This is a genomic window from Bacillus cereus group sp. MG4, assembly GCF_040460055.1.
Classification (GTDB): domain Bacteria; phylum Bacillota; class Bacilli; order Bacillales; family Bacillaceae_G; genus Bacillus_A; species Bacillus_A wiedmannii.
Genome location: NZ_JARVGZ010000002.1, coordinates 1 through 57,671, shown reverse-complemented (window position 1 = coordinate 57,671; position 57,671 = coordinate 1). Strand labels below are relative to the sequence as shown.

Sequence of the window (57,671 nt, the reverse complement as noted above, 5' to 3'; positions counted from 1 at the left end):
CAATTTTCCCGAAATGGTATCGTGAGGCCTATGATTGCGGAACAAGAACGAACAGAAACGAAAAGAAGGCAAGCACAGGGAATTTCGATTGCTAAACAGAAAGGTGTCTATAAAGGAAGACCGACCCTCTATTCTCCAAAAGCAAAGGATCCACAAAAGAGGTTGGTATATAATCGGGTGGTTGAAATGTTAAACAATGGCGAAGCCATTTCTCATATTGCAAAAGAAAACGGCATAACAAGGCAAACCGTCTACAGAATAAAATATAAGGTGGCTAGTTATTAAGGATGTTACACAGTCATTTCAATGTATCTCTCATTGGACATATTCACAAAAATCTAAATGACGGGAATTATTAAACGGTTAGATAAAAAGAAACAGTGAATTTAATCGTCACTGTTTCTTTTTACTATTCAAAATATTCCCAAGTGATATCCGTATAGATTTTCACACCTTAACAACATTACTTTACAAGTAATAATTGGGATGTAGAGTTGGAAACGTTGGATTTTTGAACTTGTCCTGTTTTTGGTTGTGGTTGACCTACAGGTTTATTGTAATTAATATTTCCGTTTGCATCTAATTCATAGATTTGAGTACGAGATTCAAACGTAGATCCTGGTGCATGACGGTCTGTTAAATCTATCACACCATTGAAAATGACTTCTTTTGTTTGATCATCTAAAGAAAATCCCAATTCTTTCAACTTATTCCAAACTGTTGGATTATGCTGAGAAATTACTTTGAATTTATTATAGATACCTAGTTGTACCCAAGTTGGATAACTATTAACTTGATCTGTATAATATCCTTTAATTTTAGAAGTTCCTAATAATTTTGTTTTATATACAGGTGTACTTAGTTTTGCGGTTACTACTGCACCTGTACGAGGAGCTAACGGGATATCTTCCTGTGGAGAAGTGACAGTGTGCGTAATGGTATCAATTGTTGTAGCTGCATTTGTATAACCATAATTTGCATGGTATTCAAAAGATACTTCCCCTTTTACTTCCCCAATAAATGGAACTTCCACTCCAAATGTTGTTTTTAAACCTTCTTTTGCGCCAATATCTAAACTATGTGTGACTGTTAATTGCTTACTTGATTGAATGCTTTCCGTTATGTTTTGTGTTTTCTTTGTTAATGTTTGGTTATAACTTTCATTAATTGCTTTTGTATTAATTTCTCTATATTGATCTGAATTAGGATCTGGTTTAGGGTCTTCGATATATTTATTTACATTCATGTTTGAAATCTGTAGTGTGTTGGTATCCGTAATTGTATTTGTTCGATTATGATACCCATTTAAGGCTTTAAGAACTTGTTTTAATTCCACATTATCTTTTGGAATTGAATTTAGTTGATTTAAAACATCTTGCTCTTGACTTGGTAAAATTAAATAATTAAAGCGAATAAAGTTATACCAACTGTTTCCACTCCAATTTGTTTGTTCATTTAAATCATCTATTTCTACTAATCTATTAATCGTTTCATACATCGCATGAGTTCGATTATTTACACCTGGATCTGTTTGTTCCACACAACTCTGAGAATAATCATTTTTACTACAACTACTCATATCAGTTGCTGCAAATGAAGAAGTAGGTAATACCAGTATAGCTGAACTTAACAAGCATGCTGCAGGAATTGTACGTAACCATTTGTTTGTCTTCAAAATATATTCCTCCCCTTAATTCATTACTATACTTTAAATTATAGTAATGAATTCAAAGGAAGAACAGAAGGAAATGCGGATTTAGCAAAGGACATTTTCAATACATGAGCATATGCAATGTTCTCTAAAAGTATAAAATGCGATGTATACTTGCGTCTATTTGGAAATAAAAGTAAGTTTGTGACCTGTTTTTACACGTATCTCGGCTGTACCCCACATTGAGTGAGGAAAAGACCAAAATCACACATGCTCAGTCAGGACAGGCTCATTTTTTAGGTACTGATCTTTCAAATGGGAGGAATGGTGGGCATATATTTGTAACAACTACAACACAAAAGGCTAAACGTCACTATAAATCGAGAGCAGGCAAAACTACCCCCACTATGAAAGCGCCTATTAAGAAATTGGTACAAAAACTATGCTTAAAAGGATTTTGCACTCCGATAGGAGTACCCTCATGCAAAGATGGTTGGACTACTCTGGATACAGATCAAATTATCACTCGATTTAATAGTATCAATCGAGGCATTCAGAATTACTATCGATTTGTAGACAATTTCGCAAAAATTGATCGGATTCAATATATACTAAAATTCTCACTTGCAAAAACACTGGCTAAAAAATACCGTATTTCTGTTTCTAAAGTTTTTAAAAAGTTTAGTAAGGATATTACGTTTAGAATAAAAAGTACAAATGGGAAAACCGGTTCTGTTGCAAAGTTTGAAAAAGCATAAGCCCGTTTACAAAATACCGCTATCTTTAAGAAATTCTGAATAATTTCTGTAATTCCTTGTACGTCGAAAAAGAGAAGTCTGGAATGATATGATCCCCTTATAGTAGACAGGAAAAAGAAAGCACATTACCCTGTTTACTATGGAGGGGATTTTTCTATGGGGAAAATTAGAGTCACTTACGATGTAACATTTAAGAAAAAAGCTATAGATTTATATTTAAACGAAGGCATGAGCTATGAAACCGTTGCGAAAGAATTAGGTATTCATCACTCGGTTGTAAGTCGTTGGGTAAAACACTTTGAAGCTGAAGGTATCAAAGGATTAGAAGAAAAACGCGGTAAAGCGAAAAGACCAGGTATAGGTAGACCAAGAGGGAAATCAGAAAATCTAGAATCTAAAATTAAACGATTAGAAGCGGAAAATGAAATATTAAAAAAGCTCTTAGGGAAGTAAAAGGAGGCGTGCAAGCTATATCCAAAACGAGAAGGTTTGAAGTGATATTTGAGATGTTAGAAAAGGGGTATACGGTCACCCTATTATGTACCATTGCTGGTATAACTAGAAGTGGGTATTACAAATGGATAAAGCGGCACTTAGTGCCATTATATAAGTCCACTATAAAATATCATCATGTATAAATCGCTTTGAGATACCCGATAATGTTTGTAAAAAACATAAAGAGGGAAAATACACTATGTCATATAAAATACCAAAATCACAACCTTTAAGGTTCTGGTGCAAAAAGATTCGAGGAATTGCAAGTAAACTCTAAACCTTGGACATACTGATATTATTACTCTATAAAAGGTGTGTGATCAGTATGAAAAAGAACAATTTGTTTAAATGGAAGCATTACCAACCAGATATCATTTTATTAACTGTACGTTGGTACCTACGGTACAATCTAAGTTTTCGAGATTTGGTGGAAATGATGGAAGAAAGAGGATTATCTTTAGCTCATACAACGATTATGCGCTGGGTCCATCAATACGGACCAGAACTGGATAAACGGATCCGACGTCATTTGAAACAAACAGATGATTCCTGGCGAGTGGATGAAACATATATAAAAGTAAAAGGGCAATGGATGTATTTATACCGTGCGGTTGATTCTGAAGGAAATACGATTGACTTCTATCTCAGTAAAACTAGAAATCATAAGGCCGCAAAGCGATTCTTTAAGAAGGCTTTGCAGTCTTTTCATGTCCCAAAACCTCGTACAATCACAATTGATAAAAATCCTGCCTATCCAGTTGCCATCACTAAATTAAAGAAAGAGAAAAAAGTGCCGTTAGGCACTCAAATTCGACAGATAAAATATCTAAATAACGTAGTGGAGCAAGACCATCGGTTCATTAAAAAACGTGTACGCTCTATGTTAGGATTTAAATCTTTTGGCACAGCTACATGTATTCTTGCAGGAGTAGAAGCCATGCATATGATAAAAAAAGAACAGGTTGATTTACGGGATCAGTCTGTTTAAAATCAAAAAGAATTTATTCATCAACTATTCGGATTAACAGCGTAAAGAACGATTCCGATAGGAATCCCCATTGCCCTTTGGAATGTGTCCTTTATTTGCACCAGAACCGGAAAACCTATGTAGTCTCATTTTATAACAATCATGACTGGACCAGACAACCATCTGCTTTCCAAACCAAAGATATCAAACCTGAATTACTCAAAGTGATGGGTAACATGAAGGTACGTTCTAAATTAGGAAATTCCTGTGCCATTTGTAATGTAAAACAAGATATTGAAATGCACCATATACGTCATATACGCAGAAATAAAAAAACAAGAAATAGCTTCAATGATGTATTAAGTGAAATAAATCGAAAGCAAATCCCAGTTTGTAAAGAATGTCATAAGAAAATCCATCGTGGTGAATATGATGGATTTAAGTTAAGTAATTTAGCTTATGATCCCCGATAGCTTTGTTAGGTTCTTGGAGAGCCGTATGCCGTGAAAGTGGCACGTACGGTTCGGGAAGGGGGAGTTGGTGCGCCATCGGCGCTTGGCTCCCTACTTCACCTGTCACTAAGCCTTATTGATGAAATTGGATATTTACCAATTGATCCGGAGGATGCAAAATTATTCTTCCAACTCATTGATATGCGTTATGAAAAACGAAGTACGATCTTAACTACGAATGTTAATTTCAAGTCATGGGATGAAGTTTTCCAAGATCCTAAAATTGCGAATGCCATACTAGATCGTGTCTTACATCACGCCACAGTTGTGAGCATCATGGGGCAATCGTATCGAATTAAAGATTATTTCAGTAAAGAAAATGATTAAATTTGTACACGTTTAAACAAGCAAAAATGTACATACTTATGTTGACATTTACATAAAAAAATGCTGGTATGTTATTGTACATCCACACTCATATGATGTTTAGCAGTGTACTACATATAAGAATGAGATACAGAAACAATCCCATGAGAAGTATATATTTCATATAAATTGTATCATAGAAATCACTAAAAAGAATGATACCTATAATTGTAATCAACATAATAGATAATAAAACGACGGGATGCAAATTGAGCGGGTTTTTGGTTACATAGATGACGTAACAAGAAAAAGAAATCATGAATAGTAAGAAAGCAACGAAATTAGATTTATACATACGAGGGTCCCTTTCTTAAAAAATATATAAAAACATTGACGAATTACAGCGAATCCGTAGGAGGTTCGTACGAGGACACCGAATCAAACGTTTGTTTAAACATAAAGATTGGGATAGAAGCCCTCTATAGTTGATACATTAACAATTTACCGTCAAGGAAATCCCCTTGATAAGCAGTGTGTATTCGCCAGATGTTGCAATTGAATCATGGAATCGTAACAAGTATGAAAAAAGATTGAGCGAATACACTCAATCTTCTAAATGACAGCTTACCACAGCTTATAAAATATAATAGCAAACATCCCTCTATTTGACCTAAGGGGGACCGCTATTTCACATCTTCAAATACACGCAATGCATCTTTACGGAGTTGGTCTTTTTCAGTATCTGATTTTTTGAAGTCATATTGATATAAAGCGGATTCCCAATCCCCATACATCGGATTCGGGAACACAATAAATTTTTCTCCAAATGCTTCGTGCATCGCTTCTACCGCTTGATTTCTATCTTGTACAGATTTCTCATCAAATCCCGTAAAATCAGATAAATTATCTCCAAAGAATAGAACAATATCGTGTTCTGTCGCCACTTTCTTTCTTCGCTCTTCTTTCCCTTTTTCCCCTTGTCCTTGCAATAAAACATGATCCTTATCGGCTTGTGGGATATTCAACTTTTGTAAATTTTGTAATGTGGCATCTAACTGATTTTGTTTCCGGTTCGAAATGTAGTAAATGGATACGCCTTTCTCATTTGCATATTGTAAAAAGGAAAGCGCGCCAGGTAAGGCTTCCGCCTTTGCTTGTTGAATCCATTCTTCCCATTTATAAGGAAATCCTTTCTTCTCTTTCACTGTCATGGCTTGATACGGACCATTATCCACAACCGTTTCATCTAAATCTAAAACAATGGCAGGCTTTTTTGCACTTCCTTTAGCAAGTGCCGCGTCTAATTTCATTTTGCCGATGTTATATCCTTGATGGTAAAGTGCTTTCACTTCTCCCGCTGTTTGATACCAAGTATCTGCCATGACTTGTTGCTCTGTTAATGCGGATGTTTGTTTGGATTGTGCTTGTGGTGATTGACATCCCATGAGAGAAAGCGAGAACCATGTTACCGCTATCCCTGTCTTCCAAGTTTGTTTCATCGTGGATCACACTCCTAGATGTATGTTTTGTATGGTATGCGCTTACCTTACAGGAGTTATACTAAAAATACAATCCTCTTTTATTTTTTTACGAGCGAAAAGGTAGTTTCTACATTTTTATGATACGGAAATCACCCGGAAACATTTTAAGCGCGTTTATGACATCATGGTTTCACATTAAATCGCTAGGGTGTTTTTGTATTAGATATAGATAAAAAACGATTTTGGGCGAATCTGAAGATTTCATTTGAGGTGGAAAGGGATTCGTTTGGTGAAAACCACCATTTTTGAGTTCTATATTAGTTATATAAGCACAAAAAACTATGATAGGCAAAAGTGTATATTTAAATCCTGTTTATTGTTTGAATGAAAAAGCGAAGACAGAAGAAACCTCATAGACTCAGTTTGTGGGTTTAGAAGGCAGTCATATAAAAATTTTATTTTACAAGAAATACTATCTTTATTGTGAGATTAAATAAGAAGGATACACCTTGGATATTTAACTTTGTAAAACAAGGGCCCTCATCAACCACATTCTAAACGCCTCGTGTTCGACAAGTATTCAGAATTTCTTAAACGATAACCGTATTTTGTACAAGAAATTCGTTTTTTGAAATTTTGCAACAGAGCCTCAAAAATAAAATATTCAAGATATACAAAAGGATAGATTGAATGTCTCTCTTTTTGTACATGATAAAAACACGGATGAAATTTTTCCCTACTACAAATAAATGTGTACGGATGTGACGATCGATATGTCATTTTTATTTTTTAAGCATTGGTTTGTAACCCAAATCAATTTGTATACGATTCTATTTTAGGTGTTATCTTACTATCACCTCGGAAGGGGTTATGAAAGTCTAAGTATCTCTTTTGTATATGCAAAAAAATTAATGTTTTAAAATGATAGACAGGTGAAATCAAATGAAATTATTTTATGTAAAAAGAATGTTAATTGGATGCATCGTATTCTTTTTAGGCAGTGGATGTCTCCCTAAAACAATCATTGATGATGTAAATCTTGTGCAAGCGGTCATATTTGAAGCGTATAAAAAACAACTACGGATGACGTTTATTGCTCCTCAGCGTACAAAAGGAAATAAAGTACAAATATTTCAAAGTACTGCGCATTCCATGAAAGGAGCAAAACAACTTGCAAATATACAAGCGGGACGTCCACTGGTGAGTGGCCAACTACGCGTTGCATTATTTTCTCAATCATTAGCGGAGCAAGGATTGTCTGCGTCTATTGATGTATTAACGAGGGAAGCTTCTATTGGACATGCTTTACAAATTGCCATTATAGAAGGAGATGTAAAAAAATTCGTCACCTACCCGTATCAAACAACGGAAAATGTTTCGCTTTATTTGTATCGATTGTTAAATCATAATATGGATCAAGGAGTATTGCCTCATATGAATTTACATGCCAGTAGCTTTAAATTTTATCAAGAAGGAAGTGACACATTTTTCCCCATTGTGAGGCATACAAATGGAAAAATACATATTACTGGAGTCGCTTTATTTAAAAGGGAAAAGATGGTTGGAGAGGTAAAAGCGAAGGACTTATTTATTTTCAAAGGTTTGTTAGAAAAGCACGCTTTTGATATGCATACCTTTTCTTACGGTTCGAATTCTATTGTCATACAAAATATTGTATCTCAACCAAAGTACACACTAAAAACATATCAAGGAACACCCGCTTTCTTCATTGATGTTCATATAAAAGGGCGTATACAAGAAATCACAGGTAATGAAAATTTGCAGCAACAGCATGGTGTCAAACGTATAGAACAAGCAATAGAACAAGATTTACAACGAAAAAGTCAATATTTGATTCAGCAATTCCAAGTATTGCATACAGATCCGTTAGGATTGGGAAAGAAGTGGAAAGAAGAGAATCGATCGTTTCAAGAAAAAGAATGGAAAGAACAGTATCCGAATTTCTCTATTCATACATCTTATCATGTCACACTTACAAATTCTGGTGTTGTAGAATAAGAACAAGTAATACACCTTCCTTCATTTTATGTAAATCATTTTGCTATGATAAGTGAGGAAAGAGGACAAATATCTGTACTCAGGTATATGTACGTCTTGCGCCTTTGTGCAAATACGTAATGCTTTCTTAACCCTTAAATATGTAATTTTGCATATTTTTCATTTTGATACTATTTTTTATTGAGAAAAAATACAAGTATACTTATACTAAAAAATATCCTTTTAGAAGGAAAGGGGGCATATATATGACGCTTACACTTACTCTATTCACACTTTGGGGAATTGCTCTTCCTCTTTTAAAAGCCGTGATGTCATAAGTGATGTTGCAACATATCATTAACGTTTAAGGGATTCTGGATAATTGCTGTCATTCCTTGTACGTCGCAAAAGAGAAGTTGGAATGTGACTTCTCTTTTGTTTGTATATAGCATAAATGTTTTCTCTTCCTTTTATTGTACGAGAAGCCTAACAAAGAGTTTGATATGGACAATGGTCCCAAAAACTATCAAGGGAATCCCCTTAACACGTGTTGTGGATTCGTCAAATTTCGCAAGGATGATTCAAAATACAAGGTATGCACTAAAGCGCCTCGTGCAATCCTTATATAAATAGAAAGAAACTCGATTACCATCTTTCTACATGTCATCTTCATTTTTAGCTATATGTTTCGTTTTCTCTTGTGCTTCCTATACTTTTATTATTTTATAAAAAGAAGAACGTTTTATATCGTATTTTCTCATTGCTCCGACAGCTGTAACTTTTCCGGATTGCTATTCTTGATATTGCCTCAATAAATTGATTTGTAATTTGTAGGTTGGTTTTATAGAGATATTCAAAACAGTAATATGCAAAAATGCATATTTCAAAACGTGTTGTTACGTATATGGTAAAGAGAAAAAAAGAGGATTCAAATAAGGAGATAAATTAGGATGATAATTGCATTCACAGTAGTAAAGCTCATCGTATCGGAAAATTTTTTCTCTTTTTTATATAAAATAAACACCACAAGTGGGGCTTGCGGTGTTTAGGAGAAAGTTATAAAAAGTTAGTATAAGTGTTAGCACATTTATTTTACATGAAATTATATATATTGGTATTGAGAAAGTTACTCTCTACATTCGAGATAACAAACTATACATGCAATGATTATCCCGACGAGGAGATAACCCAATAGAATATCTATGCCAAGTACAAACTGGATATTTCTTCTCACCTATCAATTATTTTGTTAGTTGAGCTTCATATTTTTGAACTAGGCGATAAAATGTAGTTTTTGGTACATTCGCTTTCTCTATTGCTTCCACTGCTGTAATTTCTCCAGTTTTCCATATATCATATGCAGTGATAAATGCAGGTGTAATTTCTGCTTTGGGTCTACCAAGGTGTTTTCCTTGTTTTTTAGCTAAATCAATTCCTTCTCTTTGACGTGTTTTAATTTTGGTACGCTCTTCTTCTGCTAACCAGGAAAGAATTTGAAGTACAAGATCGGTAATCAGATTGCCCAAATTATCTTTATATTTGGTTGTGTCTAATAAAGGCATATCTGTAATGACAATATGTGCTTTTATATTTTTGGTGATATCTTTCCATTCATTTAAAATTGCTTCTTTATTCCTACCAAAACGATCAAGTGATTGTACATATAAAATATCTCCTTCTCGCAACATCATTTTAACAAGTTGATAGTTTCTACGAAAAAAATCTTTTCCGGATTGTTTGTCAATAAAAATATCCCTTTCATCAATTCCGATTTTTCGCATCGCTTCTATTTGTCTACCTTCATTTTGATCTTTACTACTCACTCGTATATATCCGAATTTTCTGTTATTCATTCTGTATGAATCTCCTTACATCTTATTAACATAATAATATTATAACAGGAAAAAGAACCTAAAGGTATCAGAATTATGGATACGTTCCAAATGTGTATAATAAAACCTTTAGGTTCTAATAATCTATTAAAATCCGACAGTTCTAAAAGGTGTACCTTTGCGAACTGTTGATCTAAAATATTTATCAACTTATGAATCTAGTTTATACATTTAATTTGTTATATATTTAGTGCGTAGCTAAAGTTTTAGTTTACGGAAAGGTAATACATTTGGAGAGGGGAATTGTATGAAGGATAATGCGTTTAGTTTTTTTATGATGACATTAGTCGGCATCATCGGATTTTTATTCGTGCCAGTTGTACATGCTGAAACAGAAACATCATTTCAAACAAATAATTTCTCTACGTATGGCTTGGGTTTAAAAGATACTAAAATGAAAAAAGATATACCCGAGTATACACCATCTATTTCTTATCTCACAAAACAAGAAGCAACCAAACAAAAACAACAGGGCATTCAAAATCCAAATATTCTTCCCAATCGCATTGATTTACGTGAATATTTTTCAGAAGTACGAAGTCAAGGGAAGTTTGGTACATGTGTCCCATTTGCTACAACTGCTTTAAGAGAATACTATATTGCAAAAGATGCAGGAGCACGTGGAACAGACATTACGTATTTATCGCCCTCTTATATTTATTATCCAAGTGGGCCAAAGGACGGTATGTATTTCGAATCAGCCTTTCAAATTTTAAAACAAGAAGGAGTACCTCCAGAAACAGAACGCTTGTATGATTTAAATCCAGAAAATACAAACCAATTTAAAGAACCCCTTACAGCCTTACAGCAACAAAATGCAGTACCTTATAAAATTAGTTCCTATCAAGCTATACGTCAAGCAAATATGATTGCTGATATAAAGCAAGCAGTAGCCAATCAAGACCCTATTTTAGTGGGAATACATGTATATCCCAACTTTGATGCAACTTCTACATCCGGAATTGTACCACCTGTTACAGAAAGGAAGTCCAGAGGGGGACATGCTCTTGTGATCGTGGGGTATGATGAGACAAACCAATGGTTCATTGTAAGAAATAGTTGGGGGACAAAATTTGGCGATCAAGGATATGCATATATGTATTATCAGACATTATTAGATATGTCAAATAGTGTGGCGTATGTGATTAAGCCTATACACAAGCAATATCCGCCATTTGGGGTACAAATGCAAACTACGGATATAAGTCCTTCTGAAATTAAATTCAACATTTCAGCAAAAAATGCGACTGCATACGATTTGTATAAAAACAATCAAAAAATCCAGACTTTTTCAACATCTACCATTACAGATTTAAATATCGTACCTGAGCAATCTTATATGTATCATGTGGTAGCGAAAAACGCGATGGGAGAAACTCGCAGCTATCCTTTATCTATTTCGATTCCACCTATCATATCGATTCAACAGGCTAGTTAATATCTTTAAAATAAGAAGAATCTAGTGGGAGCAACGTACTAAAAAAATGGATGTACTTGTAAAGAGAAGGAAAATATATCTATTTGAATATACACGTGGATAAAGATATGGTTAGTACAATGCACGAGTGTAATGAAATGATGACTTCTACCATGTCTATGATAAAATCTACGAAAGAGAAATACTGTTAAGCACACGATCTTCTATATGATTTGTAGGTGTCATCTAGGAAGTTTTTTTAGAAGACGGTCCTTTTTCGACCGTCTTTTCACCATACATGACCAACAGGTGGAAGATGAGCACAATATAAACGTTTCCATATTCGGTAGTTTGTACATGGAGGATATGTTAATATTAATCTAATAGGTTTTAATTTTCTGAACTTTACCTATTTTGTGACTAGAGAGGTGGAAAAGATGGATAAACAAAACATTTTGTCGGAACTAAAGAAAGGTATGGAAGCGGTCATTTGTGAAATAGAATTACAGGAACAATCAATTGTAAAAACTGAGGAGGTTCTACAGAGCTATCTACATGTGATGAAAGATATCCTTCGTTTACCAGATGTAACCATCGTACAAACGCCCAATAGAAAGAAGGAACTCACAGAACCAGAGACGAATACCCTTCATACAAATTCTCTTGCTAAAACAGAACCTTTTGAAAAGAGAGAATCGTATGTATTTCAGCGTAAATTAAAGGGAGGCGAATTACAAGGAATAGGATGTTTTGTCCCCGAACGCATTGTCAGAGCGCTAGAATTAGAACAGGGGGATTTCGTGTATGTAACAGAAAATGCATCTGTGTCGGATGGACGGTATAAGCATAGATTTGAAGTGGCCGAAAGGCGACATATGCCACCAAATGAAGAACGTGGTTGTTGTTCCTATGCTATTGTAGAATATGATGAAGAACGAAAACAATTTTTTGTGGAAAAAGACATGCAACAGAATCGTATATATGTCAATGGATCTCCTTATCGATTTTGGATTCCGCCAAAAGATGCTGCTTCTGTCGTCCAGGGAGATATTATTGATCTTGCCTATTCCAAGAGTTCTCCAGACATTGTCAGGGTTGCTTGGACGTATCCGTCTAGTTTTGTAAATGATTTTAGTAAACCAGCCCGTATGAAGAGAAAGCAAGAAAAAAATCAAAAAGAGTATGTACAAACGTTGGAAGGAAAGACAATTTTGATGGTAGGATTTGAACCAGGTCGAGCAGCCATTGAAGAAGAAATTACCGTTAGAGGTGGGCATTTTCAGTGGGCGCATGGGAAAAGGGAACGAGAAGTTACATTACGCAAAATGATACGGAATGCAGATATTGTCATGCTCATGTTAGAACATATGGGGCATGGTGGTGCAACCTCCGGCTCTAAAGGTGTGATACGGATAGCAAAAGAATTAGGCGTTCCCTTTGGTACGACACATACATTAGGGAGAAGTTCTTTTGTCCATAATGTTCACCGTATACTAGGCATAGATAGTGTAAACATGCAATCCGTAAGCTAGGTGAAGAACGAAAAGAAAGAACGGTTCTATTTCATAGTCCGAAATTAAGTTGGAACAAATACAAATAACGTTAGATACATTCGAACAACAAAATCAAGTGAAGAACAAAGTAGGGCAAAAGAAATCAAAACAAAAAACAAACATAAACCCTGATAAAAAAGATAAGCCAGATTGGAAATATCCAGCTAAAATGAAATAACAAATTGAATAGTGACTTCCCCTGATATATAATGAATATAGACCATTCTTTTATTCAGTTGAGGGAATGAGTGGATGATACAAACAGTATACGGTTCTTATTCTCTCTTATATCTTCACACATCATATGAAAAGGGTGTGCTATGTGTATATGATTTTCTTATATCGATTTGATGTAAAAGAAAATGGCATTCAATTTGTTTTAAATAAACAAATTGCTGCTAATATGCTTCCGCACCATGATATTCTATTGAGACCATTAGTGACAGTATTGGCTGAAACCTTACAATTGTATTGCTTGTTAAATAACGAGCCGACCTTATTAACGAGTAACATGCGAGAAAACGGTGAAATAGAAGTCATATTAAATCAAGAATTAAGACAATGTATAGACGGGTATACAATAAATCACATGATTTTGAAAAATGGCAAACGAATTGCTGATATTTTAATAGAAATTCGGAATGCTTATACCATATACCACTAAACTTACAGGAATAGTCATACATATATAAATTTCAGTTATAAAAACAATTGAAAAGAATGTAACAGCAGAAGTGTATCGTTTGAATTTCTAGGTTTCCTTTTCTATTTTTCTATTTTTCCATAGTAACATGGAAACTATCAGTAAGTTGGATGCAAATAGATATAGAAAGACAGGAGAGGAATTATACGTGGATAAGTCATGGTCTGGTAATTCTACACAATTGTTACAAGAAATTGATTGGAAAATGAGCAGAATTGAATCGATTCTTCAGCAGGTTTCTATAGAGGGTTTGATAGAAGAATCATATGAGATTCACGAGATGCTTATAAAAGTGTCTCAGTTATTGCTCATTTTACAACAAGACCTCAAAATGACACCACTGGCAAAAGGACTACATTTACAACTCCAAAGTATACAGGAACAGTATAATCAATTGTTTGATAAGGGAGAAATGAATCACAAATATTCTGAATAATCAGACAATAACAGAGAGACACCCCACCGCTTGGGATGTCTCTCTGTTATTGTTCCAAAATATGGCGTACATCCGACAGGTCCATATTCGTAAACTTGGCAATATCTTCGATATCCATGCCATTTTTATGCATGCCACGGATAAGTTGCTCTCTTTCGGCTAATTTACCTTCTTGAATGCCTACTTCTTTTCCTTTTTCAATTCCCTCTTGAAGCCCTTTTTCCATACCTTCTTCTATCCCAACCTCACGAGCATGTGCTAATTTCGCTTGTTCATCAAATAACACCTTTTCACGTGCTTCATATGCGAGACGGAAAGAACTACTCTGACTCATATTTTCCCATTTGTGGATGGCCTTTTGTAACACTGGATCTTGTTTCATAGCGATGTCCTCCAATGTGTGGGTCAAATGTTCATCCTCATGCGCTGGCAGTAAAAGTAACCAACGAGCAAATTCATTTTCCCACAGATTAATTTCTTCTTTTCTCCATTGTTGTAACAATTTAGGTATCTCAATGAAATGAATTTCCAGATCTTCAAGCAACACGTCTTGATGTTGCTTGCTCCAAAACTGTCCGACTGTATGCACATCATCATACTGAGGAAAGAGCTTAAAATCTAATAGATTGATGGTAATAGTTTTTCGCAAAGAACGGTAAGGCATACCTTGCTCTAATTGAGATGTATACAGTTTACTCCAATAATAAAGGGAACGTTTGACGATTTCTTGTGTATTTCGTAATTGAATTTCCACATTTACCTTGGTCTTATCTTGAAGTGTAGCTAATATATCTAGTATGGATAATTTATCTTCTTCATATTCTTTATGAATATGGGGATCTTCAAGTGTTAACGATATAATCGGTGTAGATAATGACTCATGCAAGATCGCATTTAAGAAAGAAATCAATAAGTCCTCTTGTCCTTGTACCCCAAATAATTGTTTGAAAGCATAATCGACTCGCAAATTCACTAAAGGTTGCGTCATAAAGTGAGTCACCTTTCTTATTTCATATTCTATATGTTTTTTATTATTCCCCTTTTTAGAGGGAATGGGCAAAGAAGATATATATCTATTGTAGCTGAAAAAGGAGAGAAGAAGCAACCTTTGTTGTTTTTTTGATGGTGTGTTTTATTTTTCATTACGGTACGTGAAATTTTACAAACCACTTGTATATGCACTTATTCTCACTGATTTTTTACTACCCATCTTTTCATCCCCTTATCTAATCGTATGGACGCTTTTTATCTTTAAAGGTCAAATGGACTCGGTGCTTTCTTCTCTTTCGTTATAGAGGAATCTGAGCGTTCGTTTTTATCACCCTCGGCTAATAAATCGGATCTAATTACCATTTATTGGGTAGTATTCAAGTGAACAGAACATGATCCTGTACCTCCTGAATTACATGTGAATCGTCAAATGGGCCGAACAGTAAGACACCGCTCGTTGCTTCAACTCTTCGTACGTGCATAATCTTTGTTTCTCAAATAATTTCGGATGTTTCTGTCTATAGTATTGGAACAATTCTTCTCCATTATTCCGTATACGATACCGACGTGTTTCTCTCATTGTGCCTGGGATTTCTTCCGGATCAAATTGTCCTAGCATTTGTAATGCTTGTGAAGAGGGAATTTCTTTCCCTGTCACATAGGCATGGATAAAAATAATTCCTTTTATTGTGATATACGTGTCATATAAATTTCCACCCATAGAAGAACCCCTCTCCTCGTTTTATTTTGTATCCGAACATAACTTTAGGTACACAAAATCGCGCTACTCAGCCCATCAGTACGTAAAGCGCTTGTTTCACTTGTTTATCGTCCACTCGATAAAATACTTCTGTTCCTTTGAGTTCATGTGATAACACTTTATGATTTCTCATTTTATGGAGATGTTGTGAAACCGTAGATTGCGGTAATGTTAAAATCTGTTGTAATTCGGTCACATTTAAAGTCTGTTTCCTGACTAATTGATGTACAATTTGTAGACGAACAGGATGTGCCAATACCCTCAGTATTTCCGCACTTCGTTCGAGTTCATGATTCAGATCATTGAGCTCCATATAAAAAACATTTGTCATCTTCTTTCGCCTCCTTCTTTGTTCAGGGTATGTTCTCACATCCACGTTTTTTCGTTCGCAAAAAATCTAACATGTTACACGTACAAACTATCTTGCACCGTTCTCTTTCTCCCCTTATACTAAAATAAATACAATTGACAATAAGAGGTGCTATATGAATAAAACAGAATTAATTACACAAGTAGCAGTCAAAACAGGACTAAAAAAATCACAAGCCAGTTTAGCTGTAGATACCCTATTAGAATCCATTCAACAAGCGTTGCAAAAAGGAGAGACTGTCCCACTGATTGGATTCGGTACATTCGAAGTGAGAGAGCGTGCTGCACGAGAAGGACGGAATCCAAGTACGGGAGAATCCCTTACCATTTCTGCAAGAAAAGTACCTGCCTTTAAAGCTGGGAAACACTTAAAAGAAGCCGTAAGCAACTAACTATGTATCTATCTCGTATACCAAAGAAGCATGTTTTCTAACATGCTTCTTTTCTGTTAGAGGCGAATCGTTGAAATCGCATGTTTATAGATCAATTGATTTTTGTTATCGGATTCTACCAAAATAGAAAATGCATCATATTCTTTTACGATTCCTTTCATATGAAATCCGTTGATTAAAATCAACGAAATAACCTTCTTCTTTTGTATGACTTCTTGTAATAACCGTTCCTGCATCGATACGGTATTTCTAGCTCTTTCTTTTAAAACAGGTTGTGATTTTTTCTCCATCCGCCATTCCCCCCACGTATTCTCAAACTCTTTCCAGATACTGTTCTAATTCCTCCAGAAGCTGTTTCGCTCCTTCTGGACTCAACGTTAACTGTCCGTCTGCTAGTTTGATATTCTGGGAAGAAATTTCTCCTGTTACGAGACACGTACCATCCGATTTATATTTCTGTAAAATGATACTTTCCTCTTCTACAAATATTTCTATGGCATCTTTTTCGTGGATATCAAGCGTACGCCTCGTTTCCCTCGGTATCACAATCCGTCCTAACTGATCTATTTTCCGTACAATACCTGTTGATTTCATTCTTCTATTTTTCCCCTTTTCAAATAGAATATTTTCTATCTCGTTACCGTTTTCATTCCGATGAAATGTATGTATACTGTATAACATATTGTATACGGCATCGAGGCTATTCATGTCTACATCTTATATTGCCTATTTACAAAAGAAAATGAAAAAGAAACAAAAAATACTTCGGAAATTAACAAAGCTATATGGATTCACACATCCTGTAGTTGTCGCCTATAGTCAAGAATTAGATCCATTAGTCGTTCTTGTCATGCGCTATCTTTCTTCTTGATAGAGGAGAGATTCGAATTCGGAAGAACCGAATTCAAATCTCTATACACATATCCCTTCTATTTTACCATATTTTTTCATAGAATGGTTTTTATAACCATTTTCGCATAAAATTTTTCTTTTTGCACACCCTAACATTACAATCCCATGCTACTACTGTTATTTGCACCAAAACTACACTATTTCGCGGGATTGTCATTGCTTATTTTTCCTTAACTCCATTCAAAATGAGGGCAAGACATGTCAAATATACATCGTTTTGTCCTTATTTTATGATTTCTCTCAAAAATAAAATGGCATACATCACCTAGAAAACGTATAAAAAAACAGATTTCACATATAGTAAAAACAGCAATTCCATCCTACATCTATAACAATTGTATACCGATTATCTGACACAATCAACATTGGAATTGCGCTTTCTCCCGAAAGGCTTACGGACACAGAAAGACGTACTGTATTTCAGTACGTCTTTTCTCATACATCCCTATTTACCTTAACAAATCGGCGTTCCGATTCTTTCATTTTTTAATCGAATCTGTTCCTCTTCTTCGATTCTTCTGTTTTCTAACTCACTTTCTAATTTCCGATACCACTTTCCCTTTTTACGTGTGAAATACGTCTTTACTTCTACATACGGTATCCAAATATCACATGCCTGCATTCGTTCCATCACACTATCTATCATATATTCTTCTTCAAAGCGTTTAGGTTTTCGCAAATACATGGCGATAAAACCTCGATATTCTTCTTGTAGCCATTCTGCGATCAAATTCTTCTGATTCTGCTTCAAATGTGACCATTTCTTGTTCGTTTGGAGAATTTGACCATTCACGATATCATGATTTTTCATCGTTCTCCCTCACTTTTCTCACCGTTATTTATTCTTTTATTATACCATATTCTCATTTTTTCAATGACAGACTATGCCACTATACCCCAAAAGGCTAACAGTTCCGCAAGGAACAGGTCGTATTTTCTTCCGTTTCTCTTCAGAAAATCTCCACCTTTGGAGAAGGGCCACTTCACCTTGTTTCGCAGCCCTCTCCATCCTTGCCCAACTCTTTTCGGCACGTCAACGTATCGTTGCTAAGCTGACGACAAAAAAGGAAATCTTTGCGTTCTTCAGCTTACACGTCATATTGTACGTGCCGAACCGCCTGTACGATCGTCCATTGATTCCACGTATTTCATGTATCGTTACGTCAATCATGGGGACTAGCCCCCATACCCCCAGCTAGCTTCTGCCAAAAAAGAAGGGGCCATTCTAAAATAAAGATATGCATTATTACATATCTTTATTTCTAAGAAACATGGTATGATGTATATTATTCCCTTTAACTGTATAGCAAGTTACTACTCATTTGTATTTATCTATTTTCAGAAAACGACTGTATGATACATTCGTTTTCTCATTCATGTCTGGGCTACTTTCTTTTTCTTCGGAAATACAAACTGAATTTTGTCTTCATCTAATTGTAAATACGCATCAAATTCTTTTTCTAATTTTCCTTTCAACCCTTTCAACAACGTCGTTTTCTTTCCCTCTAACAGCTTTATCATATTACTTTCACTAATTTTCTGTCCTAAAAATTCTTTCGAAACAGAAAACTTACAACTCTTTAGACTATCCTTCGCATATCCTGAACAACCATATATCGTTTTCTTATCTACGACTGGCTTTCCACAGGATGGGCACTCTCCTATATGATGTTCACTTTTTCTATCTTCCACAAAATCGTTTATTGCCCATGGGTTTACTTGGTCTTTTGCTTCGTTGATGAGTTTCTGCGCTAACTTTTTGGAGGTTTCTACGAAAGGCTTATCCTTTTTCTTCCCTTCTCCAATTCCCTTCAAATATACTTCCCATTTTGCAGTTAATTCTGATGAACCGATTGCAGTATCTTTAATGGCTTCCACCATCATTTTCCCTTTATTGGTTACATGTACAATGTTCTTTTCAATTTTGATATACAACAGTGTTTTGATTCTCTCTATAATTCCTGATCTCGTTGCTTCGCTGCCAATATCATGTTTTGCCATTACTGTAATCAGTTGCCCTTCTGTATATAGTTTAGGAGGTTGTGTTTTCCCTTCATGTAACTTGATCTCTGTTTTCTCTACAGATTGACCTTGTTCTACAAGAGGAAGAGTCTGTTCTTTTTGATTCTCTTCCTCCTCTTTTCCAAACACGACTTGCCATCCAAGATGGGTGATTTGCTTCCCTGTCGATTTAAAAACCTCGTGATTCACTTCAGTGAACAGTTCTGTTTGATTATACGTCATAGGTTCATAGAACGTTGCTATGACGCTACGTACAACCTCATCATAGAGCCATCTTTCTTCTTTGGATAAGTTTTCTAGGTTAGGAACTTGATTCGTGGGAATCAGTGCATAATGGTCTCCACATTTTTCATCGTCCACGTATGCTTTTTGCTGTACAATCATGTCTCTTTCTTTTTTTTCAATCAGAGTTTGATAATCTTTAATGTTCACGAGCTTTTCTAGAACACCTGGCAACTGTTCGGCTTCCGCTATAGGAATATGCTGATATTCTGTTCGGGGATACGAAAGCAAGCTTTTATCGTATAGGCCTTGTGCAGTTTCTAGTACCACTTTAGGGGACATTTTATATTTTTTATTTAGCTTTGCTTGTAAGCTCGACAGATTATATAATTTCGGCGCTTGTTTCGATTTTTGTTCCACTGTCACCTTTTGTATACGTGCTGTATGCTCTTGCAATTGTTGCAACTTTCCCTGTGCTTCTTCTTTTGAATGGAGTTTCATAATGTTATGATCTTGGAGGAGTTTTCCGGCATAGGGTATTCCATTCGTATTAAAATGCCCATGAATTTCATAGAATGATTGCACTTTGAAATGCTCTAATTCTTTCTCCCGTTGACTAATTAAGTGTAACAAGGCTGATTGTACCCGTCCTGCACTGAACACCTCTTTCACGCCTTTCTTGTCTCGGAACAACAATGTAAATACTCGTGAGGCATATAGCGATAGGTAAGTTTTTGATAATCTCTCCAACTTTTGTCGGGTAGGTCAGGAGTGTTACCACTCCTGACCCCCCTAAGAACCGTACGTGTCAGTTTCCTGACATACGGCTCAAGCATGCCTTTATCCACGTCTTGCTAGATTAGTCCTGAAAGTTTCTTATTACGGATATATTTCTTAACTGCTCTAAATTGAGCATCGTTTGGAATATCTCCTTTTGCAGGGAATACCTTATGGTATTCTAAATGACATGATATATGGACTAACTCTAGATTTTTATATTCATCTGTACCGCCTTTGACTCTTGGGGTTTTATGGTGTGTTTCTAAACCTTCTGAGCCGTCTGTAATTGAATGACCGCACAAAGGACATTTGTATTTTTGTTTTTTAGCTAATTTCTGTCTATACGCCACATTGTTTTTATCGAACTCTTTAATATCACGTTTCTCAAAGTATTCTTTGAGTTCAGTATTAAAAGGGCTATAATCATGCTTTATCTGTACATGTCTTACTATGGGTGTCCATGCCATTCTTTTGAGTTGGTTATTAGTGACAGGGTCTGTTAGTATCCATTTATTTTTACTTTGCCCTGTTTTGTCTAGCTTATAATATCTATGTTTAATCCAATTCCAGCTCTTCTTTGGATGGAGCCTTCTTAGGAACTTGTATTGGATTTTCCAGATGTGGAAATCCATTTCGGAGAAGATTTCCTTTGCTACACTTGGACTCCAATAATTTGCCGTCCCTATAATAATAGGATTCAGTGTACTGATAAGCACTTGAACATTTTTGCCATAAAGTTGTCTAATTTTATCTGCAAGCTTTCTTTTCGCCGTTTTAATGCTATCTTTAGAAGGTTTGATAAGAACTTTACTACCATTATGAGTTTTATATTTTCGTATATTAAATCCTAAGAAGTCAAATCCTTTTTCAATGTGAGTAACTTTCGTCTTATCCATTGCTAACTCTAAACCTCTAGTTTCCAAATAGGGTTCTAGGGTTTTATACATTCCGTTAGCATCTTCTTCCGATTCACATAAGATTAAGAAGTCGTCTGCATATTTTACTACTGCAAATTTAGAACGGTTTTCATAGGTTACTTTTGTTTTCCTATTTACCTCACGATAGCTAATATCTAGTAAGTCTTCTAGACCATGCAATGCAATGTTTGCTAGTAGAGGTGATATAATTCCTCCCTGTGGAGTACCGTTCTCTGTCGTATGAAATACGTTGTTGTCTACAAATCCTGCCTTCAGCCACTTTTCTACCACATCTAATGCTGGAAAACCTTTGATTTGTTGAAGAATATAGTCATGATTTAGATTATCAAAGCATCCTTTAAGATCACCTTCGAAAATCCATTGCTTTTTGTTTCCAATGGTGTTGAAGATCCTTTCAATCGCATCATGACAATTCCTTTTTGGTCTAAAGCCATAAGAGGTGGGTTCAAATTTAGCTTCCCATTGTGGTTCTAGTGCTAATTTAGCGATATTTTGATAGACTCTATCTTTAATAGTTGGTATCCCAAGAGGTCTGAGTTTTCCGTTCTTTTTCTCAATATACGTGCGATAAGCAGGCTTAGGTCTATGGTTGTAAATATTCATACCCTTCATGATATTGTAAAGTTCGACTCTCTCATACGGGGTCAGAGCTTTATACCCATCAACACCCGCAGTCCGCTTGCCTTTGTTAATTTGAGTTACTCTCCTAATTGATAGAAGAAGTGCGGCTTGACTTCTCATTAGCAACCTTTGTAAGTTTCTTACTTTGCGGATTTCTCCAAGACGTTCGGCATGGTATATTCGTTGCTGTAATTTCTCTACATACTGACTGATACTTAACCAATTGATGTCGTTCCAATCAGTAATGTCTGGTAATGCGGACTTCTTAGTAGAAGTGTTCATCGACTGTTACCATCCTTTCAAGTAATTCTTCAACGCTTTATTACCATGTTGCATACCAGTTGGAAGTCAGCACCATTTCAGGTTATGCCAAATGGCATTATTCACCCAGTTATTTCCGATTCCTGTTGCCTTTCGGCAAGGTAACATTCGCTTGCTCCAACTTCCTATATCCACTTGGGGAATTGGGTTTCGCTTACGCTAGACTTACCTTCAATGAAGGACCCCAATTGGACTTACCAAGTTCGACTTCTGTCAGATATGAGTAGGTTAGGTTTCTCCAATACACCGATAGGCTTATGGGTTGCAATGAAACTGTTCAGGGGAGAACATTTTCCCTACCTATAAAACGTTAGCTTAACCGTGCCTTATCTAACGACTGTGGTGACGATGCTTATAGAGATTCACTTATCGTTAACCATACTACTCTTTCCCTAGCTCCCTTCTGCTTAGACACTCAGCTTCTGGTTGAGCATATCCTCATGCAACCCACATTACAATTACTCATAATGCAGTTTTGGAAGGGAATATCCATTGCAACTGGATAGTCTGATTAGACACTGACATTGTGCGGAAGAAGTCGCTTCTTGTCGCACCCCCCGCTCCACACCGTACGTGCGATTTTCACCGCATACGGCGTTCCATCAATTTAAACATATCTTTGTTTTCCCTAATCTCTATAATATTAGTTCTCAAGAATGCGATTATATCGTTCAATATTGCTATATAGCTTTGTTTCCAACTTTCTTTCTTAGGTTATTAAGTTTTTCAAGTTGGATCTCGTTGAGATCAAATAAGGTTAGGAGCTTGCTTATATTTTTAGGGTCATTTGTATGAATAAGTACGTGAATATCATGATGAATAACCACTAAATTTACATATCTATCATCTTTTGATACGTGATAAGGAATAATGTGATGACAGTGGATTTCATTGAAAGCCAGTTCTCTGCCTGTGATAGCACATTTTCCATGTTGAGCGACAAACTTTGATATGCGATTGTCATTGTACTCAACTGTGGCACGTTCATTTATGATAGGGTTCTCTCTTAACCATTGAAGCATATATTCAGACACAAGACTCTGGTTTTTATGAATTTCTATACGCCCCTGTGGGGTGTACTTATTAATCGAACTTTTCTTACCTAGTGTTTTTCGTTGTTTAACATAGCCAATAGGGATAATTGGCATGTCTAGAAAATACCTCATATTTTTCGACTTCATGTATTTCATAATACCTTTGTCTTTTGTCTTATAATTGCTTGTTTTACTCAATCCACGTAGTCGATTTTTAAGGCTTATCATTACAGAGTAATGGATGCCACTAAAATCAATTGCTACATGCGAGGCTATATTATAGTAATTATGAATACCTAATACCAAAGCATTGTACCTACTAATTTCAGCCACTGTTTCTTTTGAGTTTGGGCTTTTCTGAATGGCTCGTATTTGTGTTTTAAGCTGATGTCTTATACTTTTTATTGCTTTTTGTGATACATAAGTATGCATGACATATCTATCAGCTTTCCTTTCAGCCTTCAACTCAAAACCTAGGAATGTACTTCTTTCATTCCACAAGTCAGTTATTTGGGATTTTTCTTCTGAAATTGGTAGACGTAACCTATCTTCAAGCCACTGTTTACTTGCATGGTATATGCGTTCAGCAGTTTTCTTGTCCTTACAAAATATTTTAAAATCATCAGCGTACCGGACATAGTAGAACTCCTTGAGTGTTGTGCTTGACCTTAGTTTGCGATAATGATTTGATTTAACTTCACCTTTACCTTTGGCGTATTGGTTAATAATTTCTTTACAGCGACGTCCTTGCCATTGCTTTGATATCCACCAGTCAAACTCATTTAGATTAATGTTTGCTAGCAGAGGGGAAAGAACTGCACCTTGCGGTGTTCCTTTTGTTGGAATTATCACTATGCCGTTAGGCATGACAATAGGTGATTTCAGCATTTTCCCAATGATTGCTAATAGTTGTTTGTCTCTGATACCAATAGTCCAAAGTTGTTTCATGAGTTTGCTGTGGCATACTTCATCGAAGAAGCCTTTGATATCCACATCAACCACATAACGACATTGGTTAAAGTTAATTCTATGACCGCAATCAACGATTGCTTGTTCCACTGACCTATTAGGTCTAAATCCGTAGCTATGAGTATTGAATTTTGCTTCGCAGATAGGTTCTATCACTTGAAGAATGCTTTGCTGTGTCAGCCTATCCCAAATAGATGCAATTCCTAGTGGTCTTGTCTTTCCGTTTGGTTTAGGAATATCTACCCTTTTGACACGCCTCGGTTGATACCAAGAAAATCTTTTCTTCATTATGGATAGGTATTCATTTGTACTAAGTTTTTCAATATCCTTGATTGTCAATTTATCAATACCTGCTGTGTAACTTCCTTTATTACGTTTAATATTTCTGTACGCTAATAGCAAGTTATCATCAGATACGATATATCGCATTAGTTTTTTGAATATCGCATTCTCGGAACTTTTCTTGAACAGCAAATCAAACGTTGGCGTCATACCATAGTACTCAGCATGTCGTAACTTGCTATCTTTCAGTTCCTCTTGAACTACATTACTCATAGTTAATCACTTCCTAACGGACGTGTTACTAGTTGTCTTACACGAACCTATGAAAAATGATTAGGGTTTCCAATTTGTTTCTAGAATTGACTTGTGGCTATTCCTCTGCTCTCATTACAAGAACTTCAACAGTCCTGCCACTACTCTCACTAGGACAAAACAAGGTTATTCGCTATTAACGCATTTCCTTGTAACGCTTCAATGAGTGTGTCCTCTCCGCGTTCCCAGCTTTCCACGTTGCCTTATTCCTATCAAAATTACATTAGGTTAGGTGCTGACTATACCCCATCATTCTATCCAACGCCTGTAACGCTGCATGGTTTTTCATAGCATGAATTCTTACTCAACCACAGAATGATAAACCGAGATTTCTCTTAGCCCAATCGTTGGAGCGTACATTCGCCAGTTCGTCAGTGTTTTACCACATTCTCACCATACTAAGTTTTTAACGACTTCCGAGCTATCATATACGGACAATACCTCTATTGCCTTTTCGGTTGTTCACTGAACACTACGGTATACTTCACCCGACTTCACCGAGCTTCACACCATTTCCATATACACGTAGGAAATCGCATGTCGGAGTATTAAAGGGAGCGTTTCAGAACGTTACTTCATCATTCCACTCCTCGGAATAAGACTTTATCCCTTATTTGTTTTTATTTCTTAACACGTAGGGATAAGATAGCTTTTCACTATCTAACGTGTCGCACTCATGCCTATAATCCAATCGCTAACAGAACGGGCTTGTTCTTCTAAATAATAACTATATGTTTCTTCTGCATCTCGCAAGTTTTGAAATCCTTTTCGAACAGCATCCTGCGTCATACTCTTAACCCACAATCGTTTTTGTTGTGTGTCGTTCACGCCTGCCATAATAATAATATTTTTTGCAATCGCTTCTCCAGCTCTAGCAGGATCAGTCGCAATAATAATTTCATCTGCTTTTTGTAGCCATTGTTTCGCATTTTGAAAAATAGACTTTTTATCTTTTGACACCTTCATTTTAAACTCTTCTGGAATAATAGGTAGTTGGTCCATACTCCAATTCTTCCACTCTTCTTTATACTCATCAGGATTACATAATTCAACTACATGCCCCAATGCTGATATCATCACAACTTCTTCATCTCCAAAAATTTCTTTATCTTTCACTGTAATATGTGTACTTTCTCGTTTGGCACTTTGAAATGCTTCCGAATAACTTTTCATTTGTTGCGGTTTTTCACATAGTATCACTTTCACGTGGATTCCCCCTTGAATTGAATTACAGTTAGAACTTCCGTTCTTCCTATTACTGTTCTATTTCCGCCCATCCATCCGTATAGTATTCCGTAAAAAGGTTTGCAGGGTCTGCATTCCATTCTTCGATACACACTCTACCTAGACTATTTTCTAATTTTTTGAACGTAATTTGAAAATAATTATGTAAGCGCTTCAACTCATGTAAGTTATAATTCTTTAATTCTCCTTCAACGAGTGTTTCATCTCCAAACGGAATCGTCATGAGTGCCTTGATTTTCTCCAAAAACTTTTCATTTTGTTCTTGTTCTAATAGCATTTCTTGCTCAATTATTTTTTTGAAATTACGTAAGTGAAACCAGCTTGGCTCGTGAATATGCTTTAAATAAACACCTTCCCAATTGTGATGCATTTCAATTTCAACATACTCTTGATCCCACCTTCTTGCATGTGAAGTAAATCCGAAATATTTACACAATATATTTTCCAATGGGGCACCGATGAACCAATTATCCTTTACTCGTTTACTTTTCATATTTAACACGATTTCTTCAATATGTTGTAACAGTTTCCGAACTATAATTTCAGCATGATGTGTAGATACATATATCGCTCCCTTATCATATTCTAAGCTCAAATTATGATAGATTCGATATACTGTTTCTTTTCTGTCTTGCATCGCTATATATTCTTTTGATTGGTTTTGTTCCATTTTGATTCTCCTCTTCAAACATCGTTATTCTGTAATGTATATTTCATGACAATACTTTTCTTTTTCCACCCAACAATATGTTCATCCCTCGTACAAGTTGTATACAAACCGCTATTAATTACTGAATATAACGTATAAATGCTGGTGTCTTTTGAATTTGAAAATAAGTACAAATCAAATCTAAAAGTTTCTCGGTTACCATACCTTTTCTAATTAGATCGTGAATCTCAGATTCTGAAACTTTTATCTCATTTGCAAATTCTTTCATAGACAATCCTCTCTCTGTGTATAAAGAACACACTACATGTCTCAAATTTCCGACATTTGCTTGTATAGATAAACTTGTATACCGCCTATCTAACTCTTTTAACTCATGTTCTACATGTTGTAGTTCCCGTAATAACTCTTGATATATATATTTCCCCATATATTTGCTCCCCCTTATTTTTTAATCGATACTTTCCTAATTAATATTCCTTCATCATTTTGGTTCAGTAACACTTCTAATCTAGATAAATTAGATTGTAAAAACATAATGTCAACATACTCCTGTTCTTGTAAGAACACTACCGTATCAGCCAGCTCTTCTACTAATGCTCTCTTATTCTCACCAAGAAGAATCTCCGGTAAATTATGCATTCTGTCTGCCATTTCAAAAATAAATTGATGGTAAGCTGTTTTTCCAAGCATTTTCTTATACTGATTTGAAGAATACATTCTTAGCAGCACAAATGTGTTGTGCATCAATCCTGCTGCCATTTCTTTTAATTGCAAGATGTCTACCTGTATTAATTGTTCTCTTAACCTATAAATTTTCTCTCTTTCACCTTCAATTTCATCGAAATTTTGCACTTTCCCCTGTTTTTGCTCTTGCTGATTTCTATAATATTCTCCAGAAGAACTCCCCAATGTTTGAAGCATATAACAAATGACTTCTCGTTCGATACGAGAGAACGTACACCGTGGATTACTCCAAATAAACCATACCATTTCTCTATACCTCACTTTAATGAATGGTGCATTCTGCCCAAATTCTTGTAAAAGTTCTCTCTGATATGCTGTTAATACCGATGTATCAATCACATCTAGGGATATAGGGGATTTCTCTACACCAAATAAGTTTCTTAGTTTCTCAAGGTTTTTCTGATACACCTTCTCTTCCTGTGCTGAAAAATCTTCAAAACGATATTCATGTAAAAATTTGCTAAACTTCAGTAAACTTTTCAAAAAACGTTTTTTCCAAAAATTCATACTGGATTCCTCCAACTTTATATATTTATTTTGTAAGGCTTCTTCGAAGAGTCATATTTTTCTCTTTTGCTAATTTGTTGTAGCACGAGTCACAGTAATTATCACCAGATTCTGTTGCTACTCCACGTTCAATTGTTTTATCACAAGCCTCACATAATACATCCCAATTTTCACGTTCTCTCATCATTCCCATCCCCTTTTTAATAAAATTCAAATTGTATAAAGATTCCTCAAGCTTCTCTTCTATGCTGTCGTTGCCCCTTTGATATCCTCATACTCTTTTTCTTCGATTTTCGGATTTGCTCTCCCATGTACTCCAGAACACGAGCAGTTATTTTTTCTGGAAAGAATCCTTGTCGTTCTAACAGAATGTTCTCAATTACCCATGCTTTTCTTGTGTAATACTCGTATTCTCCGCCTGTTTCATCCGCAGTAGCTTGTAATGTGCTTTCTGTTTTGGAAGCTTTATTTAGTAGTTGTAAACCGTAATACGTTTGGCTGCGTGCTTCTCTGACTTCCTTTAACAACAAATACAAATCGTACGTATGATACTGTTTCAGCTCTTCTACAGACTGATTGATGTGTTCTAAGAAGATATGTGACTGCATTTTTGTAAATTCAAAACGCTCCCCATTCTGACAAAGCTGTAAGACACCTGTTTGTTGTTCCCGCATATGACCACCACAGAATTCACAAATCTCTTGTACTACACCATTCTTATCAACTTGTATCGGAGTTGCACAGTATGGACAGTTCACGATTATCACACTACCTTTCGTTTAAGATTCTAAATTAATTATACAATTTACTACATGTAGTTACAAGTAGTTGAAAGTGATTTAAATCATTTATATAATTACATTAGAGGTGGTAGAAATGGAAAACCGAGGCTTAAAAAATCGTAAGACCCTTTCGAATGCAATTGCTAAAGAACTTTGGTATGATTTAGACCAATTAGCGAAAGACACTCGTATTAATAAATCTAAATTACTAGACGAAGCTGTTAGCGATTTACTAAAGAAGTATGAGAACCCTACAAAGAAATAACAACGTAGGGTTCTATTTTGTTGCCCACTCCTTATTTTTCGAAACTCACTGAAACCTCTTCTTCCATCACAATTTCTTCTTGTTTTTCCTTCACTAAATCCACAAATTTTTCTACCTGCTTTTCGTCTGTTACTTCTTCTGCTATGACTGCTAACTCTTCTTTTTGATCTATAATCTTGGCTTGTTGGTTCACTAGTAAAATATGTGATACTTTTTCAATCCTTGTGACAAATTCTTCCGCATTCACTTGTTCAATTCGATGAATATGCGGATGCTGTTCTACAATATACTCTCGTAATGCTTCCATCGTTGCTTCAGGATGTTTTTCAAACTGTTCTGTTACCACTTCTTGAAAGTTCTTTTTTATCGTATCCGTAGGTATTTCAGCTTGTTGTTTTACTAAGAGGAGGGTGTTGCAAAACTCATAAATATTCAAAAATAAATGCATAAAAAAATCCGTTTTCCTGGAAGAATGATAGTACCCTAAACTATCTCCAGAAAGGACGGATTTACTAGTATGATAACCAATTTTGATCACAATCAATCCATTTTACACATTTTATTTGCCTACGTAGACAGTTTAACCATTGGAGGCGTTCCGCCTATTACAGGCCGCCCACCTATCTGTAGAAAAGCTTTACTCAAATGTTTTTTTGTGAAAACGGTATTCCAAATCAATTCATTACGTAAGTTAACTCGCTTTTTGCATCAATATCCTTCATTTCGTGTATCTTGTGGTCTTTCCTTTGTTCCTCATATATCCACTTTCTCACGTGTAGGAACTTGGTTTCGCAATGAAGGTATTCCGTTGATTCATAAACAAACTCTTGAAGAAATGAATTTAGGATTAATTCCGTGTGTTTTAATTGATAGCACTGCCTTACGGAGTAGTTTATATGATTCCCAAGCAAAATGGGGGAAATCTACTCGTTATGGTTGGTATAAGGGATATAAAGCTCATGTCTGTTCTACACCAGAAGGTGTTGTATTGTCGTATGCATTTACAACAGCGAACGTACATGATAGCAAAATGGCTCCTGTATTGCTTCAAGATATACAAAATCAAAATGTGTTATTTTCCATTGCAGATGCTGCTTATGATAGTCAGCGCATTTATGAAATTGCAAAAACATGTGATATTTTTGCGGTGAATCCAATTAACCCACGTAATGGCGAACAAAGCAAAAGTACACATCGCCGTGTATTATCTCATTTTGCACAAACCATCTTTGGCAAACAGTTGATGAAAGAGCGTGGGAAAATTGAACAACAGTTTGGTCATCTCAAAGATAAAGGGCTGGAACAGCCACGTTGGTATGGTCAAAATCGCTATTTATTACATGTTCAGCTAGTTTTTCTGATTCATAACATTGCATATTTATTTTAGTTTTGCAACACCCTCTAAGAGGTCTTTTTCAAGAGGCTGCGGCATAGTAGGTTCTTCCACTGTTTTTTCTTGCACCACTTCTTTTTCTATAAGCTGTTCCTTTTCTTGTACAACCGCCTTCTCCTTATCCTTTTCTCGTAACGTTTCCTTTTGATACGGTCTCGCCTGTTCCAGTTTTTGATTTAATTCTTGACTCTTTGTAAGGATGAGATTATTTACACGAACTACTCCATCAATTAATCTATTTTTTGTATACTGTTTAACTTGCCCTGGTGCTTCTTTTACCGTTTGTACATTTTGTTTCACTTTTTGCCTAAAAGTTTCTTTTAAGGTTTGATAACTCTGTTTTACATTTTCTTTTAAGGTATGAATGGCTTCTTTCCACGAAGCCCCCTTCTCTTTCTGTTCATAGTATTGATGAAGTGTTTGTTCTAAGCTCTTCACATGCTGATCTAATAACTCTTTCACATCCTCTTTGGTCAATGTAGAACCTTTCGGATTTTCTAAATCGCTTTCAATCAGTTGTTGCACGTCCTTCATACTTTTATTCAATACGTTTTTTACTGTAACCGTTTGTAAGTTGTCACGTAACACTTCGATTCCCTTTGCTAACCCTTTTTCTTCAGAAGGGTGATGTTCATATTCAAATGCCTGATTCACTTCATATACACCCGACTGTAACCGCTGTAAAAAGGTAGATTCTTGTAACGTCTTCATCGTCTCGCTGACAGTACGTTCGGATACCTGTGTTTGTTCTGCGATTTCTTTTTGTGTCATATGCAATTGATTTTTTGCATCCAATCGTTCCATCACAAAATTTAATACTTGGATTTTTTTCTCCCCTTGTAACTGTAAATCCAATAGCGCATTCCAATTTCTATCATGTTTCATTTTCATATAAACCACTCCCTCTGTATAAAATAATTAATTGATATACCCTTCTTCACCTAAAGGCTGTTGGATACTAATATTTCCTACAATCCATTTTTTCTTTTCAGGACTATATACCATCTCAATATCTAATACCATTTGCATGGTACTCGTTACACCGTTTACAGTCGTATTGATCCACACACGAGAAAACACATTCGCTTTCTCACCATTTTGCACAGCTGTATAGTATAACTTGACATCTTTTATAGCTGAAACAATCGTTGTTTCTGGTGGTGTTTTTTCTGGCTTCTTTTCTTCTCCTGCTGGCTTTAACTTCCCTCTTACAGACTCTGTTGTATATGCATCAATTTTTGACCACCCTTCTTCACCTTTTGACGTATCATACGTAAAGAAGGCTCGTAAAAAGGCGTCTGTATCCTTTTTTACTTTTGTTTCCTCATTGTTCTCTTTTGCCTGCACCTTCTCTTTTAAACTGGTATTTTCTTTCAAAACTTGTTTATATTTTGTTTCATATACTTTCACCTCCCCTTTTTGTTTCCAAGCATACCCTATTAATATCACTATACCTATAGATAAAATCAGAATTACTATACTACGTCTCATTTCCATTCACCCTTTCTCATCGTTACTGTACTCGACCAAACCCTGCGAGATGTTGCTGCCAATACGGTTTATTTAAATCAGCATAATCAAGGGGGTCACCAGCATGATACATTTGCATATTTCCTTGATAAATACCTACATGCGTAATATATGTCCCTGAATTATATGTTCCATGGAAAAACACTAAATCTCCGGGCTTTGCTTCCTCAGCAGCGATACGTTTTGTTTGATTCCATTGCATTTGTGCGGTTCGATCTAATTGCACACCTGCTGTTCGGAATGTCCACTGAGTTAAACCACTACAATCAAAACTTGCAGTTGGGCTTGCTCCACCAAATACATATTTATAACCTTTATATTTAATGGCTTCAGCCATAACTTTTTGAAAAAATTCGTCTCCAACAGCTCCACCACCAGCGATTTCACTCGTTTGATAGTATTTCAAAACTTTTTCAACATAGCTATAATCGCCATAACAAAATGGACTTCTGAATCCACATTGTGTGCGCCCATTTGCCATTTTCAAGGCAAAACTTTTCGCTAATTCCAGGGTATATTCCCCGCCATTACTATTAATATAGTTCAAAAATCCCGGGCCGAAATTATATGTTTGAAGGGCTAATTTTATTCGATTGATATCAGATGGACTCTGCACATTTGCTATTGTAATAGAATGTTTAAATTCTTGTACGCCAGCCCATATGCTGTAGTCCGGATCTGTGATTCCGTTTTGAATTTTCGGGTACTTCGTGTTAAAAGCGCCCTCTGCCGATTGCATGACATCGAGCAAACGTCCGCCGCTCTCCTGCATAATTAAACTAAGCATTAACGGTACATAGGGCTCTACACCAAATTCTTGGGCGTATTTACGAACCGTAGGTTCCCATTTTAGAACTTCAGGTAGAACAGTTGTTGTTCCTGTCCCCATTGGTGTTTGTGGCTTACTCCCTCCTCCCCACATCAAACAGATGAAGAGACTAAACAAAACCAGTATGCCAATCAGTATAGGCTTCCAATTTCGTACAACGGTTACGGTTGCTTTGATATACACGGTTCATCATCTCCTCTTCATCAGCACTTGACGTGTCATAAATTTCATCATGCTTCCTGTACCACTCGCCACACCTGTAGAATAGACAAATTTTTGTAACACGGCTGGTGTTGTCACAACCCCTATTAAAATACCTGTTCCTAAAATGGCGTGACCCGACAACATACAATTGAGACCTAAATATAAGAAACTGACTTGGGCGGCTGCTGTTCCCACAATAGCAATCGTTTCTCTCCACCAAGTTGAATACATATCCATCTCTTCATTTAAAGCGGATAAGGCGACAAAAGGTATTAACACATAACAAAAGACAATTTGCCCCAGTCTCATAATCATTTGAATGTACATTAAGACAAACAAGATAGCGAGTAAGACTAAAAAGAAAATAGCGACAAATACAACCGTTCCTGCCATTTGTAATTGATACACCTGTGCGATATTTCCTAACACAATTTCACTAACCGTTTTATCACCTCCGTCTTTTTTTAATCCCAAAAACTCTACAAATTGATCAACTACTAGCCCTTTATCTGAAATAAATCCAACCCAGAAAGAATTAATTTTAATCATGATGTCTAAAAATAACGGTAACATCAGGAGGCGGTACGCAAATTTTCCGATATCCCCCATGATTTGGGACGTTGTTCTTCTTTGAATTGAACCCGTGGAAATCGCTAAGTATTGTTTAAATAATTGATGAAGGACAATGACTCCTACTAAGGCATAGACGAGAAAGCGAACCCAAGAGAACACATCTTGTATCACCTGTACCTTTTGATATTCCGTATCAATTTTCGTGACACTCACAATCGACCCTAAGAAAAAATTTAAGAGTTGAATCGACAATTCCACAATCCACCGAGAAAAGGCTTCAATGGGATTCGTTACCGTTGTAAAAAAGTCTTTCACCGCTTGCCACATGCACGTTCACTCCTTTTTGTTACTGCGCTGGAGGCACAGTCGCTTGTTTTTGTTGTAACTTTTTATTTTCTTCAATGACAATTTTCAGTTGCCCCACAATTTCTTTGATTTCAGATTCTTTATCCTGCATTTTTTTTTGCAACTTTATTTTCTCTTGTTCTAGCATTTGTATGTGTTTCTTTTGTTTTTCACTTTGTTCATCCTGTTTCGCATTCACCATCGCTGGCTGGATACTGTCTTTTGTGATAACATACAAATTACAGGAAACCGATAGTGTCAACAAAGCGACACATAACTTGGCGGAAAGAGGGAAAGAGAAGGAGGCGAATGACCAATTTCTCTTTCTCTTTTTTTCTTTTTCTTTCGTTTCTTCTGGTTCTTTCACGAGTTCTTGCAACGCTTCCCATGTTGTAGATTGATAGATATGTTGTAAGAATTCATTCCTCATTTCTACTGACTGAAGCATGCAAGCTTCAAATGATTCGTTCGAAAAAGCAAAGGCAAGTAAACGTTTCGTATGGGTCAACCTATCATTTCGATTAAATCCCGTTACAGGCATGTGTTCCATCGCTTGATACATGAGCTTCACTTCCCCTTTCTTCGTATAAAAAATATTGTCTGGAATGGGAAGGAGCATCGTTTCTTGATGTGTTTGGAAGAGGTGGACCAAGCAAGACAACACTTTCCGTTTGATCGCTTCATTTTCTTGTTGGATACGAGAAAACGATAACAAGTGGGATTCTTTTTCATACCGAAGTATGACATCTCCTCGTATAATTTCCGCAAAGGTACACGGTAACAAATACGATTTGGTTTGTTTGATTCTGTCAAATGGAGCTTCTTGTTTTAACTTTGTTTTCGAAAACCGATACACATATTCTGTAGCGGTTTCCTCTACTGTCCCGTCTCCAAATACAATAATCATACCTACACCTCCGCTTTCTCTTTTTGTTCTTTCCTTCTTTGCGCTTCTTTCTCTTCGATATGTTCCATTGGCGCAAAATCTCTTTTTTGTTCTTTATAAATCAGACTGAGTGTAATGTGCTGGATCGCTTCTTTCACCTGTATCAGAAACTGGTCTTCTGTTTCCTTTACGTCATGGTGAGGAACGAACTCTATATCTGTCATCATGCAAGCTGGATTCTTCTGTACAAGAAACTGAACGCCTTCTTCATCCGCTTCTAAGTCCATCGTATACAAAGCTTGTATTCGTCCATTTTTCTTTTCTACCCCTACAGGTTGTAACACCTCGTCTCCCCATAGTTCTCGTTTCACCGTAATCGGTAAGGACAGAGTTTCTTCGGTGTTTTGTTCCTCCTTCTGTTTCTCACTTTCTGGTGTTTCCGTTGTTTCCTGTACTTCTCCTTCGCTTGGTACAGATGCTTGCGATTCGTCTTGATTATCTTCTTGTTTTTCATTTTCTGATACAAAGGAAGACTCTACCGTTTCTTTTGGCTTTTCTTCTTTTGGTATACTCGATTCTGCTGACTTCTCTTTTAAATGCCATCCCATGTCTGCCTTTTCTCCTACTTGGTCTGCAAACCAATTGTCTATCCATGCTTTTTGCGCATGAATCGGTAGTTTCCCACGTCGGAAGACATAGCATTCATTCTCATCCATCTGATTCAAGAGTTCATCGGGTGTCTTGAGCGGTCTCTGTACGTAGGTATACGATTGTTGATTGCTATCCAATTCTCCAGGTGTTTGGCTATCATTTCGCAACCTTTTGGTCGTCACACCCAGTCGTTCTGAGAAATATTTCGCTGTGCCGAGGTCATTTGTTCCTAAAAAAAGGGTCGTATCACAATTGGCCATGATCTCATCTGTCTGTTTTTCCCCATAGCGATCCATCAATTGCCCCATAGCCTGTATAATGATGGATACTTCTATACCGTAGGAACGTGTCGTAGATAGACGCTCAGCAAAATCCGGTATTTTTCCGATATTCGCAAACTCATCTAGTAAAAAGCGAACAGGTACATGTAATCGATTATGATTCGTATCCGCATACGCATATAATTCTTGAAATAGTTGGGCAAAAAATGTATTGATTAATGCTCGATACGTACGGTCGGCTACTGGAATGACCACATATAAGGCAATTTTACGTTTCCCAATATCCGCTAGTTGAAAGCTACTATGTTTTGAAAACGTACGAACCGATTTTAATTTCCATAGTTTCATTGCCTTGGCTGCGTTACTCACAATTCCGCCCCATGTTTTATCTGTCGCATTCTTCACCACACCAAACGCCATACGAGCAGAAGAATCTTCCTCTAAGTTGGCAAATCGTTTCTTTAATTGTTTCTCAGAAGGTTCTGTCAAGAAATCGTATACCGTGTCCATCGAATGCTGTTCTTTCGGCAGATTTTCTCGTACATATAAAATGCCTGCCGTAATCAAGGAAATCGCTTGGTCCTGCCAAAAACTATCTCCTGATTGCGGTCCTTCTTCTCCGCCTAAAACAAGCGTTGTTGCAAATTTTTCAGCATCTTCATCCAGTCCTACATAATCAATTGAGTTATACATATCGGATAATGCCATATTTGAAAAATTAATGAGGTACACTTCATACCCCTGCGCTCTCTTCTCACGAGAAGTAAGTTCATAGATTTCCCCCTTGGGATCTGACACGACAATCGATTTATTTTTCGTATTCACGACATTGTTTAAGATATAGCATTTGGTTTTCCCTGTCCCTGATCCACCAGCTACACATACATTTCGGTTTAACCGACTTTTTTTCTTATGAATCATCAATTTATCATTATAGACTGCTAAAACAGTGCCTTCTTCTTCCTTATCCGCAGTAATATTTTGTTCATCAAAAATGGTTACTTCATCTGAAAGGGAAGCGCTCCCTAATCCTCCGTATTCGCTTGCATCTTCCACCGTATGTGGTTTTAACTTTCTCCATGTTTGGAAGGTTGTATAAGCGAAAATACCAAGTAGGATAAGTTGTGCATATTGATACAATTCGAGTCCTAATGCGAACGATACGGTTTCAATCGGACTCGTCAAGTAGGAGACCGCAAGATCTTTTGCTGTACCATCTGGCAACTCCATTAACTCGTCTTTATGTTCTAATAAAAAATCAATCATTCGAAGGCCAAATGCCACCACATAATCAATCAAGAGACAGAAACTGAAAATCATTCCGACTGACAACCAAAATGTTTTCCGAGAATCCGCAAGGGGTTTTTCCTTCATACTCATCCCGCTTCCCCCTCTTTTGGTTTTCCGCCCATCAGTTCCCATTCCACCTCTGTTGGTTCAATCAGAAGGTGGACACGTTTATCCGCATAGATAAAAATTCCTTCTCCTTTATTTTTCTTACGAGGTTTTAAAATTTTTCGTTCACTGTCTGAAAATTTGATCTGCGCCTGCGTCATCAAATCGTGAATGGATTTTTCTGCAAGTGGTAAGAACATTTTCATTAGACTATTTTCAATAACCGCTCCCCCGTAATTCTTTTTCCCATCACTCGCTCGGAGTAATTCTTCTACTTGTTGTGTTGCGCCCCATACGCTTCCATCATACTTTCGAATCCGCTTCCAAATCTGATAAATGAATTCCATACTTTGCGGATTAGACGGGTCTGCGAATACGTGTAATTCGTCTAAAAACAACGTCTTTCTCCCTGCTGTTCTCGTAATCTCATCCCATAGAAACGAAGTCGCATTGAACATCGCACAAGATTGTAAAGCTGAACCGACTCCTAGCCTGGAAATATCAAACGAAATGAGTTGATTACGTAAATCTACATTGGTAGGTCCATTAAAAATACGATTATTTGCACCCGAAACGTATTGTTTCAGTACATAGGAGAATAACTTTAATGTGTCGTCTCCTTCCTCAATTTTTTTCATCAATAGCGCATATAAATCTGCTAAAACAGGAAAATCTTTGGATTTCTTTTTCTCAAAGTCAGTATCAAATGTCATGTGAAAAGGCTCTGATTCGTATAATTCCACCAGGTAAGCATCTAGTACCGCTAATTCATCAATCGTCATAGACGGACGCATAATCTTGAAAAAAATCTTCACTCTTTCTAAATGCTCAAGTAATGGATTTCCTTTCTTTTTTGTATCTCGCTCATAAAACACGTGTAACGGATTGACACGCGTATCTGTGGTATTGGACAGTTCAATGACCTGACCACCGAGTTTTCCAACAAATTCACTATCTTCTCCTTCTGGATCCATGTTAAAAATACGAATCCCTTCCATAAAATCACGCATCAGTAACATTTGCTTCAATTTGGTTTTTCCGTATCCCGATTGCCCTAAAATAATCCCATTTCGGTTCTGTAATTCCCATTTATTCACCACAATGAGCGATTTTGTTTTGATATTTCTTCCCATCGCAATCCCGCGCTTCGTAAATAATTCGGTCTCATCAAAAGGAAAGAAAGTAGAGAATGCTTTTGTATCCATATTTCTTCTCGTATATTCTCCTACCTTATTTTCCAGAATAGGCAAACAGGATTCAAAAGCATCTTGCATGCGTGCACTAGGCACATAGGCAAAGAGATTACGGGCTGAAAACGCATTATTTACCTTATCCGTTAATTTCTTTAGCTGTTCGAGACTCTCGGCATGAAGCCGAATCAGGAAATGCACCAGTAACATGCCACCTGTATCATTCGCCACTAAATCCTCCAGCATATTATTGGCACTCTCTAATTCCTGTTCCGCTCGTTTTCTCATTTCAGGATTTAATTTTCCCGACAGCAATCTTGCTTCTAACTCTTCAATCGAATTACTAAAGTTCTTAATCATATCAGCAGAGGAAGTCGGTTCTACATGATAGGTAAAGGAGATATTTCCTTCTAACCGATACAATTTGGATAAGAACCCCATGTAGCTACCTGATGGATAATCCGTCATACAAAGGATACGTTCATATCCTTCTCCTACCCGGATATAATCTATTTCTTCCTCAAATATAGCTGGTGCAATCTGATCCGCTACAGAAAAACGTTGAAAGGTTGGTTCTTCTTTTTTCTCTTTTCTCTTGAATCGGAACATGAGCTATTCCCCTCCTTTTATGTTTCTTTTGGCATGTTTCACTGTAATATAGGGCGAGGACACTTCTTTAAAACGATTAATACGTGCTTGATAGTTGTTAAAATGCACCTGAAGAATTTGAACAATCTCATGAGCATTTAAGATATGACATTCTAGACCGTCTTCTGAAAGTTCTGTTAAATTCTCTCGTAACATCTCCGCTCTTTCTAACAGTGTTTCCATCCCGTTCTGGATACTTTCTTCGCTTCCCTGTACTTTCTCCCTCAAAAGAAGGTAGTGTGCCTTTTTCAGCGTATTCTGAGCGTGTGAGGAGTTCTCTAGATAAGAAACATATCCACTTCTTAATAATTGACGCATGGCATTCGATTCTTCTTCTATCTTTTGTTTCTGATCTTCCACATAATCCGATAAGTCAACAGGTTCTGCCAGAACCTCAATTTGAAATTCGCATGGAATTCCTGACACAATCGCACCAAATTCCTCCATCAATTCTAGTTTGTCTTCCTCACCCATTAATTCCAAGTTCATCGTCCCCACCCGAATGCCCACAATCAAGGTTTGCTTCTTCGTCAGAATCGCTTGATGATACAACGTTTGAATCGGAATTAAATTCTGTGTACGTTTTGCTTGTTGTCTCTGTTTTCGTTTTTCTTGCCATTTTTGGAAACCCATTTTCTCACCTACCTACTCTTTTTTATATAACAAGATCGTTTGCTTCTTTCTTTTTCGCCGATGAAAACGAAATACATCTAGCAAGTATGCACCTGCTTTCACGTTACATCCTTGAATCGCTGGTAGCACAAGTAACCCCGTAAATAGAACGAACAAGACTAAACCTAATCCAAGTTGCACAAAAATATGAATCGGTAACAAATACAATGTTCCGCCAACAAGTGGAAGGAAGAGAAGATAGTAGCCTATCTCCTTCCACCCTATACCCGTATTCGGAATTAACTCAAACTTCGCCTCAATATTTTTTGGAATATGAATGTGTTTTGGACTCATCTTTCTTTACCTCAACTTTCCAACCACAAAATTCACAATTAATGTTCCCATAAAAATAACGCCTGTCACCATCACAATCGATAGCATATCGCCTTTGCATTCTGCTTTCTCCGATGGGTTATTTGCGAGCTTCATTTTGATTCCTTTCCATCCAAACATACAAGCTCCAACGGATGGGGCAACGAATAGAATAATAGTCGAAACAGCATCTACAATACTTTTAATCTTTGTTTTAATCTGGTCTTCTTCACCAGCGGCAAAAGCAGTATGTGGAGTAAATATAATGACACATATCATCGCAAACATTGCATACTGCCAAATGATTTTATTTTGAAACAAGTTTTTTACTTTTTGTTTCATGACAACCACTCCCTCTCTTCTCTCCCCATTTTATGTCTAGCTCTCCCAAATTCGACTTTGGGTCAATGATAAACACCTGCCCTTTCTTACTTTGCTCAGCTGTATAGAGCATACGTGCGTAAGTATAATCCCCCATTCCCACTACACTTGCCCTCCTTGTTCCATTGGCGCCTGCTTGGATGTGTCTTCTGTAGATGATGGTTTCTCGGGTTCGTTTGGTGCTTCAACAGGTGGGTCTTGCTTTTGTTCTTCTACTACTTTGACTACCACTTTCGTAACAGAAAGATTTCCTGCTTTATCGGCTGCCATCACTTCTACTGAAATATCTCCTGCTTTGCTCGTATCATACGCTCCAATCGTTACTGTGGGGTTTGCATCCTGATTATCTTGTACGGTCACCAAATCTTGTGGTAATAATTTTGCTCCGACTTTTACGGTGACATTCTCTTTTGGTGTAATCACAGGCGCTTCCGTGTCTTTATTCTCATTTACATCTATTACTTTCACCGTAACCATGACACTTGCCTGATTTCCAGAGCGATCTACCGCAATAACTTCTACCTGTATCTCTCCTGCTTTGCTTGTATCGTACTTGCCGACAGAAACAATTGGATTCGCATCCTTGTTATCACTTACAGTAACTAAATCTTGTGCGGAAAGAATATGACCAACTGTCACTGTAATGTTCTCTTTCGCTTTGATCACAGGCGCTTCCCTATCCTTATCTGCTTCGGGGTCGATAACGGTTACTGTTACCCTGATACTAGAACGGTTACCTGCTTTATCAATCGCAACCACTTCTACCTGCATTTCCCCAGTTTGACTTGTGTCATAGTTCCCGTTAATCGATAATAACGGACTCTGATCCATGTTGTCGGTTACGGTAACCAAATGATGAGGATTCAGATTCTGTCCTTTTTGTACCGTTAGATTCTCTTTTACTGTCATTTTTGGTGCTTCGCTATCTACGATTGGTTTCGGCTTTTCCGGCTCTATAGGCGGGTCTACGGGTGGTTTAGGCTTATCTCCCCCATTTCCACCTGTAGGTGGTATAATAACGGGCGGTTTCGGTTTATCCCCTCCTCCATCATCTGTTGGTGGCATAATGACTGGTGGCGTAGGCTTATCAGGTTCTGTTGGCAGTTCTACCTTCACCTTCGGCTTTTCTATATTGGTTGGTGGCGTAGGTTTTTCAAGTGAAATGGATTCTTTTGCATTTGATGTATTTCCTAATGGTGTCAAGATAACTGGCGGTGATGGTTCTATTTTTGGTGGTTCGATTGCAGGCGTTGGTAACCTTTCTTGCTCTATTTTCGATTTTTGATTCGTTTGAAGAATCGTTGTTAATTGCTTTGTCTCATCTTCTGTTAAATATTTTTTTGCTATCGTGGTAGAGATAGGAGAAGATTCTTTTTTAGAAGATACATGCATGACATTTTCATCGGTAGGATGCGGTTCCTTTTCTCCTTCCTTCTCTTTCTCTGACTTCTCCTTTTCCTTCTCAGGCTTCTTCTCTTTTTTTACTTCTTCTGTTTTCTTTTTGCCTTTTTCTTTAGATGATGCTTCTTCTTTTCCAAAACACCCAGTAAGAGAAGACAGCGCAAGCACTGTCCCACTTACAATCGTGACTTTCTTCAGAAATGCTTGTTTCTTAGTCATTTTGAACCCTCCATTTGTATAGTTCTCTAGTCATCTAGTGATTGCAATCTACCTGCTTAATTGGGATTTTTCTTGGAAGATAATACGTATCGAGTACAATCACTTCATTTTGTAGTAAAAAAAGTTCCATTTGATCGTATCCACTCATTCGACTAAAATATTTTGCATCATCCATACTATTTGTGCCAAAAAATAGGATTTGATTGCACTCCCCAGCAATTTGATTGGCAACCTGTTTCCCATAAACCTGTTGGAGATGAGCGTGTGACTGAACAATCATGGAAATATGAATTCCTTTGGCTTTCACAACTTGTAGGACATGCAAGAGATTGGGAATGGGATACAACTCATACTCATCTAAATAGAGATGTACATCTCTTTCTACTGTTTTTTCTTGTAGTAGGTCGAATACTTTTTGAAGACGATCTCCCCGCTCTTGATACGTACTATCAATGAGATTGACAGAAATATATAACACAAACTTTTGTTGTGTAGCGTTCACTACCATGTCTTGTAAGCGTTCTTCAAATAGCGGATGAAGGAGATTCAATTGTAAGATTTCATATCCCTGCTCAGCTTTTGTTTGATTGGTAGCATAATAGATTTCCTTTTTCCTGCTCTCTACAACGATGATGTTCTTTTCTTCTTGCTTCACATTTGGAATGGTATACCATCGTGTTTTTCCTGCACCAGTAGGACCAACGACGTACACATTCGAATGGTTTTCTTTTTCAAACTTGATTTCAGTAGCCCCGATTAACATTTCTTTCACCTATCTTTCGGATTTTCATTATAGAAACCATATCAGTAATATAGCTATCCATGTTGGAATGGCTAGTAAACATGCATTCTTACACCCTCTAAAAAAATGGAACGTTTCTTCCACCTCATAAGCATCTTCCTGAAGCCTTTCTTGGGACAGATATCCCTTTGCCTTTACCAACTTACTATTTTCCCCTTCCAAAATATAGCTTTGGCCCATTCCTTCTCCAGACTTTCCAACCACCAAAGAGTGTTTCGTCAATGGCTGATTCATACCCCTTTGCCCCTTTCTAGCCCTTTCAGATATCGCTGATAGATACAGTGTTTCCTAAGAATGGAAACTAACTGTTCAATAATCCCTGTCCTTGTCATACGTTCTGAAGGATCAATTTTCTTAAAAATATGATACGATGGGTGATTCTCTCCAATTGACGTCATTAACTCTGTTATATAGTCCTCTTGTTCGGTTGCTTTCTGTAGCAAGTCTAATGTTTGGTCCACATCAACATACAGGAGTTCTCCGCTCTTTTTTTGAAAATACATCATACAGCCTGCTAATAATTCTATAGCCGATTCTACCCAAAACCCTTCTCGTTCCGCTGGTTTGACAAATGTTCTCGCAATTGCCATTGCCTGCATATATTCATCCAAGTGGAGGGTATACATCTTTCCTTTCCCAACTGTACCGCCTACAAATCGCTTCTGGTTTTGGTTATACATACTTACACCACGCATTTTTCTCCCTACCTTTCCTTTTAGATGATTCTCTCAACTGACACCCTTTATACTATTCCGTTTCCCACCAACCCTTTGTCGTTGAAAATCATTCATTTACTTGTGTCAAACAGTTACTTTCTCGGTAAAATACGCACAACTTTGTGCTGAGTCATTATCCCGATTATCAAACAGCTCTCGATACTGTACCATCATGTCCATCCATTCTTCTTTTGAAATTTCCTGTGCTTCAGCAAACCCAATCCCTACATCTTTGGAATACGAATCAATTGTCCATTCTATGGTATACCCACTATCTTTTAATACACTTTGATTCCGTTCAAAGGAGAGAATGGTTTCTTTGTCAAACGAGCACCTCACTAAATTTGTTAGGTAACAAGATTCTCCATTTTTTAGAGAAAGACGTTGGTCTTCTAATTCCTCTGACTCAAATAAACATTCCTGTCCGTTTTCATCGAACACTTGAAATAAAACATAGACACTCATTGAGCTCACGTCTTCCCCGTTATGCGAGAATGTTGCATTTGGTATGAATACATAATCATAGCCTAATCGATATTTCACCACTGTACCTCACCCTTTCATACAATTGATATCCTACTCATTTGCCTTTTTATTTGTACGATAGGCACGAATTGCGACAAATCCACCTAATAACATTACAACTCCACCAATCCACATCCAATACGGATTCTCTGCTTTTCCACCTGTTGTTGGAAGCTTATGTTCTACTTTCTTTGGTGCTGGTTCTGCTGCTTTCACAATTGGCTTTTCTTTTACAGGCTGTTCTACTACTTTTGGTTGTTCAGGCTGTGGTTTCTCTGGTGTCGGTGCTGGCACTTCGGGTTTTTGTTCTTTCTCTGGTTCTATTGGATTCTCTGGTGTTTCTGGCGTTGGTACTGGTTTCTTTGCATTTTTCACTATATGCTTAATGATTTCTCCCTCTTCTTTAATTTCAAAAGAGAATGTTTCTTCATGTAAGACATATCCATCTGGTGCTTGCGTTTCTTTGTATGTGTACTTCCCGTACGGAAGTTTGAATGTCGCAATCCCTTGCTCGTTTGTTTTTCCCTTTACAACTTCTTCACCTTTTTCATTAAAAATCGTAAACTCTGCATTTGGTAATTTATTATTTCCATCTGCGATATCAACCTTAGTTAGTTCTAATTCCCCTTTAATTTGCTTGTTCTTTGCCACCAATTCAATTGTCTTTCCTTGTTCTGTAATTTGGAACGGAATTGGCTCTTTTGCTAGTACATAGTTTTCTAACGTTTTCTTTTCTACAAATGTATACATGCCAAACGGAAGGTTTTCTACTTTAATAAGTCCGTGCTCATCTGTGGTATGTTCGCTAACTGTCTTTCCTTCACTGTTTTGTAGAAGGAACGTGACACCTGCTAGTTTCTGATCCGGATTCTCTGCATCCACTTTCAGAAGCTGAACATGCCCTTTGACTTCTTTGTTTTCTACTGTGAAAGTGAGCGTTTTCCCTTGTTCGCTAATTTCGAATGGATATTTCGTTTCGTTTACAAGATAGCCTTCTACTCCTTTCGTTTCTTTAAAGAAATACTTGTTGAAAGGAAGGTTCTCTACTTTTGCAATTCCTTGCTCATTTGTCACAACTTTTATTACTTCTTTTCCATCCGCTGTATATACGGTAAACTCAACGTTCGGAAGGACTTTCCCATTATCACTCAACTTCTTGATTTCCACATTCCCTTTTATTTTGTGATTCTCCGCTGTGATGTTTGCGATTTCGCCTGTTTTTACTTCCACCGTTTGTGGTGTATCCTGTAACACGTAACCCACAGGACTTTTTACTTCTTTCACGACATAGGTTCCCATCTCAATATTATCTAAAGAGGCAATGCCCTTGTCGTTTGTTGTAATCGTTCCCATACTCTTCTGGTCGCTAGCTAACACCTCAAATACTGCTCCTGCCAGTGGTTTCTTGTTTTCATCCACTTTAAGGATTTTCAAACCGCCTACCGCTTTCCAAAAGACTTGTAAATCCTTACTTACTTTCTCTTGACTACGTTCTAATAGAACCGTTGCATCCTGAATCACACTTGTACCTTTATACATCACCGCATGTTGATTTGTCAGGTTGGCAGTTACTCGTAATGACAATTCCGCACTTTTAGAGGATTTCGGCACTTGTACACGGAATTTTTCACCTAGTTGGAATGTTTCTTTTGCTTCTCCCTGTTCTGTGACAACTCGTGTTCCAGCTGGTGCTTCTTGCAATTGAATCTTGTACTCACCTTTTTTTGCATTCGTTTCTACAGCATAGGTTGTGGTTTCAAAATACTCACCATGTAACGTAGCTTCTTGCTTATCTGTCGGTTGTACATTCATATAAACCTCTTGTGTGTCTCCTGTATGATCCGCCGCATACGTAATGGCTTTCGTTGCTTGCTCCACAGCTGCATCTTTAAATTGCAACTCACCTGTATTGATTTGTCCAAGTGCATGCCAGATACTCAGCTGCGTGGCGTAATGAGCCTGTTGCCATGTAGAAACTCCTAGTTGTTCAGGCGTTTTTTGCGGATATCCATTTAATAGTACACGGTAGACAACATCATCCGTTCGTCCTACCTCTGGTAAATCTGTACCATTTGGAGACTTGAGCCCGTATACCAAGCAATACGCAATTTGACCACTGGCGTTTTTCAAAAGCTCTGTACGGACATTTTTTCCGTATTGTGGACTGTAAGCCCAATTCATCTCGTAATTTTCACGATGAATCACCTCCGCACTCGCAGATTTCATCGGAATCAGTACACTGATGAAGAACATACATAAGCTCATCACCAAGGCCAAGGATTTGGAATACACGAATCTTTTCGTCATTGTTAGTAGCTCCTTTTTGAGTATGAAATTTTCAAAGATCTAAATATATTTAATATTAAAAAAATTCAGTCTAAGTTGAACAAAAAAATATACTTCATGAACATAGTTTCTACTTGCAGTTAAAAATGATTGAAATCTTTCCTATTTCCTATACAATGTACATTGAATGTATATTATATAGGTATACTTATCAAGTTAATTGGAATTATGTGATTTTAGCTCGATAATACGTCGGAATAAATAATCTATCTAATGGCTCGCCTAAAAGGTCAGAAATTTTTTGTGCTCTTTTGGCTAATACTCCTTTTCTCCCAGTCTCTACATCATATAAAGTAGTTACTGGAATATCGCAAATAGTTGCAACATCTTTAATACTAAATCCTTTAGTTTCACGTATTTTACGTATTGTAGTCAATTCGTCACCCCCTTATTTACATTGTATTCGGCTTAAAGCCTAAAGTCAACTTAAATATAATTAATTTTTTAACTATTTTTTAACGAAAGGGCGGATTTATATGTTTGGCCAACGCCTAAAAGAATTACGCAAAAATAAAAAGCTAAGTATGAGACAACTTGGAGAAGTACTCGGTGTTAAACAAACAAATGTATCTAATTGGGAAAATGTTGGAACAGAGCCTGATTACAAAACCTTAATTAGAATTGCACAATTCTTTGATGTTTCTACTGACTATTTAATAGGTAATTCCGTAGAATTCAATGACAATGAAAGTAAAGAAAAGAGAGAAATTGCATTATTAGCTCAAACATTACATAAAGAACTTTCCAAAAATCCAGATCTCAAAAATCAAATTGAACAAGAACTAATACAATATGTTCACTTTCTAAATTATAAAAATAGAGGGAAAGGCATATAGCCTTTCCCTCTATTTTTATAAAGCTTAATTTCTTAAGGTTTATAATTCAATTCTTATTTGTAAATTATTTAAAAAAACATTAAACTAGTATGTAGAAGTATCTCTTAAACAATATTAACATACTAAATATAAGTTGAAAACTTAACATAATTTCTGTATTATTATAATCAAAGAAAAAACAGAAAAAAAACCCACCGCACAGTTATTAATTGGTTCAGGTCGGCAAACTCGATACCAATTAATAACTCCAAAAGATAGGGTTTTAATTCACACTATAAGTATATGTGGTTCTTTTTTATGTCATACTTGATATTAAAATTATACCATAATACACATACAATGTGAATATAAAACCTCCTATTTTTCCGTAAATTTGCGGTGGAAAAAATAGGAGGTTTTTTTATGGTAACTAGTTTTGAAACCCTAAGTGCTAGTGATTTCACTAACAATATTCAGTTAGAAACAAAAACTTTAAAAACAAACATGAAATTTAGTAAAAAAAATCAAAAATCAAAATACCTCATGCATGGGCCAAAGTTCTTTGATGAGCTTCGTATATATTTAATCAAGAATAACGAACTTGGTGAATATGCTTTACCTTCATCTGCATTAGCTACTCTTATTTTACTTCACTTTAAGGTGAATGATTTAGGACGACTTCCTCGTGATTTTAAATTATCTACTATCGCGAACGAATCTGATATTCCCTATTCAACTATTCATACAGGTTTTCAAGCTTTGCTTCATTCTGGGGCTGTTAGAGAAATTTTTATTAACGGGAAAATTCCAGTGTATGAAATTTGCAACTATGCAAGATTCAATCGTACAGCAAAAGAAACAAAAGATAATGATGGAAAACTTTCATATTTTCGAATTCCTCATGCATTATTAGAGACTTCTATTTTAAAAGAGTTAGTTTCCCATCGTGACAGCAAAGGTATTATTGAATTTTTAGGATTATGTACCCACTTTACTCATCAATTTAAAAATAGTAAAAATTCCATTGAAGATTATTCTTGTGTTCGTAACATGGACGGCTTAAAGAAACGTTTAGGACGCAATGCGAAAAAGGTGCGAAACTACTTAAAAATCATCTCGCCAATTTTTAAATTTGATGCTGCTATACAAAAGGTTCGAAACCCACGTAAAGGACGGATAGCTCGCATACGTGAAAAAATCCAACAAATCGTTATCACTCAATTTACGGTTAGCATGAATCCTGCATGTGTGATTGAAAATGACCGAGCTGAGATTAAGCAAACTGAAGCTAAAATGCGTAAAGAAGCAACAGCCCGTCTTGAATCCATTGGCATAGCATTAACCACTAAAGATCGTAAAGACATTATTGTTTCTTATAAAGGAGAAGTATCACGAATCGCTACATATATTAAAAATAAACAACTTCGTGATGATTTTATGACTTATACCATGAGTTATGCAATGGATCAATGTGAAAGTTTCTTAGTACTTGGAGAAAAAATAAAATCAATTGGTGGCATGATCCGAGCAAAACTGCGTGAATCGTTTATTCCATGGGCGGAACGATATTTAGACGATGATACGCGTCATACACTTGTACTGGAACTCATTTCTCATGATATTGATGTACCTGATGCATTCAGACTTACTTAAATTTAAAAAATGAATAGATTATGAGCCTTGTTCAAAAAAGTCACTAAGGACAGGGCTATTTGTCATGTTGAAATAAAATAGACAATCTTTCTATTACCCTATAATTCAAAAAAACAGTAGGTTTGATTTTCCTTCCCCTACTGTTTTTTTGTACTTCCATATACTAAATTACGTCTAAATACTTGTGAAATTGTTAGTAATTTATTAATTAAATTGTACATACCTTAATACATTTTTATAAAACTTGTGTGAAACTGGATAGTTTGTTGTTGTATTTATGGATAAGTTAGTATTTCGATTCAATTTTGCCAGACAATTAACCTACCCTTAGAGCCACAAGGGCTTTCAGGGTTTTCTTTTCGCCTATATAGTATTTGTATTTTTTATATAATAATTGAACCTTCTATATAATTATTGAAATTATTACTTAATAAATGTTTTTATACATATAAAGTGAAAAAATTAATAAAGACTCTATTCTTTAATACATTTAAGATTCATAGGGGATTTTGACAAACCTCATAAATAGAATTAAAACTTTTAGGGAAACTTGACTAGTTTTAGGGATACACAAGGGTTTTCATAAACCACATAGAATTGCTACAGCAACTCACTTAATCTCTAAAATTGTAATTAGGAGTTGATTGTATGAGTCAAGTCATCCCCTTAGAACGTTTACAACGTTCATTAAACAGTTCAGACGTTATAAACAAGTTAAATATATCCCCAAGTACATTACGGACATATATGGGGCATTTCAGACGTTCAGGACATACATTCCAGAAAAAGAATGGCCGAATATTGTATTCAACCCGTGATGTAGAGCTATTTAAACAAATGATGGAATTACATGAACAAGGTTTTGGGACAATTCCTGAATGTGTTTGCAACGTTGTAAACAGTTCAAACAATAGTGAGGACACAATGGACAATGTGGACAATCAAAACAAACAAATTAAACAACCTCAGGACACCTCTTCACCAATTGACACAGTAGATGAGATAGCAAGGATCAGGAAAGAAATGAAGAAATTGCGGAAATATGTCGATGAAAGCATAAAAAAACGAGATGAATTATTGCTGCAAACACTGCGAGAAGTATTAGATGCTAAACAAAAAAAGAAAAAAAAGAAGCGATGGTGGCAATTCTGGAAGTAAGCCAACCATCCCCAACCCCTTCCAAGCTTGGAAGGGACTCGCTCGGCGCTAGCCAGGCAAACAGGTTTGGAAGACCTTCAAACCTATTTGCATAGGTTCAAGCGTTTAGGAAAGGCGAATCCGTCCATTCCTTATCCTCCCTCGCAAAGAACGCTCAGTCCGGTACCATGGACAGATACAATGTGTATTCCACCACTGTTTGATTGTGGGGACCGATGATTTTAAAAAAAGGAAACTCGAAATATAGCTTAGAGTTTCCTTTTTGTCTTTTTAATTAGTAAGGTAAAGGGCTGTATTCTGAATTATCCGTTCTAAAATCACAATACCGACAAAATTTTATCCAATTAGGGTGTTCATCATACATTGGTATTAAATTCCCCTTTGAACAACTAAACCCATATATTCCGCTTCCATCCCAACATCATCATACGCATAACGAAATTTACGTTGTGCATTATTCCATACTGCTAATAATCTAAGTTCATAACCATATTCATCATTTGCTGGTACAGTATCGACAATCAGGCTGGCATCTTCTGAAACTATACAATCCTCATGTAAATGAGCACATTTTTTATCTCAATACCTCTGAATAATATCATTATGTTCAAAACTTCCATTTACTTTGAAAAACAAGTTTCCGTTTACAAATGTAGAAAAGCCAACAACACTGATTTTATTACGATTCATTAAATTCATAATTTCAGATCCCCCTTTGGTTTGCGATTATCTTATAAGTCTAATTTGTTAAAATGCAGGAGAAATATATTTTAATTATATGAAAAATGCGCTGATTATATATTTTATTTATACATAACCCCTGTCTAAGTTTTTAATGCACTCTTTTTATATGTAATTCATATATTAAATGTATGGATTACATATAAAAAAATAAATGAAAAGTGTATACGGATTTCTTCTTAGTTAAATTTATATAATTTTCATGTAAAAAATATATAAAAATTATATAAATTTAATGCGTATTCCATTGAAATCTAAAGGTGGATGGTTTATAATATAATTAAGGTATGGAAACGTATGAAAAATATATAAAAAGGGTGGTTTTTGAATATGATGATGAGGACAGTCGCTGATATCGGAAATAGTGAATTAAAAATGGTGATTAATGGTGGAAAGGTAATCAAACTACCAGATGTAAATAAGCGTGTATTTGGCCGCGTGACAAATAAAGAAGGAAGTTTAAAACAAAGCGTAACTAACTTAATGAATGAGATTTGTGCTCATGTAACGAGTGATGCAATTGAACGTGATGGGAAATTCTATGTAGGATATCGTGCTGCACACTCAAACGGTAAGCCTGATAGCCTTGACATTGAATTAGGAGATAAATATAAACGAGATATACCAGTGGTTAATGTTCTATCTGTCATGGCAACTAAAGCGGTTCAAACGATTTATGAAGAAGTAGGAGAATTACCAAAAAGTATAGAGGTACCTGCATCACTAATATTAGCAATTCCAGCTTCTGAATATGAAGGAAAGAAAGCTCGTTTTCTAGAAAGCCGTTTTAAAGAAAATGTGCATATTGTGATCGTGTATGTGGGTGAAGAAAAAGTAACAGTACAAATCGAATTTGAAACTGTAAAAGTAACTCGCGAAGGTATTCCAGCTTTATATGCCATCTTTGAAGGAAATCAAGATATGTTCGATGACTTTAATAAGTTGTATAAAAAAGAAACAGATAGTAAAGAAGATGATAAAGAGGTTAAAAAGAGAAAAGCTAATCTAATGGTAGAAGAAGAAGTAAATGGTGAATATTTTAAAAACAAAAAAATTCTGCACGCTGATATTGGAGATGGTACCTCTGAATACATTTTCTCTAAGGGTTTAAACCCTGTTCCAGACGCTTGTTGGGGAGAAAAAAGAGGGATTGGTCATGCAATAGAGGGAGCAATTAAATTGTTGCAAGAAGAATATGAGGGTGGCGTAGATATCAATCGTCAACAATTCAGTGAATTAGTTACTGATCCTAATGATAAAAAACATGATAAGGCTGTAGAATTTTTAGAAGAAACTCGTTATATGCAAGCTCAAGGGATTTATGATGATATCGAAAAAGCATATGTTTATAAAACAGCTAGCCAAGCTGAAGTTCTCGCGGTTTACGGGGGAGGAAGCATTGCACTAAAAGAAGATTTGTATAAAAAAGCATTTGAGTTTTGTGAAGTAAATGATATGCAATTATTGTGGATCTCACCAACTTATGCAACAGAAATGAATGTTAGAGGTATGGAGATTTTAAGTAAGAAATTGGCTTCTAAGGTGGCTAAGAAATGAGTAAACAGAAACAGAGAGAACAATACAATTGGAATTTTAAAAAAGAGACAAATCCAAAATTTTATGATTGGCTCAATGCACAAACGAATCTATCTGAATCGTTAATTACGTTAGTTTTACATTTTGTAGATCAGTACGGAATAGATGATGTAACAGATTATGAAGTATCGAAGAAAATGCAAAGAGATCTGTTCATGAAGGAAAAGTTTTATCAAGACATTTCAGCGTTGTTAGAAAACGCGAATATAAATAATGTTCATCAAAACAAGAATGTTCCAATTGCTGAAGTAAAGGAAGAAAAAGTCGAGAAAGAAGAAAAGCATATTGAGAAAGTGGATATGAGCGAGAAAATAAAAGCACAACAAGAATCAGAGTCAATTGAAGAGAAACAAAAAGCTAATGCTTATTTGGATGACGTTGATGAGAGTACAATATTTGGCGATTAGTTCAAGATGATAATTTTCGGGAATTGATAATTAATTTTTAGCATTTTGTACAATAGAAAGGGAGAAATGAAAAGTATATAGAATTGGATTTCGTCATGCAATATTTAGATCATAAGAAGATGCCTTGTACGTTTGTACTACAAGGTGGAAAATCGTTAAAGGGAATTATAGATGGGAGAGAGAGAAATTAGATTTGAAGGAAATTAAAGATATCACCTTATATGGAATCAAGAACAAATGAAGAAAAAACAAATGAGTCTCAAAAAATAATGGCAGTAAAAAATCCCTGTTCGTAGAAACGAAATTCTAAGACAGGGATTTTTCTTGTTGTATTGCTTTTATTCGCATAATTGTTGTGAGGTATGCTAAATCTTCTAAATAGCAATATTCACAAATTTTTTTGTTGGAAAACTGAAGTGCGGAGATTTTAATTTTGTGCATTTCTTCTTTATCCGAATGCTTGAACTCAGCGGCGGATTTTTTGATTTTACGTAACGTACTATAACTTAGGTGTTCAACTATATTATTGCATTTCATACAATGTTTCATTGAACATCACGTTTCAATAGGGAGCTTTTTATTTGAATCAAGTGAAGTCCTTCTTTCACAAAAAAATTTAAAAATGAAGAGAGGGTTTCATCACTTATTGTGATAAGATATCTCTCTAAATACAGTTTGAAATTTACCTTTTTCTTCATCCCATTTTCTCTTATTCATAATGAGATAACGAACATAATTATTGTCGGATTTATTGTGAGCTGATATCATCATTGCATCTTTTTTACTATAGCAAGATATATCATGTATTCTCCACGTTTTTTCCAAATCAAATGAGGAATGTTTCAGATTTTCAAAAGCTTGTTCTAGGTTATTTGCTTGGATGAATGAAAGTGTACTATCAAACATATTTAACGCAACGTACGTTGTCAGATACATAAAAATAATAATCTCCTTTTGTATGAGTATAGTTACTTTAAAAAGTCTACAGAGCTACAGGAGAATGATTGGTAACAATTCTGTTATTTTCATCTTCAGATGAAATGTTGTTTATTTGCTGTACGCTAGGAAATAGATTCTCGATTTTTTCATTAACACGAATAGAAATTGATTCAAATAAAGCTTCTCGTTCTTCGATAGATAGATGCTCAATATTGAAATATTTCTCTGTTAGTTCACCAGTATTTTTACACAGTTTCTCTCTTTTTTTCTTTTCCTCAAGTTTCATTTTTCTTTTTAATTCTTGTTTTTCTTTCTTGAGTTGTTCTTCTTTTTCTAGAAGTGCTTTTAGTTTTTCTTCGGTTTTATTACTCATGTAATATACCACCTTTTATAAATTGCTTTTTTAATCTACTAAGTATTTTCTTTTTTATGAAAACGATTAGGTGTGTTCGCTTGGATGTAATTAGAAAATATTTTAAATACTTCCTCTCGATCTTCAATTGTCATGTGGTACATATCGAAGTATTTTTCGCATAATGCACCAGTTTCTATTAATCGTTTCGTTCGTTTTTTTCTATCATGCTGTTTATCTTGAAATTGCAATTCTCGTTTTGTGATTTTTAAGTACTCTAATTCTCGTTCAATCTTTTTTAGCTCTGTTTCATGGTTCATTTTTTATCACCTGAATTCCAGTAGATAGAAAAACTATGTACATCAATTATAATTTGTGTGGATAATAAAATCAATAAAAATAATTCAGAAAATTATAGAAAGAAAGAAGAAAAGATGGTAAAATATTCACTGTAAGGAACGTACAGTGCGCACTTACACAAACTTTCAGTTTGTACGTTTTACCAACCGAAATACATCGGTTGTTCCCTACGGGGTTTGTATAGTGGAAGTATCAAATTTGAGGAGGTGAACTAGGATATGGCGATCTATCATTTAAAGGTAAAAACAATTTCAAGAAAGAAACAACAAAATGTAGTAGCGAGTGCTGCGTATCGAAGTGGTGAGTCATTGTATTGTGAACGAACAAAAGAAACGAAATACTACTCTCGTACCGTGAAACCTGAGACGCATATCCTAGCACCTTCTGAAGCACCATCATGGGTTTTTCGTCGTCAAGATTTATGGAATGAAGTAGAACGTTTTGAGAAAAGAGGGAACAGTCGCTTAGCGAGAGAAGTGGTTGTAGCAATCCCGAATGAATTGTCAGAAGAACAACAACGAGAACTTGTTTTAACGTTTACACATGATACATTTGTACAACAAGGCATGATTGCTGATGTTGCCATTCACCGAGATGACAAAAATAATCCTCATGCCCACATTTTATTGACAACTCGTGAGATTTCTCAGGATGGATTTGTGAAAAAGAAGAATAGAGATTGGGATAAGAAAGAAAATCTACTTGCATGGAGAGAAGCATGGGCGAAGTATGCAAATTTGTCTTTAGAAAAAGAAAATGTACAAGAGAGAATTGACCATCGTTCTTACGAAGAACGAGGAATTGAGTTGTTACCAACAAAGCATGTCGGTTATAAAGAATATCAGTTAGAGAAACGTGGAATTCGTACAGAAACAGGAGAATATAATCGTCGTGTACAAGCCTATAATCAGAGTCTCATTTCCTTACAAGAAAAGAGACAATCGCTCGTTAAAGAACAACAAAAGAAAGAAACAGATTCGATTTCAAAAGTAGAGATATCCGTCAAAGGATATGTCGCTCTTCAAAAAAAAAAACGAGCTTGTTACGAAACAACAAGAACGTTTACAAGATAATAAATCGAAACAGAAATTACATTCTTATACATGGTTAAAAGAGCAAATTGAAACATCCGCTTATCGACAGTTAGAAGAGAAACATCTGCACGTATATATTCAAGAACAACCAATGAAATTACAAGGTGAATATTCGGTTCGCATGTATGAAAAAATGAAAGAATTACAAACAGAAGATATGGTGTCACTTGTAGAAGCGGTCGAGCGTGACATGGTTATGGAAAAGGTTGAAAGTCATATGAAGCAATCTGTAACTTATGAACGCCTACAATCACATGTAGTCCTGTTAGATCGTTGGGAAAAGAATATGCAAAAACAGCAGAATGATGGACGTATTTCGGATACTCGTTATGTGTCAAATATGAATATATTACAAGCACAAAGAGAGGATACGAAGCAAGCCATTCAGTGGTATGAATTGCAAGCGATGTCCTATCTTTCTCGTCAGGGATACAGCGTATATCTTCGTGATTGGAAGGAAGAAAAGCACCCAGAAATTGCGATTCAATTGTTAGAAGAAATGAAACAATCGCCTTCACTTTCTATGGGCATGATTGTGCAAAGAGTGAAAGAAAATGAAGTGTTATCAGAAGCACAAAAAATTATCAGAAAAGAAGTAACCATTGATGCCATTGATATGCGAAGAAAGCAACTCCATAAATGGAAAGTGGCGGAACAAAAACAAAAACGTTCGGAACGTGTGGATCACATTATTGAGCAAGCAAAAGTGTTAGTGAAAGCTCGTAAGATTTTAGTAGAACGATGCGAACAAGAGTTGAAACAATATCCGAAAACAGCATCGTATATGCAGTCATTAGGTGTAGTGGAAAATAGCCCGATTAAGGGTACATGGTTTAGCTGGAAACAAAGTATGGGAAGAGATGTAACAGAAGAAGAAAGTATGTCTTACGCTATAAAACTATCGGTACAGAAAAAAGAAGAAAAGATTTTACAGGAAGCCAAACAAGTATTACGGAAAGAAGTAACGTATCACAATGTGTCTGTGGCTATTGACCAGTTGCAAGAACAAGTAACGGATACACCAATTAAGATCATATTGAATGAAGCAAGAACGAAAAAGATGGAGTATGAACTTGCGATTGAGCGAGTAGGTGAGTATCAAGAACTCGCTTCTAAGTGGAGAAAAACAAATTCTCAACAATATAGATTGGGAGAATTAAAAACATGGTTCACTCAAATGGGAATTGATGTAAATCATATGGCATATAGCTTACAACGAATGAAGTGGAATGTAGAGAAAATAGAAAAAGAAGCGCTTCGGAAAGAAAGGATAGCGGAAGTACAATTACCACGTATACAACAAGCGAAAAAGGTATTAGAAGAACAAGCGATTCGCTATGTAGGAGAAACGTATCCAGAGCTGAAGGACTTGTATACGAATTGTCATTTGCTCAGTCAAAAAGAACGTCAGGTATTGGTTCATATGAAAATATGGAATGAAGAAAGTGGTACGGTGTATGATTTTACGAATCGTCACGCACAATTGCAAAAGAAACAAGATAAAGTGATTGTGCAAAAAATGATAACAGAACAACATATTTCACGGGTGTCTGCGGTGGTACAAAAAATTGCAAAAGTTCAACGGGCAGAACAAGTCTTAGCGCAAGCAGAAGAAGAGAAGAAAGAGTTAGAAACAAAAGGAAATACGTTCAAGCGAGTGGTACTACGAGACCAAAAATTAATAGAAGAGTACCAGACTGTACAGGAGCGCATTGAAAAAGCGAAAGAGGTTCTACAACTCAAGCAAGAGTTAGTCAAAGAAAATGGGGAAGCACGCCAAGCAGAGTTGGAAGAACTGAAGTTGTCGTATCATCAATTCCAAGAAAAAGAAAATCGTTTAGATGGCTTACTGGAAGTGTCAGATATTCTGGAGCGTACGCGTCAAAAAATGCAGCAAGAAGCAAAAGAAAGAGAATATGAGCATCAACAAGAAATCAGAAGGCAAAAAATG

62 protein-coding genes and 3 pseudogenes are annotated in these 57,671 nt (G+C 36.1%); 23 read left to right on the top strand and 42 right to left on the bottom strand.

The window, feature by feature from the left end:
* Positions 1-30 precede the first annotated feature (30 nt).
* A pseudogene (locus QCI41_RS28940) lies at positions 31-285 on the top strand (helix-turn-helix domain-containing protein); the annotation flags it as partial.
* 178 nt (positions 286-463) lie between these two features.
* On the opposite strand, the gene QCI41_RS28935 reads toward QCI41_RS28940, so the two are convergent.
* The gene (locus QCI41_RS28935; protein ID WP_353838910.1) at positions 464-1,675 is read right to left on the bottom strand and encodes an ETX/MTX2 family pore-forming toxin; all 1,212 of its coding nucleotides are present in this window, start codon (positions 1,673-1,675) and stop codon (positions 464-466) included.
* Between the two features lie 218 nt (positions 1,676-1,893).
* On the opposite strand from QCI41_RS28935, the gene QCI41_RS28930 reads away from it, so the two are divergent.
* From QCI41_RS28930 to QCI41_RS28910, 5 genes are all read left to right on the top strand, one after another.
* Complete coding sequence (locus QCI41_RS28930; protein ID WP_353838912.1) at positions 1,894-2,409, top strand: group II intron reverse transcriptase/maturase; 516 nt, start codon at positions 1,894-1,896, stop codon at positions 2,407-2,409.
* Positions 2,410-2,565: 156 nt separating this feature from the next.
* Positions 2,566-2,862, top strand: coding sequence for a transposase (locus QCI41_RS28925; RefSeq protein WP_353838913.1), 297 nt, complete (start codon positions 2,566-2,568; stop codon positions 2,860-2,862).
* Between the two features lie 367 nt (positions 2,863-3,229).
* Complete coding sequence (locus QCI41_RS28920) at positions 3,230-3,892, top strand: IS6 family transposase (RefSeq protein WP_353838914.1); 663 nt, start codon at positions 3,230-3,232, stop codon at positions 3,890-3,892.
* Positions 3,893-4,107: 215 nt separating this feature from the next.
* Entirely contained in the window at positions 4,108-4,344 is a 237-nt protein-coding gene (locus QCI41_RS28915) for an HNH endonuclease (protein ID WP_353838915.1), read from the top strand.
* A gap of 30 nt (positions 4,345-4,374) precedes the next feature.
* The gene (locus QCI41_RS28910; RefSeq protein ID WP_340873925.1) at positions 4,375-4,710 is read left to right on the top strand and encodes an ATP-binding protein; all 336 of its coding nucleotides are present in this window, start codon (positions 4,375-4,377) and stop codon (positions 4,708-4,710) included.
* A 662-nt stretch (positions 4,711-5,372) separates the two neighbouring features.
* On the opposite strand, the gene QCI41_RS28905 is transcribed toward QCI41_RS28910, so the two are convergent.
* Positions 5,373-6,188, bottom strand: coding sequence for a 5'-nucleotidase, lipoprotein e(P4) family (locus QCI41_RS28905; RefSeq protein ID WP_353838916.1), 816 nt, complete (start codon positions 6,186-6,188; stop codon positions 5,373-5,375).
* Positions 6,189-7,112: 924 nt separating this feature from the next.
* On the opposite strand from QCI41_RS28905, the gene QCI41_RS28900 reads away from it, so the two are divergent.
* Positions 7,113-8,189 carry a Ger(x)C family spore germination protein gene (locus QCI41_RS28900; RefSeq protein WP_353838917.1) on the top strand — a complete coding sequence of 359 codons (1,077 nt, stop codon included), beginning with the start codon at positions 7,113-7,115 and terminating at the stop codon, positions 8,187-8,189.
* A 367-nt stretch (positions 8,190-8,556) separates the two neighbouring features.
* On the opposite strand, the pseudogene QCI41_RS30780 reads toward QCI41_RS28900, so the two are convergent.
* The 3 genes and pseudogenes from QCI41_RS30780 to QCI41_RS28890 all read right to left on the bottom strand — a co-directional run.
* Positions 8,557-8,654, bottom strand: a pseudogene (locus QCI41_RS30780) (IS6 family transposase); the annotation flags it as partial.
* Positions 8,655-8,875: 221 nt separating this feature from the next.
* Positions 8,876-9,002: pseudogene (locus QCI41_RS28895) on the bottom strand (helix-turn-helix domain-containing protein); the annotation flags it as partial.
* A 407-nt stretch (positions 9,003-9,409) separates the two neighbouring features.
* Positions 9,410-10,021 (bottom strand): recombinase family protein, encoded by a 612-nt coding sequence (locus tag QCI41_RS28890; RefSeq protein ID WP_243169138.1) that lies wholly within the window; start codon positions 10,019-10,021, stop codon positions 9,410-9,412.
* A gap of 286 nt (positions 10,022-10,307) precedes the next feature.
* Here QCI41_RS28890 and QCI41_RS28885 point away from each other — a divergent pair, with 286 nt between their 5' ends.
* The 5 genes from QCI41_RS28885 to QCI41_RS28865 all read left to right on the top strand — a co-directional run bounded on the left by QCI41_RS28885 (position 10,308) and on the right by QCI41_RS28865 (position 14,169).
* Positions 10,308-11,498: a C1 family peptidase gene (locus QCI41_RS28885; protein ID WP_353838918.1), complete on the top strand. Its 1,191-nt coding sequence runs from the start codon at positions 10,308-10,310 to the stop codon at positions 11,496-11,498.
* 416 nt (positions 11,499-11,914) lie between these two features.
* On the top strand, positions 11,915-13,009 hold the full coding sequence (locus tag QCI41_RS28880) for a hypothetical protein (protein ID WP_353838919.1): 1,095 nt from the start codon (positions 11,915-11,917) through the stop codon (positions 13,007-13,009).
* Positions 13,010-13,058: 49 nt separating this feature from the next.
* A complete protein-coding gene (locus QCI41_RS28875) occupies positions 13,059-13,208 on the top strand; it encodes a hypothetical protein (RefSeq protein ID WP_166669643.1) in 150 nt (49 codons plus the stop codon).
* A 150-nt stretch (positions 13,209-13,358) separates the two neighbouring features.
* Entirely contained in the window at positions 13,359-13,694 is a 336-nt protein-coding gene (locus QCI41_RS28870; protein ID WP_065486598.1) for a hypothetical protein, read from the top strand.
* 187 nt (positions 13,695-13,881) lie between these two features.
* On the top strand, positions 13,882-14,169 hold the full coding sequence (locus QCI41_RS28865; RefSeq protein WP_065486599.1) for a hypothetical protein: 288 nt from the start codon (positions 13,882-13,884) through the stop codon (positions 14,167-14,169).
* Positions 14,170-14,215: 46 nt separating this feature from the next.
* Here QCI41_RS28865 and QCI41_RS28860 read toward each other — a convergent pair whose 3' ends face one another.
* From QCI41_RS28860 to QCI41_RS28850, 3 genes are all read right to left on the bottom strand, one after another.
* Positions 14,216-15,157, bottom strand: coding sequence for an Rpn family recombination-promoting nuclease/putative transposase (locus QCI41_RS28860; RefSeq protein WP_065486601.1), 942 nt, complete (start codon positions 15,155-15,157; stop codon positions 14,216-14,218).
* Positions 15,158-15,571: 414 nt separating this feature from the next.
* Positions 15,572-15,880, bottom strand: coding sequence for a hypothetical protein (locus tag QCI41_RS28855; protein ID WP_353838921.1), 309 nt, complete (start codon positions 15,878-15,880; stop codon positions 15,572-15,574).
* Positions 15,881-15,947: 67 nt separating this feature from the next.
* Positions 15,948-16,250, bottom strand: coding sequence for an ArsR/SmtB family transcription factor (locus QCI41_RS28850; protein ID WP_353838922.1), 303 nt, complete (start codon positions 16,248-16,250; stop codon positions 15,948-15,950).
* A 154-nt stretch (positions 16,251-16,404) separates the two neighbouring features.
* Between QCI41_RS28850 and QCI41_RS28845 the strand changes: the two genes are divergently transcribed.
* Positions 16,405-16,680, top strand: a complete 276-nt coding sequence (locus QCI41_RS28845) for an HU family DNA-binding protein (protein ID WP_098148140.1) — start codon at positions 16,405-16,407, stop codon at positions 16,678-16,680.
* Positions 16,681-16,736: 56 nt separating this feature from the next.
* Here the strand turns inward: QCI41_RS28845 and hfq are convergent, their stop codons facing one another.
* Both hfq and QCI41_RS28835 read right to left on the bottom strand, forming a co-directional pair.
* Positions 16,737-16,970, bottom strand: a complete 234-nt coding sequence (gene hfq / locus QCI41_RS28840) for an RNA chaperone Hfq (RefSeq protein WP_061659251.1) — start codon at positions 16,968-16,970, stop codon at positions 16,737-16,739.
* A 22-nt stretch (positions 16,971-16,992) separates the two neighbouring features.
* On the bottom strand, positions 16,993-17,274 hold the full coding sequence (locus tag QCI41_RS28835; RefSeq protein ID WP_000843032.1) for an AbrB/MazE/SpoVT family DNA-binding domain-containing protein: 282 nt from the start codon (positions 17,272-17,274) through the stop codon (positions 16,993-16,995).
* 112 nt (positions 17,275-17,386) lie between these two features.
* Here QCI41_RS28835 and QCI41_RS28830 point away from each other — a divergent pair, with 112 nt between their 5' ends.
* Positions 17,387-17,551, top strand: coding sequence for an aspartyl-phosphate phosphatase Spo0E family protein (locus QCI41_RS28830; RefSeq protein WP_065486608.1), 165 nt, complete (start codon positions 17,387-17,389; stop codon positions 17,549-17,551).
* Between the two features lie 495 nt (positions 17,552-18,046).
* Here QCI41_RS28830 and QCI41_RS28825 read toward each other — a convergent pair whose 3' ends face one another.
* The 10 genes from QCI41_RS28825 to QCI41_RS28780 form a co-directional block, all read right to left on the bottom strand.
* Positions 18,047-18,403 carry a transposase gene (locus QCI41_RS28825; RefSeq protein ID WP_065486610.1) on the bottom strand — a complete coding sequence of 119 codons (357 nt, stop codon included), beginning with the start codon at positions 18,401-18,403 and terminating at the stop codon, positions 18,047-18,049.
* Between the two features lie 563 nt (positions 18,404-18,966).
* Positions 18,967-20,586 (bottom strand): type IA DNA topoisomerase, encoded by a 1,620-nt coding sequence (locus QCI41_RS28820; protein WP_353838923.1) that lies wholly within the window; start codon positions 20,584-20,586, stop codon positions 18,967-18,969.
* 104 nt (positions 20,587-20,690) lie between these two features.
* Positions 20,691-22,457: a group II intron reverse transcriptase/maturase gene (gene ltrA / locus QCI41_RS28815; RefSeq protein ID WP_098771513.1), complete on the bottom strand. Its 1,767-nt coding sequence runs from the start codon at positions 22,455-22,457 to the stop codon at positions 20,691-20,693.
* A 719-nt stretch (positions 22,458-23,176) separates the two neighbouring features.
* A complete protein-coding gene (gene ltrA / locus QCI41_RS28810; protein ID WP_353838924.1) occupies positions 23,177-25,054 on the bottom strand; it encodes a group II intron reverse transcriptase/maturase in 1,878 nt (625 codons plus the stop codon).
* A gap of 699 nt (positions 25,055-25,753) precedes the next feature.
* Positions 25,754-26,299: a toprim domain-containing protein gene (locus QCI41_RS28805; RefSeq protein WP_353838925.1), complete on the bottom strand. Its 546-nt coding sequence runs from the start codon at positions 26,297-26,299 to the stop codon at positions 25,754-25,756.
* A 49-nt stretch (positions 26,300-26,348) separates the two neighbouring features.
* Positions 26,349-27,008: a hypothetical protein gene (locus QCI41_RS28800; RefSeq protein ID WP_000437439.1), complete on the bottom strand. Its 660-nt coding sequence runs from the start codon at positions 27,006-27,008 to the stop codon at positions 26,349-26,351.
* 118 nt (positions 27,009-27,126) lie between these two features.
* Positions 27,127-27,435: a hypothetical protein gene (locus tag QCI41_RS28795; RefSeq protein WP_000521594.1), complete on the bottom strand. Its 309-nt coding sequence runs from the start codon at positions 27,433-27,435 to the stop codon at positions 27,127-27,129.
* Positions 27,436-27,449: 14 nt separating this feature from the next.
* Positions 27,450-28,259 carry a hypothetical protein gene (locus tag QCI41_RS28790; RefSeq protein WP_353838927.1) on the bottom strand — a complete coding sequence of 270 codons (810 nt, stop codon included), beginning with the start codon at positions 28,257-28,259 and terminating at the stop codon, positions 27,450-27,452.
* A 25-nt stretch (positions 28,260-28,284) separates the two neighbouring features.
* Positions 28,285-28,443, bottom strand: a complete 159-nt coding sequence (locus tag QCI41_RS28785; RefSeq protein ID WP_078187972.1) for a hypothetical protein — start codon at positions 28,441-28,443, stop codon at positions 28,285-28,287.
* A gap of 46 nt (positions 28,444-28,489) precedes the next feature.
* Positions 28,490-29,017: a hypothetical protein gene (locus QCI41_RS28780; RefSeq protein WP_260857121.1), complete on the bottom strand. Its 528-nt coding sequence runs from the start codon at positions 29,015-29,017 to the stop codon at positions 28,490-28,492.
* Between the two features lie 118 nt (positions 29,018-29,135).
* Here QCI41_RS28780 and QCI41_RS28775 point away from each other — a divergent pair, with 118 nt between their 5' ends.
* Positions 29,136-29,306, top strand: coding sequence for a ribbon-helix-helix domain-containing protein (locus QCI41_RS28775; protein ID WP_000431537.1), 171 nt, complete (start codon positions 29,136-29,138; stop codon positions 29,304-29,306).
* A 31-nt stretch (positions 29,307-29,337) separates the two neighbouring features.
* Here QCI41_RS28775 and QCI41_RS28770 read toward each other — a convergent pair whose 3' ends face one another.
* On the bottom strand, positions 29,338-29,754 hold the full coding sequence (locus tag QCI41_RS28770; protein WP_353838928.1) for a hypothetical protein: 417 nt from the start codon (positions 29,752-29,754) through the stop codon (positions 29,338-29,340).
* Between the two features lie 69 nt (positions 29,755-29,823).
* On the opposite strand from QCI41_RS28770, the gene QCI41_RS28765 reads away from it, so the two are divergent.
* Positions 29,824-30,693 (top strand): transposase, encoded by an 870-nt coding sequence (locus QCI41_RS28765; protein ID WP_353836336.1) that lies wholly within the window; start codon positions 29,824-29,826, stop codon positions 30,691-30,693.
* Here the strand turns inward: QCI41_RS28765 and QCI41_RS28760 are convergent.
* From QCI41_RS28760 to QCI41_RS28675, 18 genes are all read right to left on the bottom strand, one after another.
* Positions 30,685-31,590 carry a replication/maintenance protein RepL gene (locus QCI41_RS28760; protein WP_353838929.1) on the bottom strand — a complete coding sequence of 302 codons (906 nt, stop codon included), beginning with the start codon at positions 31,588-31,590 and terminating at the stop codon, positions 30,685-30,687. The genes QCI41_RS28765 and QCI41_RS28760 overlap by 9 nt on opposite strands.
* A gap of 27 nt (positions 31,591-31,617) precedes the next feature.
* The gene (locus tag QCI41_RS28755) at positions 31,618-32,190 is read right to left on the bottom strand and encodes a hypothetical protein (RefSeq protein ID WP_353838930.1); all 573 of its coding nucleotides are present in this window, start codon (positions 32,188-32,190) and stop codon (positions 31,618-31,620) included.
* 22 nt (positions 32,191-32,212) lie between these two features.
* Positions 32,213-33,241 carry a bifunctional lytic transglycosylase/C40 family peptidase gene (locus QCI41_RS28750; RefSeq protein ID WP_483299554.1) on the bottom strand — a complete coding sequence of 343 codons (1,029 nt, stop codon included), beginning with the start codon at positions 33,239-33,241 and terminating at the stop codon, positions 32,213-32,215.
* A 6-nt stretch (positions 33,242-33,247) separates the two neighbouring features.
* Positions 33,248-34,162 (bottom strand): conjugal transfer protein TrbL family protein, encoded by a 915-nt coding sequence (locus QCI41_RS28745; protein ID WP_327880173.1) that lies wholly within the window; start codon positions 34,160-34,162, stop codon positions 33,248-33,250.
* 19 nt (positions 34,163-34,181) lie between these two features.
* Entirely contained in the window at positions 34,182-35,087 is a 906-nt protein-coding gene (locus tag QCI41_RS28740) for a hypothetical protein (RefSeq protein ID WP_353838932.1), read from the bottom strand.
* A 2-nt stretch (positions 35,088-35,089) separates the two neighbouring features.
* Positions 35,090-37,378, bottom strand: coding sequence for a VirD4-like conjugal transfer protein, CD1115 family (locus tag QCI41_RS28735; protein WP_353838933.1), 2,289 nt, complete (start codon positions 37,376-37,378; stop codon positions 35,090-35,092).
* The gene (locus QCI41_RS28730; RefSeq protein WP_197263113.1) at positions 37,375-39,192 is read right to left on the bottom strand and encodes a VirB4 family type IV secretion system protein; all 1,818 of its coding nucleotides are present in this window, start codon (positions 39,190-39,192) and stop codon (positions 37,375-37,377) included. Before QCI41_RS28730 ends, QCI41_RS28735 begins: the two co-directional genes overlap by 4 nt.
* 3 nt (positions 39,193-39,195) lie before the next feature.
* Positions 39,196-39,864 (bottom strand): hypothetical protein, encoded by a 669-nt coding sequence (locus tag QCI41_RS28725; RefSeq protein WP_353838934.1) that lies wholly within the window; start codon positions 39,862-39,864, stop codon positions 39,196-39,198.
* Between the two features lie 12 nt (positions 39,865-39,876).
* A complete protein-coding gene (locus QCI41_RS28720; protein ID WP_000074652.1) occupies positions 39,877-40,197 on the bottom strand; it encodes a hypothetical protein in 321 nt (106 codons plus the stop codon).
* Between the two features lie 6 nt (positions 40,198-40,203).
* Positions 40,204-40,557, bottom strand: coding sequence for a TrbC/VirB2 family protein (locus QCI41_RS28715; RefSeq protein ID WP_000810964.1), 354 nt, complete (start codon positions 40,555-40,557; stop codon positions 40,204-40,206).
* Positions 40,523-40,699, bottom strand: a complete 177-nt coding sequence (locus tag QCI41_RS28710; protein ID WP_002180661.1) for a hypothetical protein — start codon at positions 40,697-40,699, stop codon at positions 40,523-40,525. The genes QCI41_RS28715 and QCI41_RS28710 overlap by 35 nt, the downstream gene beginning before the upstream one ends.
* Positions 40,699-42,216 (bottom strand): hypothetical protein, encoded by a 1,518-nt coding sequence (locus tag QCI41_RS28705; protein WP_353838935.1) that lies wholly within the window; start codon positions 42,214-42,216, stop codon positions 40,699-40,701. Before QCI41_RS28705 ends, QCI41_RS28710 begins: the two co-directional genes overlap by 1 nt.
* A 34-nt stretch (positions 42,217-42,250) precedes the next feature.
* A complete protein-coding gene (locus QCI41_RS28700) occupies positions 42,251-42,979 on the bottom strand; it encodes a type IV secretory system conjugative DNA transfer family protein (RefSeq protein WP_340882699.1) in 729 nt (242 codons plus the stop codon).
* A 27-nt stretch (positions 42,980-43,006) separates the two neighbouring features.
* Entirely contained in the window at positions 43,007-43,252 is a 246-nt protein-coding gene (locus tag QCI41_RS28695; RefSeq protein WP_340882702.1) for a hypothetical protein, read from the bottom strand.
* Positions 43,249-43,713 (bottom strand): hypothetical protein, encoded by a 465-nt coding sequence (locus tag QCI41_RS28690; protein ID WP_353838936.1) that lies wholly within the window; start codon positions 43,711-43,713, stop codon positions 43,249-43,251. The genes QCI41_RS28695 and QCI41_RS28690 overlap by 4 nt, the downstream gene beginning before the upstream one ends.
* A 105-nt stretch (positions 43,714-43,818) precedes the next feature.
* A complete protein-coding gene (locus QCI41_RS28685; protein ID WP_353838937.1) occupies positions 43,819-44,277 on the bottom strand; it encodes a hypothetical protein in 459 nt (152 codons plus the stop codon).
* A 33-nt stretch (positions 44,278-44,310) separates the two neighbouring features.
* Positions 44,311-46,566, bottom strand: coding sequence for a SpaA isopeptide-forming pilin-related protein (locus QCI41_RS28680; RefSeq protein WP_353838938.1), 2,256 nt, complete (start codon positions 46,564-46,566; stop codon positions 44,311-44,313).
* 205 nt (positions 46,567-46,771) lie between these two features.
* Positions 46,772-46,981, bottom strand: coding sequence for a helix-turn-helix domain-containing protein (locus QCI41_RS28675; protein ID WP_000207879.1), 210 nt, complete (start codon positions 46,979-46,981; stop codon positions 46,772-46,774).
* A gap of 100 nt (positions 46,982-47,081) precedes the next feature.
* Here QCI41_RS28675 and QCI41_RS28670 point away from each other — a divergent pair, with 100 nt between their 5' ends.
* The 5 genes from QCI41_RS28670 (at position 47,082) to QCI41_RS28650 (ending at position 52,975) form a co-directional block, all read left to right on the top strand.
* Complete coding sequence (locus tag QCI41_RS28670) at positions 47,082-47,441, top strand: helix-turn-helix domain-containing protein (RefSeq protein WP_000467904.1); 360 nt, start codon at positions 47,082-47,084, stop codon at positions 47,439-47,441.
* 402 nt (positions 47,442-47,843) lie between these two features.
* Positions 47,844-49,073: a hypothetical protein gene (locus QCI41_RS28665; protein ID WP_353838939.1), complete on the top strand. Its 1,230-nt coding sequence runs from the start codon at positions 47,844-47,846 to the stop codon at positions 49,071-49,073.
* A 648-nt stretch (positions 49,074-49,721) separates the two neighbouring features.
* Entirely contained in the window at positions 49,722-50,231 is a 510-nt protein-coding gene (locus QCI41_RS28660; RefSeq protein ID WP_353838941.1) for a MerR family transcriptional regulator, read from the top strand.
* Between the two features lie 1,071 nt (positions 50,232-51,302).
* Positions 51,303-52,529 carry a ParM/StbA family protein gene (locus QCI41_RS28655; protein WP_340945844.1) on the top strand — a complete coding sequence of 409 codons (1,227 nt, stop codon included), beginning with the start codon at positions 51,303-51,305 and terminating at the stop codon, positions 52,527-52,529.
* The gene (locus tag QCI41_RS28650) at positions 52,526-52,975 is read left to right on the top strand and encodes a hypothetical protein (protein WP_144489169.1); all 450 of its coding nucleotides are present in this window, start codon (positions 52,526-52,528) and stop codon (positions 52,973-52,975) included. The genes QCI41_RS28655 and QCI41_RS28650 overlap by 4 nt, the downstream gene beginning before the upstream one ends.
* 639 nt (positions 52,976-53,614) lie before the next feature.
* Here the strand turns inward: QCI41_RS28650 and QCI41_RS28645 are convergent.
* From QCI41_RS28645 to QCI41_RS28635, 3 genes are read right to left on the bottom strand one after another with little or no spacing between them, the layout of a single operon-like run.
* Positions 53,615-53,911 carry a hypothetical protein gene (locus QCI41_RS28645; protein WP_353838944.1) on the bottom strand — a complete coding sequence of 99 codons (297 nt, stop codon included), beginning with the start codon at positions 53,909-53,911 and terminating at the stop codon, positions 53,615-53,617.
* A gap of 46 nt (positions 53,912-53,957) precedes the next feature.
* Positions 53,958-54,287, bottom strand: a complete 330-nt coding sequence (locus tag QCI41_RS28640; RefSeq protein ID WP_000066816.1) for a hypothetical protein — start codon at positions 54,285-54,287, stop codon at positions 53,958-53,960.
* Positions 54,288-54,325: 38 nt separating this feature from the next.
* Positions 54,326-54,586 (bottom strand): hypothetical protein, encoded by a 261-nt coding sequence (locus QCI41_RS28635; RefSeq protein ID WP_086387548.1) that lies wholly within the window; start codon positions 54,584-54,586, stop codon positions 54,326-54,328.
* Positions 54,587-54,844: 258 nt separating this feature from the next.
* Here QCI41_RS28635 and mobQ point away from each other — a divergent pair, with 258 nt between their 5' ends.
* Together mobQ and QCI41_RS28625 are read left to right on the top strand one after the other, a co-directional pair.
* Positions 54,845-55,699 carry a MobQ family relaxase gene (gene mobQ / locus QCI41_RS28630; RefSeq protein WP_353838945.1) on the top strand — a complete coding sequence of 285 codons (855 nt, stop codon included), beginning with the start codon at positions 54,845-54,847 and terminating at the stop codon, positions 55,697-55,699.
* On the top strand, positions 55,638-57,671 hold a 2,034-nt coding region (locus QCI41_RS28625; RefSeq protein WP_353839252.1), incomplete at its 3' end, for a Mobilization protein. The genes mobQ and QCI41_RS28625, both read left to right, overlap by 62 nt.

Coding starts and splice junctions, on each gene's coding strand:
- QCI41_RS28925 (WP_353838913.1), top strand. CDS start 2,566: ATGGGGAAAATTAGAGTCACTTACGATGTAACATTTAAGAAAAAAGCT.
- QCI41_RS28920 (WP_353838914.1), top strand. CDS start 3,230: ATGAAAAAGAACAATTTGTTTAAATGGAAGCATTACCAACCAGATATC.
- QCI41_RS28915 (WP_353838915.1), top strand. CDS start 4,108: ATGAAGGTACGTTCTAAATTAGGAAATTCCTGTGCCATTTGTAATGTA.
- QCI41_RS28905 (WP_353838916.1), bottom strand. CDS start 6,188: ATGAAACAAACTTGGAAGACAGGGATAGCGGTAACATGGTTCTCGCTT.
- QCI41_RS28900 (WP_353838917.1), top strand. CDS start 7,113: ATGAAATTATTTTATGTAAAAAGAATGTTAATTGGATGCATCGTATTC.
- QCI41_RS28890 (WP_243169138.1), bottom strand. CDS start 10,021: ATGAATAACAGAAAATTCGGATATATACGAGTGAGTAGTAAAGATCAA.
- QCI41_RS28885 (WP_353838918.1), top strand. CDS start 10,308: ATGAAGGATAATGCGTTTAGTTTTTTTATGATGACATTAGTCGGCATC.
- QCI41_RS28880 (WP_353838919.1), top strand. CDS start 11,915: ATGGATAAACAAAACATTTTGTCGGAACTAAAGAAAGGTATGGAAGCG.
- QCI41_RS28870 (WP_065486598.1), top strand. CDS start 13,359: ATGATTTTCTTATATCGATTTGATGTAAAAGAAAATGGCATTCAATTT.
- QCI41_RS28860 (WP_065486601.1), bottom strand. CDS start 15,157: ATGACGCAACCTTTAGTGAATTTGCGAGTCGATTATGCTTTCAAACAA.
- QCI41_RS28855 (WP_353838921.1), bottom strand. CDS start 15,880: ATGGGTGGAAATTTATATGACACGTATATCACAATAAAAGGAATTATT.
- QCI41_RS28850 (WP_353838922.1), bottom strand. CDS start 16,250: ATGACAAATGTTTTTTATATGGAGCTCAATGATCTGAATCATGAACTC.
- QCI41_RS28845 (WP_098148140.1), top strand. CDS start 16,405: ATGAATAAAACAGAATTAATTACACAAGTAGCAGTCAAAACAGGACTA.
- hfq (WP_061659251.1), bottom strand. CDS start 16,970: ATGGAGAAAAAATCACAACCTGTTTTAAAAGAAAGAGCTAGAAATACC.
- QCI41_RS28835 (WP_000843032.1), bottom strand. CDS start 17,274: ATGAAATCAACAGGTATTGTACGGAAAATAGATCAGTTAGGACGGATT.
- QCI41_RS28830 (WP_065486608.1), top strand. CDS start 17,387: ATGTCTACATCTTATATTGCCTATTTACAAAAGAAAATGAAAAAGAAA.
- QCI41_RS28825 (WP_065486610.1), bottom strand. CDS start 18,403: ATGAAAAATCATGATATCGTGAATGGTCAAATTCTCCAAACGAACAAG.
- ltrA (WP_098771513.1), bottom strand. CDS start 22,457: ATGAACACTTCTACTAAGAAGTCCGCATTACCAGACATTACTGATTGG.
- ltrA (WP_353838924.1), bottom strand. CDS start 25,054: ATGAGTAATGTAGTTCAAGAGGAACTGAAAGATAGCAAGTTACGACAT.
- QCI41_RS28800 (WP_000437439.1), bottom strand. CDS start 27,008: ATGGAACAAAACCAATCAAAAGAATATATAGCGATGCAAGACAGAAAA.
- QCI41_RS28795 (WP_000521594.1), bottom strand. CDS start 27,435: ATGGGGAAATATATATATCAAGAGTTATTACGGGAACTACAACATGTA.
- QCI41_RS28790 (WP_353838927.1), bottom strand. CDS start 28,259: ATGAATTTTTGGAAAAAACGTTTTTTGAAAAGTTTACTGAAGTTTAGC.
- QCI41_RS28785 (WP_078187972.1), bottom strand. CDS start 28,443: ATGAGAGAACGTGAAAATTGGGATGTATTATGTGAGGCTTGTGATAAA.
- QCI41_RS28775 (WP_000431537.1), top strand. CDS start 29,136: ATGGAAAACCGAGGCTTAAAAAATCGTAAGACCCTTTCGAATGCAATT.
- QCI41_RS28770 (WP_353838928.1), bottom strand. CDS start 29,754: ATGCATTTATTTTTGAATATTTATGAGTTTTGCAACACCCTCCTCTTA.
- QCI41_RS28765 (WP_353836336.1), top strand. CDS start 29,824: ATGATAACCAATTTTGATCACAATCAATCCATTTTACACATTTTATTT.
- QCI41_RS28760 (WP_353838929.1), bottom strand. CDS start 31,590: ATGAAAATGAAACATGATAGAAATTGGAATGCGCTATTGGATTTACAG.
- QCI41_RS28755 (WP_353838930.1), bottom strand. CDS start 32,190: ATGAGACGTAGTATAGTAATTCTGATTTTATCTATAGGTATAGTGATA.
- QCI41_RS28745 (WP_327880173.1), bottom strand. CDS start 34,162: ATGTGGCAAGCGGTGAAAGACTTTTTTACAACGGTAACGAATCCCATT.
- QCI41_RS28740 (WP_353838932.1), bottom strand. CDS start 35,087: ATGATTATTGTATTTGGAGACGGGACAGTAGAGGAAACCGCTACAGAA.
- QCI41_RS28735 (WP_353838933.1), bottom strand. CDS start 37,378: ATGAGTATGAAGGAAAAACCCCTTGCGGATTCTCGGAAAACATTTTGG.
- QCI41_RS28730 (WP_197263113.1), bottom strand. CDS start 39,192: ATGTTCCGATTCAAGAGAAAAGAGAAAAAAGAAGAACCAACCTTTCAA.
- QCI41_RS28725 (WP_353838934.1), bottom strand. CDS start 39,864: ATGGGTTTCCAAAAATGGCAAGAAAAACGAAAACAGAGACAACAAGCA.
- QCI41_RS28720 (WP_000074652.1), bottom strand. CDS start 40,197: ATGAGTCCAAAACACATTCATATTCCAAAAAATATTGAGGCGAAGTTT.
- QCI41_RS28715 (WP_000810964.1), bottom strand. CDS start 40,557: ATGAAACAAAAAGTAAAAAACTTGTTTCAAAATAAAATCATTTGGCAG.
- QCI41_RS28705 (WP_353838935.1), bottom strand. CDS start 42,216: ATGACTAAGAAACAAGCATTTCTGAAGAAAGTCACGATTGTAAGTGGG.
- QCI41_RS28700 (WP_340882699.1), bottom strand. CDS start 42,979: ATGTTAATCGGGGCTACTGAAATCAAGTTTGAAAAAGAAAACCATTCG.
- QCI41_RS28695 (WP_340882702.1), bottom strand. CDS start 43,252: ATGAATCAGCCATTGACGAAACACTCTTTGGTGGTTGGAAAGTCTGGA.
- QCI41_RS28690 (WP_353838936.1), bottom strand. CDS start 43,713: ATGCGTGGTGTAAGTATGTATAACCAAAACCAGAAGCGATTTGTAGGC.
- QCI41_RS28680 (WP_353838938.1), bottom strand. CDS start 46,566: ATGACGAAAAGATTCGTGTATTCCAAATCCTTGGCCTTGGTGATGAGC.
- QCI41_RS28670 (WP_000467904.1), top strand. CDS start 47,082: ATGTTTGGCCAACGCCTAAAAGAATTACGCAAAAATAAAAAGCTAAGT.
- QCI41_RS28665 (WP_353838939.1), top strand. CDS start 47,844: ATGGTAACTAGTTTTGAAACCCTAAGTGCTAGTGATTTCACTAACAAT.
- QCI41_RS28660 (WP_353838941.1), top strand. CDS start 49,722: ATGAGTCAAGTCATCCCCTTAGAACGTTTACAACGTTCATTAAACAGT.
- QCI41_RS28655 (WP_340945844.1), top strand. CDS start 51,303: ATGATGATGAGGACAGTCGCTGATATCGGAAATAGTGAATTAAAAATG.
- QCI41_RS28650 (WP_144489169.1), top strand. CDS start 52,526: ATGAGTAAACAGAAACAGAGAGAACAATACAATTGGAATTTTAAAAAA.
- QCI41_RS28645 (WP_353838944.1), bottom strand. CDS start 53,911: ATGTATCTGACAACGTACGTTGCGTTAAATATGTTTGATAGTACACTT.
- QCI41_RS28640 (WP_000066816.1), bottom strand. CDS start 54,287: ATGAGTAATAAAACCGAAGAAAAACTAAAAGCACTTCTAGAAAAAGAA.
- QCI41_RS28635 (WP_086387548.1), bottom strand. CDS start 54,586: ATGAACCATGAAACAGAGCTAAAAAAGATTGAACGAGAATTAGAGTAC.
- mobQ (WP_353838945.1), top strand. CDS start 54,845: ATGGCGATCTATCATTTAAAGGTAAAAACAATTTCAAGAAAGAAACAA.